Below are 56314 nucleotides of genomic sequence, written 5' to 3'. Positions count from 1 at the left end.
ACACGAAGCTCATGAGCGGCGCGACGGCGGCGCGCGCTATGGCGGCAAAGGCGTGCGCAAGGCTGTGGAGGCGGTGAACGGCGAGATTTTCGACGCGCTGGCCGGCATGGAGGCCGAAGACCAGGCCGGAATCGACGCCGCCCTGACCCGCCTTGACGGCGAGGAGAACAAGTCCCGGCTCGGCGCCAACGCGATTCTCGGCGTTTCGCTTGCCGTCGCGAAAGCCGCTGCGGAGGCCGCCGATCTCCCGCTTTACCGCTATGTCGGCGGCGTCGGCGCGCGCGTGCTGCCCGTTCCGATGATGAACATTGTCAACGGCGGCGCGCATGCGGACAATCCCATTGACATTCAGGAATTCATGATCATGCCGCTCGGCGCGGACAGCTTCGCCGAGGCGCTGCGCGCCGGGGCGGAGATATTCCATGCGCTGAAGAAAGAATTGAAGGACGCCGGGCATAACACCAATGTCGGCGACGAAGGCGGCTTCGCGCCGAATCTTCAGTCTGCGGATGAAGCACTCGGCTTCATCATGAAAGCGATCGAAAAGGCCGGGCGGCGCGCGGGAGACGAGATTTTCATCGCTCTCGATGTCGCCTCGACCGAGCTTTACCGGGACCGGAAGTATCATCTGGCCGGGGAGGGCAAGACGCTCGATTCGGAAGGCATGGCGAAATATCTCGCCGACCTCGCGTCACGCTATCCGATCGTCTCCATCGAAGATGGCATGGCCGAGGACGACTGGGAAGGCTGGAAAATTCTGACCGACCAGCTCGGCGAGAAGAGTCAGCTGGTCGGCGACGATCTGTTCGTGACCAATGAAAAGCGCCTGCGCGAGGGGATCGCGAAAGGCTGCGCGAATTCGATCCTCGTGAAGGTCAACCAGATCGGCACGCTCACCGAAACGCTGGCCGCCGTCGAGACCGCGCACCGCGCCGGCTACACGGCGGTGATGTCGCATCGTTCCGGGGAGACCGAGGACAGCACCATCGCGGATCTCGCGGTCGCCACGAATTGCGGGCAGATCAAGACCGGCTCGCTCGCCCGCGCCGACCGCACGGCGAAATACAACCAGCTTCTGCGCATCGAAGAAGAACTCGGCGAGACGGCGGTTTACGCCGGCCGGTCCGCGCTGCGGGGCAGATAAGCGTTAATCGATTCTTAACCAAAGTTGATTCTGCTGAGTCGCCGATAGCGGGCGACAAGCGGAATGCGTGTAATTTTCAGATTCATCAAAGACATAGCCGCGCCCGTTCTGCTCGCCTGCTGGGTCGTCTATCTGGCTTACGGCGCGGTTGCGGGCGCGGCCGGCTATCGGGCCCTCGGAGAGCTTGAGGCGGAGGCGGCGCGGGAGCGGGCGGCCCTCGCGGCGCTGCGCGCCCGCCGCGAAGCGCTCGAAAAAAGGGCCGACCTCCTCAATCCGCGATCACTTGATCCGGACTTGGTCGACGAGCGCGTGCGGGCGGTGCTCGGCTATGCGCGTCCGGGCGACGTGGTCGTGCCCCGAGACGAGCTGGACCGGATGCTGCGCGCAGAGAAAACCGAAGGGAAATAGCCGCTTAGCCGTTCATGCCAGCCGGCCCCCTCTTGTCTGCCCCGCCGCCGCCCCTTAGACAGGCGGCGGAGATCGGGAGAACGCGCGCCATGCCAGACGACGCCAGCAGCAAAAAAGCCGCGCAGAAGTCGAACCTTTCAGCGACGAAAGACGAGCTTCTCAAATATTACCGCGACATGCTCCTGATCCGGCGCTTCGAGGAGCGCGCCGGCCAGCTGTACGGCATGGGCCATATCGGCGGCTTCTGTCACCTGTATATCGGCCAGGAGGCGGTGGTGGTCGGCGTCGAGGCGGTCAAGCAGCCGGGCGACCAGACGATCACCGGTTATCGCGATCACGGCCACATGCTCGCCTGCGGCATGGATCCCAAAGGCGTGATGGCGGAGCTGACCGGCCGCGAAGGGGGATACTCCAAAGGCAAGGGCGGCTCCATGCACATGTTCTCCAAGGAAAAGGAGTTCTACGGCGGGCACGGCATCGTCGGCGCGCAAGTCCCGCTGGGGGCGGGGTTGGCCTTCGCCAATCATTATCGCGAAGACGGCCGCGTGAGCCTCACCTATTTCGGCGACGGCGCGGCCAACCAGGGGCAGGTTTTCGAGGCGATGAACATGGCGCAGCTATGGAAGCTGCCTGTCGTCTTCATCATCGAAAACAATCAGTATGCGATGGGCACGAGCGTCAAGCGGTCGCACTCCGACACCCACCTCTATCGGCGCGGGGCGGCGTTCGGCATCCCTGGAATGGAGGTCGACGGCATGGATGTTCTCGCCGTGCGCGAGACGGCGCGCGAAGCGATCGCCCATGCGCGCGAAGGGAAGGGGCCTTATATTCTTGAAATGAAAACCTACCGCTATCGCGGCCATTCGATGTCGGACCCGGCCAAGTATCGCACCCGCGAGGAGGTCGACAATGTCCGCGAGCACAACGATCCGATCAAACGCTGCGAGCAGCGAATTTTCGACGCCGGCTACGCCGACGAAGCGGCTCTGAAAGACATTGATCGCGAGATACGCGAGATCGTCAAGGAGGCGGCCGATTTCGCTCTGGAGAGCCCGGAGCCCGCGCCAGAAGAACTGTATACGGACGTTCTGACCTGACCTGGCCCGTGCGAGCCGGTTGCGCGCCGGACCGGCGTCGGAGCGTCGAGGCGGCGCCCCCTTTTGCGGCTGGGATCGTCGGGTTGCGGCTTGCGTCGGCCCGTCCGCTCCACGGACGGGCCGGGCGGGGGCAGGGGCTTGTCCGATCCTCGGCGGCCTTTGCGGGACCGACGTCAGCGCGCCGGGCGGTTTCTCTTCCCGCGCTTGCACGCCGCGGCCGACTGTCGCCGCTTCGCGCCCTGTTGCGGCCCCAAGCCGCTGAAACTTTACGGGAAAGCGCCGCTGAGCACTTGAAGCGCGGGCGCGGCTTCGTTATATCCCCTTCTCCCGGAACGCCGGAGGCCGTGCGCGCGCCTCAGGCGATTTTCCGGGCGACATTGCCGCGGGGTGGAGCAGCCCGGTAGCTCGTCAGGCTCATAACCTGAAGGTCGCAGGTTCAAATCCTGCCCCCGCAACCAAAATTATCATTATATATCAATAACTTACCAAAAACGCCCGCCGAACCCAGGCGGGCGCTTTTGCGTCCCGGTACCATATAGGTACCACCCGAAATCAAGCTCAGGCCAGCTTGCCAACGCGATCTTGGTTCCCGAGATGTGGATAATGGATCGTCGAGTCGGCAGGATGGTGTCTGCAATTCCGTCTCTTCCATCCATCACGTACGTTTGTTGTTCCAGATTCGCCACCAGTGTATTTGCAATTACTATTCGACACTTCCCTTCCACTCCAAAATCAATTGACGCGTGCTGATCGGAACAGTGCCCATCTGCGTCATCCGCGCCATCGCGGTGTTGTGGATATCCGATGAAGTCCCTCTCGTCGCGTCCACCACAAGGTATACGTCGAAACCCTCCTCCAAGGCGCTGAGCGCGGCAAAGGTAATTGAATCATCGGACCACATTCCGCAGAGAATTAACCGGTTGCGTTGACAAGATCGTATATGGTCCCGAAAAGAGTCATTCGCCCACGGATTTATTGTTTCGCGCCAAATCGCATTTTTCCACGAGCCATGGCTGTCTGTGTTTATCAGTTTAGCATTCCGTGCACGATTCGATCGCGCGGTGACGATTGTCGGGATTTTGAGCCCTTCCGCTGTTTTCAGAAGCAGACCAACTACTTCGGTGAAACGCTGCGCTTCTTCAGGCGGCAGGCCAGCCGAAAAATCGGCAAGGTAGTCTATAAGAACAACGACGCAATGTTCCGGGTTCAAGAGTAAACCGAATGACTTCGAACTGGACGACTCCGTTGACCGGTTCATTTCACGAATTCTCCGGACTTTTACGCAGACGCAATAACCGCAGCGCGTTGGCAACCACCAGCAAGGAAGCGCCCGTATCCGCAGCGATAGCGCCCCAGAGCGTTGCGTAGCCGGCGAAGGTGAGCACGACGAAGACCGCTTTGACGCCAAGTGAAAAAACGATGTTCTGCTGAATGATAACGAGCGTTCGTTTGGCGTGATGCACCAGCCAAGGCAGTTTCGAGATGTCATCTGTCATGAGCGCGACATCGGCGGTCTCGATCGCCGCATCGGAGCCGATCGCGCCCATGGCGATGCCAAGGTTGGCGCGCGCCAGGGCCGGTGCGTCATTGACACCGTCGCCGACCATCGCCACCGTGCCGTAGCGCGCGACAAGCTCTTCGATCTTCTTGACCTTGTCGTCCGGCAGCAGTTCGGCGTGCACCTCGTCGATGCCGAGGTTGCGGGCGATGGCATTGGCCGTGACCCGGTTGTCGCCGGTCAGCATAACCACATGCCCAATGCCGGCGGCATGCAGTTGTTGCACGATTTCCCGCGCCTCCGGCCGGACCGTATCCGCGACTGCGATGAGGCCGCAGACGTGCCGCGGGTTGCCGACGGCAATGACTGTTTTGCCGTCTGCTTCCAACGTTTCCGCCCGTTTCGCGGTCTCGGGCGTATCCTGACCGCGTTCGACGACGTAGCGGTGGGAGCCGAGCCAGAACGGTTCGCCATCGAAGGTGCCGGTCAGTCCCTTTCCCCTTAGAACCCGCACGTCGCTCGCTGGCGCAAGCGCGATCCCCCGCTGATCGGCGTAGCGCAGAATAGCGCTCGCAAGTGGATGCGTGGAGCGTGCCTCAAGGGCTGCGGCACGGGCCACCAACTCAGCCTCGGTATGGTTTCCGAGCGGGATGACCTGCGCCACCGTGGGCTCGGCCCGCGTGATCGTTCCGGTCTTGTCCATGGCGATTGCCTTGAGATGCGCGGGAAGCTCCACATAGGCGCCGCCTTTGACCAGCACGCCGGCGCGCGCCGACGATGCCAGCGCGGCGACGATGGAAACCGGTGTCGAAATGACCAACGCGCACGGACAAGCGATCACGAGCAGGACCAGGGCCCGATAGAACCACTCGTCCCACGCTCCGCCGAGGGCCAGTGGCGGCACCAGGAAGACAAAAAGTGCGAGAGCCATGACCGCCGGCGTGTAGACACGCGCAAATCGCTCCACCCATTGCTCCGAGGGCGCGCGGCGGGCGTGAGCTTCCTCGACCATGCGGATGATGCGCGCGAGCATGGTGTCCCCGGCCGCCTTGGCGGCCTCCACCGTGAGCGTTCCGTCACCGTTGACCGTGCCGGCGAAGACCTCGGTGCCGGGCGTCTTTTCGACCGGCACGCTTTCGCCGGTGATGGGCGCTTGATTGACAGCGCTGGTCCCTGCAACGACCCGTCCGTCCAGGCCGATGCGGTCGCCCGCGGGAACAATGAAGCGGTCACCAGGGCTGACATCGGCCACCGGCACCGCCACCTCCGATCCATCCGCGCGAAGGAGCCGCACGGTGGGCGGCGCAAGGTCGAGAAGAGCAGCAATGGCACGGCGCGCTCGACCGACGCTCCAGCTTTCCAGCGTCAACGACAGCGCGAAGAGGAACGCAACCGTCGCCGCCTCGAACCATTCGCCGATGATGATGGCGCCGGCGACGGCGACCGTCATCAAGAGGTTCATGTCTGGCCGCACACCGCGCACTGCGTACCAGGCCTTAACGATGACGAAGCGAATGCCGAAGCCGATGGCGAGCGCATAAGCCGCGATCTCGGGCAAAGGCACGACTTTTCCGTCGTGACCGGCGAGAAGCCGAATAGCCTCAGTGAAGCCGCCCGCGAGCCAAACGTGGGTAAGAAAACCGGCAACGACAAACAGGCCGCTGAGACTTGTGAACGAGACGAGTTGGCTTCGGCGGCGATCGCTCTCATCACGCCCACTTTTCTCGCCGGCGCGCCATTCGATCGCCGTCATGCCCGTCCGACGGACGGCTCGCCGGATCTGATCGGCGGAGACCGGCGGAGCTTCGGCGAGCACTGTCATGCGGCCGTTCAAAACGTCGAATGCGAGATTGTCCTCTCCGCCGACAAGCGGGCCGACTTCGCGGCGGAGTACCGCCACTTCCTCGGCGCAATCGAGCCCGCGCACCTTGAAGGTCAGGCGGGACGCATCAGGTGCGGGCGCCATCAGGACGCATTTCCGTCGTCGATCGGATAGGCGCTTTCGATCTCGCTGACATAAACCCAGCCGGCGCTCTTCTGGCCGGTGCGGCCATTTTCGCGAATCAACGCCAAGGCCTGGTCGACCTTGTCCGCCTCGCAGACAAGCTCCAGCTTCACCTCCGTGATGACTTTTTCGCCGATCTCAATGGAATATTGCTGTTCCCGGGAATCGAGGGCTTTCAACATGCCCTTGATGTCGATCACGGAAATGTTCCGGAACCCCGCCGTCTTGAGCGCATGAACAACGTCGGCGATCCGGTTACGGTGAATGAACGCTTTGACTTCCTTCATGTCAGACCTCCTGCGGTTCGAGCTGTCGGGCGGTTTCCACGGGTCGCGCTACGCGCGTCTCCATCCACTCATAGATGACGGGGAGAAGGACGAGCGTCAGCAGCGTCGACGTGATCAGCCCGCCGACCACGACGGTAGCAAGCGGCCGCTGGGTTTCGGCGCCGACACCCGACGACAGCAGCATGGGGATCAGGCCGAGGATTGCGACGCTCGCCGTCATCAGCACTGGGCGGAGCCTGAGTTCCGTTCCGCGTCGTACGGCTTCCCCAACGCCCAGTCCCTTTTCGCGCAATCCATTGATGAATTCGACGAGGACAATGCCGTTGAGCATGGCGACACCGAAGACCGCGATGAAGCCGATCGCCGACGGCACCGACAGATATTGCCCGGTGATGGCGAGCGAAATCAGCCCGCCGATGGTGGCGAACGGCACATTGGCGATGATCAGCGTTGCGTGTCGGATCGAGTTGAACGCGGTGTACAGAAGGACGAAGATGAAAAAGATCGTCAGCGGTACGATGATCGAAAGGCGCGTGAGCGCGCGCTGCTGGTTCTCGAAAGCACCGCCCCATTCAATCCAATAGCCGGGCGGCAATTCCACATTTTGCTTGATTGCCCGGTTTGCATCCTGAACAAAGCCGTCAATGTCGCGTCCGCGGACGTCCATCTGGATCACCGCATAACGCTGCAATTGCTCACGCCGAACGAAGGAATAGCCTTCCGCGACCGAGACATCCGCGACACGGCTTAACGGAATGATCGCCCCATCGGCCGTACGCAGTGGGATCGCCTTGATCGCCTCGATGGAAGTTTTCGAGGAGTCCTGAAGCCGGGCCGTGATGTCGAATCGCTTGACGCCGTCGATAAGTGTCGAGACCGGCTCGTTGCCGATTCCGGTGCGGACGATAGTCAGAACATCGTCAGCGTTAAGGCCATAACGGGCGAGTTGCTCCCGGTCTACTTCGATCCGCACCTGCGGCTTGCCGAGATTGGCTTCGAGCGATAGATCGGCCACACCGGGGACAGAGGCGATCGCGTTCTTAATCTCCTGGCTCAGGCGATCGAGCTCGCCCAAATCCTCGCCGTAGAGCTTCGCCGCCAAGGTGGCGCGTACCCCCGAGATCAGTTCTTCCACCCGCATCTGGATCGGCTGGGTGAAAGCGATGACGGCGGTGGGAACGACCTCTTCCAATTTCTCGCGCATGGCGTCCGCCAGTTCCTCAATCGAACGGCCCGACTTCCATTCCCCCTCAGGTTTCAAGGCGGTGTAGATCTCCATGTAGTTGACGTCGGCAGTCTCGCCCTTCTCGGCCCGGCCGATCATGGCGAGTGTGGTCTCGACTTCCGGGAAGTCCGACAATGCCGCCGAAATGTCATTCGAGACCTTGATCGACTGGTCGAGCGAGGTGGACGGAATCGACGTCACCCGCCACATGATGGAGCCTTCCTGCAATTGCGGCATGAACTCTTTCCCGAGAAAGGGAAAAAGCGCGAGACTGAACAGGAGCAAGGCGCCGGCGGCCATCACGACCTTTCGCTTGTTTGCGAGCGACCAGGCGAGCAGGGGCAGATAGCCGCGCTTGATCCAGCGCACGAGCATGGTGTCGCGCTCTTCCTTGGGCTTAAGGATGAGCGCCGCCAGGACCGGTATGATCGTCAGCGTCAGGAGCAGCGAGCCCGCCATGGCGAAGCTGATGTTGAAGGCCATCGGTTTGAACATCTTGCCTTCGAGGCCTTCAAGGCTGAAAAGCGGCAGGAACACGACGATGATGATGAGGATTGCGAAGGCGATCGGATTGACGACTTCGCGCGCCGCCGCCAGCACGGCTGCCGTTCGGTTGACCTCCTCGCCGTGCGAGCGACGCTCCGCCATGATGCGGAAGGAATTCTCGACCATGACCACGGCGCCATCGACCATCATACCGATACCGATGGCGAGCCCCGCCAGCGACATCAAATTGGACGACAGGCCTGCCTGCTCCATGAAGATGAAGGCGATCAGCATGGCGAGCGGCAGTGCGGCAATGACGACGAAGGCCGAGCGCAATTCGCCGAGGAACAGAAACAGGACAATGGCGACCAGGATCGAGCCTTCGATAAGAGCTCGTTCCGCCGTTGAAACGGCCTTTTCCACCAGTTCTGTGCGATCATAGATCGGCTTCAGCGTGACGCCGTCAGGCAAGGCCTGTTCGGCCACGGAAAGCTTCTCCTTGACAGCATCGACCACGTTCTTGGCGTTCTCGCCGATGCGTGACAAGGCCATGCCGAGGACGACCTCCTTGCCGTCGCGCGTCACCGCGCCGAAGCGCAGCGACGGCGCCTGTACGACCGTCGCCACGTCCCGCAAATAGACCGGCGTGCCGTCCTCAACCTTGAGGACAATGTTGCCGATATCGCGCTCACCATCGACGAGACCGAGGCCCCGGACCAAAAACTGCTCCGGTCCCTGATCGATATATTGCCCGCCGACCTGACGGTTGTTGGCCTCGATCGCCTCCATCACATCGCGGTAGCCGAGCTTGTATTTAATGAGCTTCAGGGGATCGATCTGCACCTGATACTGGCGTTCCTGGCCACCCCAGGACATCACGTCATCGACCCCCGACGCGGTCCGCAGGATGAGACGGATCGACCAGTCCTGCAGTGTGCGCAGGTCCATGTCGGTGATATCGCCCGCGAGTTGTTCGTCGGCGCGCTCCAGGGTGTACCAGAAGACCTGTCCGAGGCCGGAGGAGTTCGGTCCCATTTCCGGCGTGCCGTAGCCCTCGGGAATGCGGTCGCGGACTTCCGCAAGCCGCTCCATGACGAGCCGGCGTGCGAAATAGATGTCCACGTCGTCTTCGAAATAGACCGAGACGTAAGAGAGACCGAACAGGCTGACCGAGCGGATCTGGTCGACATCGGGCAGGCCGGCCATGGCCGATTCCACGGGGAATGTGAGAAGTTGCTCGACATCTTCTGCGGCGAGGCCAGGCGACTCCGTGTAGATATTCACCTGGACCGGGGTCACATCCGGAAAGGCGTCGATGGGAACCGTCGTCACCGCCCGCCAGCCGAGAAAGGCGATCACCAGAAAGGCGATGATCACAAGAAATTTGTATTGAAGCGAAAGTTCAACGAGCTTGTTCAACATGATCTATCTCCTTAGTGCCCGTGGCCTTCGCCCATCTGGGATTTCTGGATGAGCGACTTGAGGAGAAAGACCTCAGTCGTCGCGATTTTATCGCCCGCGCTCAGACCGGCCGTGACCTCAACCCAGCCGCCGCGCGTCACGCCGGTCTTAATTGCCGTCGGGTGAAGTTCGTCGCCTTCGACTTTGAAGACGGTCGGATTGCCGTCCATGAGCGTGACGGCCGCCTCCGGTACGGCGAGTGCTTGTTTGCCATCACCGACTCCAACCGCAACGCTGACATATTGGCCGGGATGTAACTCGTCGCCCGCATTGTCGACCTCGACACGGATCGGCAAGGTGCGCGTCGTCTCGTCAAGCGTGTGGTGGACCTGAACGATCCGGCCGCCGACCGCGTGGTCCTTGTCGATCAGAATACGGACGGAAGAGCCGACCTCGGCATGAGCAGCCTGATCGGGCGTAAGCTGGGCTTGCACCCACACCCGGCTTTCATCCGTGATCTGAAACAGCACGCGCCCCGCATCCACGACTTCGCCGACAACGAAATCGTCCTTGACGACCGTACCGTCCTGCGGAGCCAAAAGGTCGAATGTTCCAGTGGCTTTCGAAGCGTCACCGTTTTTGACCAGCGCCTCTATCTGCTCCGGTGTCATGCCGAAGGCTAAGAGCTTGGCGCGTGCCTGCTCAGCGGCTACCTGCGCTTCCACATAACGCCGCTCGGAAACGATCTCACGCCCCAGCTCGCGCACGCGGCTCCATTCGCGCGTGGCAACGATCAGGTTTCCTTGCGCATCCGCCATCTCGACGCTGGACAAAGTAACAAGCGCTTGTCCGGTCTTCACATGGTCCCCAAGCCTTGCTTGCCGGGCGACGATTTGAGCGGAAATTCTCGGGGCGATCTGCGCTGATCGGTATAGATCGAGCGTCACCTCGCCCGGTACAACGGCTTCGTCGGTGAGGACCCTCATGTCCACAGGCGCCGTGGTGACGCCCTTTGCCTTGCGATCGGCGGCGGTCATTTCGACGACACCGCCTTCTTCATGCTCCTCGCCGTGTTCCGTCTCTTGCGACGCTGGAGCAGCGACTTCATTCTTTGCGTTCGGCGGCTGATTGATCAGCGCGAAAGCGGCGCCGGCGATGACGATCGCGATGGCTGCGACGCCTAAGGACGATTTCATTTTCCTGGTCATTGGATATTCTCCACCCATTCGCTGATCGCGGCGGAAGCTTCCAGCCAGTCGAACCATGTGGTCCAGAGACGGCCCTTGAGCTCAACACCGGCGCTCTCCGTTGCGAAGGTTTGATTGAGTTGAATGATGTAATCGACGGCGTCGATTTCGCCGGCTTCCCACAGCCTCTGCAGGAGCGCGCGTTGCTCGTCGAGCGGCGCGGCCCCTTGGGCGGTCCAGGCTTGCCAAGCGCTGAGCGCCGTCTCGTAGCGCCGAAGGCTCGCGGCAAGCCGTGCTTCGACCCTGCGTCTCAAGTCACGGTAGCTTTGCTCCCTCGCGATCGAACCGGCCCTGGCGGCGTCGACTTCGGCACTGTAAGTGTTGCGAATGGGCAGGGGAATGGACAGCCGTATCCCGAACAGTGTCGAGGACTCTCTTTGCCCTAAGGGATCGAGTGCGCTTCGCGCTTCACCAACTTTGACGCCTAAAGTCGGGTCAGGTATGCGATTCCGCTTCGCCACGCTGACGAAAGCGCGCGCCGCTTCTGTATCGGCCTGCGCCGATTGAAGTTCCGGGAGCGCATCGACATTCACTACCTCGATTGAGGGACGCTTTTGCGGAGGTGAACCGGTAAGCGGCGGCGGTGGCGGCATCACGCCGCCGACGACAGCTATCAGGCGTTCCTCCGCTTGCGAGAACTCGATGCTCGCCGTGCTCGCCGCAGCTCGCGCTTCAGCCAGAGTCAATCGGGCCGTCAGCAGGTCCGATTGCGGCAGGTCGCCGGCGCGATTGCGCCGTTCAGCGAGCGCAAGGAACTCTTCATCTAGCCTGACACGTTGCTCGGCTATGCGAACCGCGTCTCGGCGCGCCTGATAGTCCGACAACGCAATAAGGAGATTGGCAAGCAAAGTCTTGCGCGTGATGGCGAACCGCGCTTCCGCGGCGACCACCTCGGCCGTGGCGACGTTGGCGCGCGCCCGCCGTTTGCCGCTGAGATCGAGCGTCTGCGATAGGCCGACCGACTTTGAATTGTCGAGCGCTTCCTCGTATTCAAGCTCGATCTCGGGATTGTAGAGCGGTTGCGCTTGGCCGCGTGCCTGGGCGCGCGCGGCATCCAGTTCGGCCTGGGCTTGACGCAGGGCCGGATGATCGCTCAGGACACTGAAAACAAATTCCCTGAGCGCTATGTCCGGTGCAGCGCTCTCCTGCGCCAAGCCGGGCTCAGCAAGCCAAAGGCTCGCGATGACGGCGCCGAAAAGCGCCAGTTTTTGGCATTTCATTCATTGAACTCTCTGTCTCAGTTACCGGGGTGCACGCGCCACCACGATGCCGTACTCGCGCACAGACTCAGGGCGTAGAGAGTTCAGGCGTTGGGAGGGGGGACCGGCGGACCTTGGCCAGCGGAATTCTTCCCGGCATTGTCGCGCGGATATACTCGGCTGGCCGAAACTGCGTAGGCAAAGACGCTGGTGTTACCGATGGCCGCCATGTGGTGCAGGGCATGACACCCGCAATGGATTTCGCAGCCGTCAAAGGCTTGCTTGTCCTGATCGTGATCCGACTGAGTATGGAATTCGAGCCCGTCAACCGGCGCAGCGTCAAGGATCGCGATGTCGGCGAATTGAATCGCGACAAATACAACCATCCCAAGCAGTAGCAAGACCTTCTTCATCCTGCGCGATACTAACCGTATGTGGTTAACAATCCTCAAAATCCATCCCTGAGCGACCATCGGTCCCGAATGGGAAACCGTCATTGCGCCTCGCATGCATGACATATAACATCTACAGTAGCTGTAGAAGCAAGTCAAAATTTCGATAGGGACCGAAGAAGACTATGTACACGATCGGCCATGTGGCGCGCGCGACGGACTGTAAGGTTCAGACGATCCGCTATTACGAACAGATCGGCATTTTGCCACAGGCCCCACGCTCCGAGGGCAACCGGCGACTCTACGCGCAAGCCGACATCGACCGTCTGGCGTTCATCCGGCACGCCCGCGAGCTCGGTTTTCCCCTGGATTCAATCCGCGATCTTTTGAGCCTATCCGACAATCCGGACCAACCCTGCGACGCGGCGGACGCGATCGCCTGTCGGCAACTCGACCAAGTAAACCGCCGGATTGAGCGTTTGAACGCGCTGAAACGCGAATTGGAGCGGATGATCAAACAATGCCGCGGTGGCAAAATCTCCGACTGCCGCGTCATCGAGGTGCTTAGCGACCATGGACAATGCTTGAAGGATGATCACCAGATGGCAGAGGCCAGCCCATGATCGCGAAAGCCTTCGCTCCCTTGGCCGTCTATATTGCCGCTGCTGTGGCCGAGATTGCGGGCTGCTTTGCCTTCTGGGCTTGGCTTCGCTTGCATAAATCTGCGGTCTGGCTGCTGCCGGGCATGGTCAGCCTTGCAGCATTCGCCTTTCTTTTGACCCGGATCGACAGCGATTTCGCGGGTCGGGCGTATGCAGCCTACGGGGGAATTTACATCGCATCCTCGCTGGCGTGGCTTTGGCTGGCGGAAGCTCAGCGCCCCGACCGATGGGATCTGACCGGCGCAGCGATTTGTCTTTTCGGCGCCGTAGTCATTCTTTTTGGTCCGCGCTCGGTTTGATGAGGAAGGTGGAATGAGCGAGCCCTTGCGCGAGCGAACTTACGCCCGGCTGTTCGCCGCCCTGAGCAGCGGCCCTTTTGGGTACCGGACGCGGCCGTAGCGTCGGCGCTGGCGCGCGTCCGGCCGGAGGCCGGACCGGGCTCTATTCCGCTAAGGCCGCTGGCGCGGCCTTAGCTCCACGGAGCCCGCGCTTCGCGCGGTCTCCGCCCATTCGGGTAACGATCCCTCGCGCGAGGCCGGACCTTTGGTCCGGCATACGGACGCCGCCCTTTCGGGCGGCGACTTTTTTATAGCCTTTTCCCGGTGCGGGGGGCGGCCGGACACTCCCTTGTAGCCCCGCCGGGACGGCCCGCAACCGCCTTGGCTTTATGTCCGTCCACGTCGGTTTTCTCGTCCTACCAAGACAGTTGCGTCCCGCCTGACCCGGCGGGGCTCCCGGTCGCTTACCGCCCGCCCCCCTTCCGGGAAAAGGCGCGCGCAGAGGACCAGAGGGAGCCGCAATCATGGAGCCAAGAACCGCAAACGCCAGCGCAAGCGGAAAGCATGGGCGCAGAAAGAGCCGCGCCACAGGCGCGGAGAAGCCGAATCTCTATGACGAGGTGACGGCCCGCATCATCGCCGAGCTTGAGGCGGGCCGCGCACCTTGGGTGCAGCCTTGGGGCGCGCCGGGCGCGAAGGCTGGGCTTGGCTTACCCAAGAACGCGCTTACCGGGCGAACCTATTCCGGCGTCAATATCCTGATCCTGTGGCATCACGTCGTGCGCGCGGGCTTCGCGACGCAAACATGGCTGACCTATCGCCAAGCCCAAGAGATGGGCGGCCATGTCATGAAGGGCGAGCGCGGCATCACCGCGTGCCACGCCGATACCTTCATTCCCAAGGCCGAGCGCGAGCGGGCCGAGCAGGACGGCGACGAGCCGGGCCGCGTGCCGTTCCTCAAACGCTTCACCCTGTTCAACGTGGAGCAGTGCGAAGGCCTGCCCGATGAAGCCTACGCGGGCGCGGCCCCACTGCCCGAAGCCGAAATCATTCCGCAGGCCGAGCGTCTCATCGAAGCGACGGGCGCGGATTTCCGCATCGGCGGAACGAAGGCTTTCTATGTGCCGAGCCAAGACTTCATCCACGTACCGCCGCAGCCCGCATTCTTCGAGCAGGTGAACTACTATCGCACCTGTTTTCACGAGCTTGGCCACTGGACCGGCCACGAGACGAGACTCGCCCGCGACCTGTCCCATTCCTTCGGCTCGAAACCCTACGCCCGCGAGGAACTGGTCGCGGAGATGGCGAGCGCCTTTGTCTGCGCTTCGCTCAGCATCGCACCCACCGTTCGGCACACGGACTATATCGGCTCATGGCTTGAAGTCCTGAGAGAAGACAATCGCGCGATCTTCCGCGCGGCGAGCCAAGCCTCCAAAGCCGCCGATTTCATCCTCGCTTTTCGCGACGCCGAGAAGGCCGAGGCAGTGGAGGCGGCGGCATGATCGACGCCCCCGAATTCCCCACCGAGACGACGCCCGAAGGCGAGCAGATTGTCGCGCCGGGCGTCAAGCCGATCACGCTTCGTGACCGGCTGGAATGGCGCGCTCGCCAGCCGATGACCCCGAAGCGCAACCCGAACGCCGAGCAGAAGCCCTGCGACCTCGGCCTGTTCGACTTGGAAGGTCGCCGCCAGATCGACTGGATCGACGAAGCGCGGAAGTGCAAGCCATGACCCGCTATCCCTACCGCATTGCCGGCCCCGCCGTGATCTCGTTCTCGGGCGGGCGCACGTCCGGCTATATGCTGAAGCACATTCTCGACGCCCATGGCAGCGCTCTGCCGGACGACGTGCACGTCGTTTTCGCCAACACCGGCAAGGAGCGTCCCGAGACGCTCGACTTCGTAGCCGAATGCGGCGCGCGCTGGGGCGTTCACATCACGTGGGTCGAGTATGATTGGGACGAGCCGCACCGCACGCGGATTGTCTCTCATAACAGCGCGTCCCGAAACGGCGAGCCGTTCGAGGCGCTGATTGACCGGAAGGGCTTCGTGCCGAACCCGCGCATGCGGTTCTGCACGTCCTTCCTGAAACGCGACCGCATCGACGCCTACGCCCGGCATTGGCTCGGCTGGGCAAGCTGGTCGAGCGTGCTTGGCTTGCGCGCGGACGAGCCGAAGCGCGTCTATCGCCAGCGCGCCTGCGGCGCGCGCAAGCGCACTGGCGCGACGGTTCAGTTGCCCTTGGCGGACGCGCGCGTGACGGAAGCGGACGTGCTCGATTGGTGGGCGGACCAGCCCTTCGACCTCGCGCTTCGCTCCCATGAAGGCAATTGCGACCTGTGCTTCCTGAAAGCCCGCTGGAAGATCGAGGCGATCATGCGCGACCGGCCCGACCTCGCGAATTGGTGGATCGCGCAGGAGGCCAAGCCCGGCAAATCGAGCGCTAAAGGCCATTGCCCGGACATGCGCGTCTTCCGCATCGACCGCGAACCCTATGCGCGTCTGTTCGATCAGGTGCAGCGGCAAGGCGTGCTCGATTTCGCCGACCCCGCTGCGCCTGAGATCGATTGGGAGCGCGAGGATTGTGTCTGCACGGACTGAGTTTTGCGCCCCATCGGGCGCTTCACCCGCTCCGGCAGGCCGGAGCATAACCCAAGGAGAAGACCAAATGGACCTTCAACATATCCCCCTCGACCAACTGAAAGTCTCCGCGCTCAACATGCGCCATGCGCGCAAAGCGCCGGACGTGTCGGACATCCTGCCCTCTATCCGGGCGCGCGGCGTGCAGCAGCCCTTGCTCGTTCGTAAGAACGGCAAGGGCTACGAGATCGTCGCCGGGCGGCGGCGTTTCTTTTCGCTCAAGGCCATCGCGAAGGAAGGCGGCGAGATCGATCCCGTTCCTTGCGCCGTCATGGCCGAAGGCGACGACGCGGCGGCGCTCGAAGCCTCACTCATCGAGAACACGGCCCGGCTCGACCCCGATGAAGTGGCGCGTTGGGAGACCTTCGCCCGGCTCGTAAACGAGGGCCGGACGGTCGAGGACATCGCCGTCACCTTTGGCGTCACCGAGATCATGGTGAGGCGCGCGCTGGCCCTCGGCGAGCTTCTGCCCGACATCCGCGAAGCCTATCGTAACGAGGACATTGACGCCCAGACCGTCCGCCAACTGACCTTGGCGAGCGAGGGCCGCCAAGCCGAATGGCTGAAGCTGTTTCAGGACCCGGAGCAACATGCGCCGCGCGGCTGGCAGTTGAAGCAATGGCTGTTCGGCGGCGAGGTTTCGACCGGGGCGGCGCTCTTTCCCCTCGATGCCTATAAGGGCCGGATCGTGACGGACTTGTTCGACGAAACCGGCTATTTCGACGATTTGGACCAATTCTGGAAATTGCAGAACGAGGCCGTCGCCGCCAAGCGCGACGCGCTTCTCGCCAAGGGATGGCCCGAGGTTGTCGTGCTCGATGTGGGCGAACGGTTCCTCAAATGGGATCATGTGGCGACGCCCAAGGGCGAAGGCGGGCGGGTCTATATCGAGGTTCGCGAGAACGGCGAAGTCACCGTCCATGAAGGCTTCGTCACCGCGAAAGAACATCAGCGCCGCCAGCGAAAAGCAACGAGCGGAGACGAGAAGAACACCGCCGCCGCCGACCGCCCCGAGCTCACCAATCCGGCGCAGAACTATATCGAGCTTCACCGCCACGCCGCCGCGCGCCATGCGCTTCTCGGGTCTCCGGGCATCGCCCTCCGGCTCTTGGTCGCTCATGCCATCGGCGGCTCGGCGCTGTGGCAGACCAAGCCCGACCCGCAGGCGACGCGCAAGGAGGAAACCGCCGAGAGCGTCGCGAAATCGAAGGCCGAGACGGCGCTGGCCGAAGAACGCAAGGCCGTTCTCAAGGTTCTCGGATTGCCCGCCCACGGCCATTCCGTCGTGCGCTCGAACGGCGACGACTATCGGGTGGTCGAGCTATTCGCCGCGCTCTTGAAACTCTCCGACGACGAGGTGATGCGGGTGCTCGCCATCGTCATGGCCGAAACCTTGGAGTCCGGAACCGCCGTCGTCGAGGCGCTCGGAACCCATCTCAAGGTGGACATGCGCGACTATTGGCAGGCGGACGACGCCTTCTTCGACCTTCTCCGCAATAAGGCCGCCGTCAACGCCATGCTTCGCCATATCGGCGGCAAGGCGGTCGCCGACGCCAATGTCAGCGCCACGACCAAGGTTCAAAAGAAGATCGTCCGCGACTTCATCACCGGGGACGGGCGGACGAAAGCCGAAGGATGGTTACCGCGCTATATGGAGTTCCCCTTCAAAGCCTATACGAAAGCAGGCGGCGGGCGGCTCACGGAAAACACGGGCCGCATCAAATCGCTCGCTTCCTGAAACCGGCGGCGGACGGCGGGAGCGGCCCTCTCACCCCAACGGGAGGGCCGCGAGCGCCATCCACTGTTCCCGCACGCCAGCGAAATGCCCCCGCGCCGAATGGCGCGGGGGCGTTGTCGCTTATAGAGGTGCGCGGATCAGCGGATCACCAAGCCGGATGATCTGAATCCGCCAGCGCCTCAGATTCGGCTATAACGTTCGTGCAGCCAACTTCGGGAGCGGAGAAGGTCATCGAGCCTGAAGCAACGCGCTGGCGCTCGCCGACGGTTCCGACCTCTCAATCTCCACGTGGTCCTCGCTGAAGACCGCACGTCTCGTCAGTACGCCTCCTTCTTCTCCCATGGCGGTCGGACAGAAACGAGACTGCGCTCATACTGCAGCACCGTCGAACGCGCACTTGGTGGTGCCATCTGCTAGTCATCTTTCGTCACGATGACCCGCGTTGCCTGGACCATCACGTCTCCTGTCGATGGCTGGCGTGACACCCATTCGCCTGCTTCTGCTTGATGGACCTATGGCGAACGGCGGCCGCATGAAACCGGCGTTCCGCACTTTTTTCCCCGGCCTTCGGCCTTCCTCGCGAGACAAAAAAGTGCGCCCCGCCGGTCCTCCGCTGCGCTTCGGCCTACGGTTCATGCGGCCCCCGCCCGCCATGGCCGGTCCCGCGTCAGCAGGGCGATGGGCGCCCCGCGAAAGCCAACAGGAGACAGAAAGATGGCACAGGCACTTGGATATGTGACGAAGAACGAGACCGGCGGATACGAAGGCACGCTCGCGACGATGAGCCTCAAGAAGCGCATCCACATCCTGCCAAACGCGCGGAAGGAAACGGACGCCCAGCCGGACTTCCGGGTCTACACCGAGGACCGCGTGGAGATTGGCGGCGGATGGAACCGGGTCGGCAAGGCCAGCGGCAACCCTTACGTGTCGCTGACTTTCTCCGCTCCCGAATTCGGCCCGAACAAAATCTACGCCAATCTCGGCCGGGCCGCCGGGCAGGAAGACGACCGCATTATGGCGATCCTCTGGAACCCGCGCAGCTAACGCACGGCTTCAGCCCCCGCGCTTCGGTGCGGGGGCTATTTGCTTTCACCGGAATATGTACATTGCATGTATTTTCTTGCAAAATGTTCAGAATTCTTAACCGTTCGTTGATTTTCGCGCGCCATAGTTGAGCGATGACACGAGTCTGTATTGCGGGTCGATGGTGCAGCGTCTTGGGCGCTTGGTGACGGACGTAAGCGCAATGAAAGAGGAGCTTGATTGAGTTTGCGACGCTGGGTGCGTCGGCCGCCATCGTGCCGTGGGAATGGAAAGCACGATGGTGGAATATCACAACTCCTCGATGTCCGGCGATCTGCACCTCGGTGACTACGACTATGTACGGCCACTGACCCGGTCGCGAGTTGCCTGGGAATATCTTCGGCGCAATCCGGACTTTGGCCGCGACTGGCGCTGTTCCCCGCCGGGCCGTCCGATTCCCATCCGTCTACGGAACGATGTTACACTAATCAGGGTGCGGCGGCGCTTTCTACGCGCCGAAGCCTGGGGCCTTTATACCTTTCGCCGATCCGCGCGAAAATGCCCTCAAGGCCGAGGTCTTCTGGCGAACTGAGGACTATCGGCGCGTGGTGTCGGCCCATACTCGCAAGAGCGATGATAACGGCTTGGGGGTCACGGTCTCTCTGAATGACGTCCCATGTCGAAAGACTCTTTTGAAGACGGTGGATGGTGAGCAGCATCTGCTCCTGCGCGACAACGACCGGGTGGCACAGGTGCGGTGTGTGGGTGATGACATCCGAATCGATCCTTTCGTTCTTGAAATAGTGATCGACGATTTCCCAAACGTGGACAGTCGCCAGCATCTCATCAGACGACTCGCTGATCTCTATCGGGGGCGGCGGCTCAGTGGGAGGAGCGGCGGATGGACCGTTGAGGCGATGCGCCACCGCGACGCCCTTGTTGCTCTCGATTTACGAATGGAGGGGCGTTCCTACCGCCAGATCGCGATCTTTCTCTATGGCGAAAAGGCGGTGCGGCGCGACTGGACCAACCCCGACCAGACCATGAAGAACCGCGTCATCCGCAGCGTCAAACGCGGCCAGCGGATGATGAACGGCGGCTATCGAAAGCTACTCGCCTGACCCGCGTGAGGGGTATCGTTCGTGCGCTTCGCCGCTAACGATACTGCCGCCCGATTTCACGCTCGCTCATCCTTGACCGGCATAGAGCACTTTCGCTGACGCCGGAGGACGCATGACCGAGCACGACGCACAAACGGTCGCTGAAGGACCGTTCCTGACAACGAGCGAAGCCGCGCGTTTTCTCAAACTCAAACCCAACACGCTGGAGAAAATGCGCGTCTATGGCGGCGGCCCGCAATACCGCAAACACGGCCGCCACGTTCGCTATCACATTGACGAACTGACCGCCTGGTCGGACATGCGGAAGAAGGATTCGACTTCCGATGTCTGAACATTTCACACGCGTCGAGATCGTCTTTTATCCGGAGCATTTGAACCACTGGCTGCGGTTCGGCGCGCCTGATGCACAGCAGGACTTGGACCGCAGGCGGTCGCTTGCGCTTTTCAGACCGGGCCAGGTCTTCGGCTATGTTCGCTGGCGGGCCAACGAGTTCGGCACGCAGGAGTGGCGCTTCACCATCGTTCGCGCAGCGGAGCCGTCACTGCTTCTGAGCCGCATTCCGGGCGTCTGTCCGGGCGGTGAAGTGCTCTTGCTTGTCACCGGAAACACGAAGGTCAAGCGCGCGCTGTTGCAGATCGACGTGCTGGAAGCGGACGGCTTCGATCCGGTCGACGTGTCGCCCGCCTATTATCGCCATGTCCACAATCGCATCACAGCGGGGCAGCCGGTCCGTGCCTATTCGCGAGAACAGCATGCGGCATATTTAGCGGCGAAAAAGGTGTCGGCGTGAAGTGGGGACCGCTCGTTTGTACGACGATCCCGGTGCTTGCTTTGGCCATCGTATCGACCATCAGCCTACCGAAGAAGCTGATCTATAACGCCTCGGCGAGCGCGCCGATCGGCTTCTATTGGCTCGACCGGCGGCCAATCAGCCGCAGCGATTATGTCCTTGTTCGCGTGCCGGAGCGCGTCCGAAAACTTGTCGAAGAGCGCGGCTATCTGCCCGCCGATGTGCCCTTCATCAAGCGCGTTGTCGGGGTCGATGGAGACGTAATTTGTCGTCGGGGAGAGACGGTTTCGATCAACGGAAATCCGGTTTCCAGGGCTGAAAAGGCGGACGGTTTGGGCAGGCCGCTGCCCGATTGGCAGGGCTGCCACATCCTCACCGAGCAGACGGTCTTCCTGTTGCAAGACCATCCGCAGTCCTTCGATGGTCGATATTTCGGGCCGGTGGATCGGCGTCTCGTCATCGGACGGGCGACGATGTTGCGGCTCCCTTGGCGGAAGCACGAGAAAAGCTGATCCAGCGTCATGAAGGAATTGGAGCGTGGGGGGCGTCTGAGGCAGCGGAGGGCAAGATAAAAGGTGATGGGGCAAAGCCCGCATAACCCATTGTCTGCACATCCGGTTTGGTTGCACGCGGCGATTTCGCCCGTGTGCAGATGATTTTGCTAAGGCCCCGAGATGGCTGGCGAATAGGTGGTGCAAGGATGAATAGGTTGTTTGGCGCCCACGTTCGCGCCCCATGTTTATGACCGACCATGGCCGATGATTCCGACGACATTTTCAAGCCGAAGCTCGGACGCATTCGCAGCCTGGGTGGCGCGCGCACCAAGAGCTATCTTCATCGCGTGCTCCGACAGGTCTCGAAGGCAGGCAAGTCCGGTTTCGGAACCGGAGCCGCGTCACGGCGCTATTCCGGCTACCGGATCGGGCGCGGCAATGACGTACTTCGGCGTGGTCGCGCCGGACACCGCTTCGGACCGACCTATAGGCGCGTCGTCATCAAGACGCGGATCGTCAAACTCAGAGGCGGCGGGTTAGATGCGGCGCGTGCCCATCTGCGTTATATCCAGCGCGACGGCGTCTCCAAGGATCACGAGCCGGGCCGGCTTTACGACGCGGCGCATGACGAGGCGGACGGCAAGGCGTTCCTCGACCGCAGCGACGGCGACCGGAATCAGTTCCGTTTTATCGTCTCGCCGGAAGATGCGACCGTGCTTGCGGATCTCAAGCCATTCATCCGCGATCTGATGAGCACAATGGAGAAAGACCTCGGCACGCGGCTCGACTGGGTGGCGGTCGATCACTTCAACACAGAGCATCCGCATACCCATATCGTGCTGCGGGGCAAGGACGAACTCGGCAAGGACCTCGTCATCGCCCGCGACTACATCGCCCACGGCATGCGGCGGCGGGCGAGCGAACTGCTGACGCTGGAACTCGGGCCGCAGACCGAGCAGGAACTTCGTCAAAAACTGGAACACCAGGTCGAGCAGGACCGCTTCACCGATCTCGACCGGGCGCTGGTCCGTGACGCCATGGACGGGATTGTCGATGCGCGCGCCGAGCCGCAGCGCCCCGACTCGCGCTTCCACCATGCCATGAAGGTCGGTCGGCTGCGTGTGCTGTCGCGGCGCGGTCTCGCCGAGGAGACAGAGTCGGGCCGCTGGCGGCTCTCGCCGAGACTGGAAGGGACCCTCCGGCGCGCGGGCGAGCGTGCCGACATTATCAAGACCATGCACCGAGGACTGCGGCAGGCCGGACTCGATGCCGGCGCTTCGGAGTTCTCGATCTACGACCCTGCCGACCCGCGCGCGCCGACCGTGACCGGCCGGATCATCGACCGCGGACTCCATGACGAGTTGAACGACGGGCACTACGTCATGATCGACGCCGCCGACGGGCGGGTTCATTACGTCGCGCTCGATCCGCGACAGGAGATGGAGGACCTGCCGCTCGGCGCCGTTGTCGAAGTTGCGCCGGCGGCGAGCGGTGTGAAACCATCCGACCGAACCATCGCCGAGATCGCCAGGCGAAACGATGGTCTCTACACGGTGGACGCCCACCACGCCTTCGATCCGCGCGCGTCGGACGAGTTCGTTCGGGCGCACGTCCGCAGGCTCGAAGCGCTGCGCCGCGCCAATGTTGTTCGGCGCTTTCAGGACGGGTCATGGGAAATCCCCGAGGACTTTGAAGACCGGGTCGAAGCGCTCGCCAAAAAGCAGGCGCGATATCCGGGGCGCATCACGACTTTGTCGTTCTTCTCGCTGGAAGCTCAAGTTGGCGCTGACGGCGCAACCTGGCTCGACCGGCAACTGCTCACCAAGGAGCCGCTGGCGCTGCGCGGCGAGCGCTTCGGGGCCGAAGCCGCCCAAGCCCTGCGCCGGCGGCAGGAGTATCTGATCGAACGAGGTCTGGCGGAACGCGAAGGCCAACACGTCCGCTACCAGCGAAACCTGCTTCGACTACTGCGTCGGCGAGAACTGGCAGCCGCCGGCGAGAAGCTCGCCAAGGAGACAGGCCTCGACTTTGCCGAGACACAGGATGGAGATCGAATCGACGGCGTCTACAAACGACCGATCCGTCTCGCCAGTGGCAAGTTCGCCGTCATTGAGAAATCGAAGGAGTTCACGCTCGTCCCCTGGCGGCCGGTGCTCGAACGCCAGCGCGGTAAAATGGTCGGCGGCGTGATTCGTGGCGACAGCATTTCCTGGACCATTGGTCGCCAGCGCAGTGGGCCGTCCGTGTCTTAGCCAATAGATTTCTTTTTTTTGGGGGCCGCGATTTGATCACCGAGGTAATGATCATGATGCCAGCGCATCCAGAACCGGGCATTCCGGAACATCGTCGCCGGAGCACTGCGCCGCGGTCTTTGCCAGCACTTTTTCGATGCGTTTGAGATCGGCGATCTTGGCACGCACGTCGGCCAAATGCCGCTCGGTGCGTTCCTTGACTTCGGCGCAGGTTTGCGTGCCACCCTCGACGAGGGCGAGCAAGCCGCGCACCTCATCGAGCGAAAAGCCGAGTTCGCGGGCGCGGAGGATGAAACGCAAACGCGAGACGTGAGCGTCGTCGTAAATACGGTAGCCCGTTCCTGTGCGCCTGGGATCCGGCATCATGCCGATCTTCTCGTAATAGCGGATGGTTTCGAGATTGCAGCCGGTCAGGCGCGCCAATTCCGCCCGCTGCAATCCTTTCCCGGAAATGTGATCGCGCATCGATTCAGAAACCTCTTGAGTCTGTAGTTAGTACAGACCTTATCTTACTGTCGTCTAAGAATCGAGGGTTGAGTCGAGGGTTGAGTCGCGTGAGCAGCAGTGAACTTAAAACACAGGCGCTTGAGGAACCAAAAAAGGCCGCGGGCCGTCAGCAAGGATGGTTCGCGGCGGGCGGTGTGATCGGGGCGATCCTCGCCTCGACCTGCTGCATTGCGCCGCTGGTGTTGCTGACTCTCGGCGTTTCCGGCGCCTGGATTGGCAACCTTACGGTGCTTGAACCTTACAAGCCCTATTTCGCCGCCGTGGCGCTCATCTTCATTGGCGCTGGCTTTTGGCAGGTTTATTTCAAACCCAAACCGGCCTGCGCAGAGGATTCCTACTGCGCGAAGCCGCAATCGTCGCTCATCACAAAATCGGCGCTGTGGCTAGCCACGATCTTGGTCGTCCTCGCTCTGACAATTAATTGGTGGGCGCCGCTGTTCTACTGATCACGTAACCGCAAAGGAGAAACATGAGATGAAACGATTCGTGCTTACCGCGGCAGGCGCGCTTGCCTTGGGCGCCGCCGGCCTTCTGTCGGCGCCGGCGACTTCGCCGTTTGCCGCGCAGGCCGCTCCGGCTCAAGTCGCCGCGATTCAGACAGCAACATTCAGTATCGAGAACATGACGTGCGCCTTGTGTCCCGTGACCGTGAAAAAGGCCATGGAAGGCGTCGCCGGGGTGAAGTCCGTCACTGTCGACTTTGATGCCAAGACAGCGACTGTTGTGTTCGATCCGTCGGTGACGAACGCCGACGCGATCGCGGCGGCCTCGACAAACGCCGGTTACCCGGCGGCGCAGAGCTAAACCGATTGAGATAAGAGACATGTCCGATTGCTGCACGCTTGGCGGAAAGAATAGTGGAAGCTACGACCTCGCCGTCATCGGCGCAGGATCGGCGGGTTTCTCCGCCATAATCACAGCAGCCGAGCAAGGCGCGCGCGTGGCGCTCATCGGCCACGGCACGATTGGCGGCACCTGCGTGAACATTGGCTGCGTGCCATCGAAGACCATAATCCGCGCGACCGAAGCCCTGCATGGGGCGAAAGTGGCCGGCCGATTTCCCGGCCTTGCCGGCGAGGCCCGCATCACGGATTGGCGCGCATTTGTCCAAGGCAAGGACGATCTCGTCGGAGCGCTCAGGCAGAAGAAATACATCGACCTCCTGCCGAGCTATAATGGCGTCGCCTATTTGGAAGGCGCGGCCCGGCTGGAGGACGGTGGCGTCACCGTCAATGGCGACGCCATTCGCGCGGGCAAAATTATCATCGCCACCGGCGCACGGCCCTCTCTTCCGCCCATTCCGGGCATCGACAAGGTCGATTATCTGACGAGCACGTCGGCGCTCGATCTTGAGGAGCTACCGAGGAGCCTCATCATCGTGGGTGGCGGCTTCATCGGCTGCGAGCTCGGTCAGATGCTGGCGCGCGCAGGGGTTGAAGTTACGATCGTCTGCCGCTCCCGCCTCCTGCCGCAGGCAGAGCCGGAAATCAGCGATGCGCTGATGAAAGTTTTCCGCGAAGAAGGCATCGCTCTCAATTGCGGCGTCGCCTACGAGTTCTGCCGTCAGGACGAAGAGGGCGTCACGCTATGCGTGAAGGAGGGCGGCGTATTGACCGAACTCAAGGCCGAGCGCGTGTTGGTGACAACGGGGCGCGCGCCCAATGTGGAGGGGCTCGGTCTTGAGGCAGCGGGGATCGAGCAGACAGCAGGCGGGGGAATTGCGGTCGACGACCGCATGCGGACGACAAAGCCTGGAATCTATGCTGCGGGCGATGTCACCGGCCGCGACCAGTTCGTCTATATGGCGGCCTACGGCGCCAAGATCGCGGCCCTCAATGCCTTGAACGGCGACAGCCTCGTCTATGACAACAGCGTCATGCCTGCCGTCGTGTTCACCGATCCGCAGGTCGCGGGCGTCGGCCCCACCGAGGCCCAGGCGAAGGCGCAGGGCTTCGATGTGAAAATCTCCATTGTGCCCCTCGATCAGGTGCCCCGCGCCCTGGCGGCACGGGACACGCGCGGCCTCATTAAGCTAGTTGCCGACGCGAAGACCGACCGCCTTCTCGGCGGCCATATCCTGGCGCCCGAAGGGGCCGATAGCATTCAAACCCTGGCGCTTGCATTGAAGCACGGCATGACAGCCAAAGCGCTCGGCGAAACGATTTTCCCCTACCTCACGACCGTCGAGGGCCTGAAGCTTGCCGCGCAGACCTTCGAGAAGGATGTAGCGAAGCTTTCCTGCTGCGCAGGGTGAGATACCTTGCGACGTGCTTTACGGGCGGCAGTAAGATTGGAAAACTGTAAGTATTACACGCCACACCGCACAAACAGCTTCTCCACGCCACCGAGGAACAACGCTTCGGACGAAACTCCCCCGCCGGTCGCTGCGAGCCGCAGCTCCGATCCGTTGGCGCGCTTGAGTTCGAACTGCACGGTCTCGTCGATCGCGCTGTTGCGGAGCCGGCCAAGGAAGTCATCATACTCGACGCGATGGTCGAAACTCATGATGACAGTGCCGTCGCGCAGTTCCCACCGGCCGGTGCGCCAAGGCAGGAGGCCGACGGCCTTGTCCGACCCCCGCCACCATTCGACCGTTCCGGTTCCGCTATTCTCGAACAGGATGAGCCGTTCACTGGTGCACTCCGCCTGACTGCCGGACCAAACGCCGGTGAGCGCGGCCCGGTCGCCGCCCATCAAACGGCCGACCAATCCCGGACGGCCGGCGTTTGCCTCGCTCTTTTTCAACGCCGCATCATAGGTCGTGGGAATTTCAGCAATCTGAGCAGATTGATTGTTGGCTGTCTTATGCGCCGTATTAGGGGTAGCCGCCGCTGTGCCACCGGCGACGGCGTTTCGGCTAACACGAAGCTGGTACTTGCCAGTGGACGAACCGACCATGGCGTCAAGTACGCGGGCGTCGCCCATAACGAAGCCCTGGGCGTTGGCCTCGCTGGCGCCAAGGATTATCCCTGAGACCTTGAGTTGATTGGCCGGATTGACGCCAAAGGAGCGGCAAAGCGCGGCATAGTGGTTCATGCCTGTGAGCGCGGCTTCTTCGATCAGCGCATCGTCGCGCAATTGATCGGCCGTTTCGAAAAGCAGGATCATCTCCGTGACTTCGTGGCATTTGGGCTCGGCCGGGCGGAGGACGCGGAGCGCCACATCGACCGGCTCGTCATAGACAAACCAGCCAGGCCCACCCTCGAAATTCCGAACCTCATAGTCGGCGGCCAAGGCCGGACCGAAGAACCCTGTGGCGAGAATAGAGGCTGCACCGAGGGCAATACGACAAGCTCGGCGTGATTGGCGATGGAACCGCATCGAACATCTCCTTCTCAGCCCCCTAAACCCTAGCGAATGACAACTTTTGCGCATTAACCACGGTGCGCAAGCGAATCCGTCCAACATTATCCAGAATCATAGCGGCTTCCGGTTGCAAAAATAAGGTCTGATGTTCTTGGCTAGTCTTCTCCGCTTTTGGCTATAGTTTCCTCTATTCTCCGTTCTTGGATGACACTGGAAGTGATTGCCTTGATTCACATGTGATTTCGTCACGATCCTTTGCCGGAATTTACCCGAGCCTTCGGCTCCGACAACGGCGCAGGATCGATGACACCAACCAGACTCCTCATAGGCCAAATCTTCCTCGTCTTCGCGATCGTCATTGGCGCGGTGTGGGGCGCGACACAGTGGACGGCGGCCGAGTTCGGCTATCAAGCGCGGCTCGGTCCGGCCTGGTTCCATGTCGTCGGTTATCCCGTTTACGTTCCGTGGCGGCTGTTCGAGTGGTGGTACGCTTACGAGGCCTATGCGCCGGGGGTCTTCAACCGCGCCGGCGCGATGGCGGCGGGCGGCGGTATGCTCGGCGTTGTCGTCGCCATCATCGGATCGCTGTGGCGCGCGCGGCAGGCCCGGCTGGTCACGACCTACGGCTCGGCGCGCTGGGCCGCCAATTGCGAGATTAGCAAATCCGGCCTGTTCGAGCCGCGCGGCGTGTTCCTCGGCAGGCTGAAGGACCGCTATCTGCGCCATGACGGGCCGGAGCATGTCATGTGCTTCGCCCCGACCCGTTCGGGCAAGGGCGTCGGCCTTGTTATCCCGACGCTACTTTCCTGGCCGCACTCCGCCGTCATTCACGACATCAAGGGCGAGAACTGGCAGCTCACCTCTGGCTGGCGCTCGCGATTCTCGCACTGCCTCCTGTTCAATCCGACCGATCCCGCGAGCGCCAAATACAACCCGCTCCTCGAAGTGCGCAAAGGCCGGTTCGAGGTCCGTGACGTTCAAAACATCGCCGACATTCTGGTCGATCCCGAGGGCGCGCTCGAACGGCGGAATCATTGGGAGAAGACCAGCCACGCGCTCCTTGTCGGCGTGATCCTGCACGTTCTCTATGCCGAGAAGGAGAAGACGCTCGCCCGCGTCGCCGCCTTCCTTTCCGACCCGGCGCGCTCCTTCGAGCGGACGCTCCGCGTGATGATGAGCACCAATCATCTGGGAACGGACGAGGCGCCGCAGGTCCATCCTGTCGTCGCGCAGGCCGCGCGCGAGCTTTTAAACAAGTCGGAGAACGAGCGCTCGGGCGTCCTCTCGACCGCCATGTCGTTTCTCGGGCTCTATCGCGATCCGACCGTGGCGGAGACAACGAGCGCCTGCGAATGGCGCATCGCCGATCTGGTAGACGCCGAGCGGCCGGTCTCGCTCTATCTCGTCATTCCGCCTTCGGATATTTCGCGGACGAAGCCGCTGGTGCGACTGGTCCTCAATCAGATCGGCCGGCGGCTGACCGAGCGGCTGGAAGGGCAGGCCGGCAAGCGGCGGCGCCACCAGCTCCTGATGATGCTCGATGAGTTCCCGGCGCTCGGGCGGCTCGACTTCTTCGAAAGCGCGCTTGCCTACAAGGCCGGCTACGGCATTCGCAGCTTCCTGATCGCGCAAAGCCTCAACCAGATTTCCAAGGCCTATGGCGAGAACAATTCGATCCTCGACAATTGCCATGTGCGGGTGGCCTTTGCGTCCAACGATGAGCGCACGGCGAAGCGAATCTCGGACTCGCTCGGCACGGCGACGGAATTGCGCGCGCAGCGCAACTATGCCGGCCACCGGCTCGCGCCTTGGCTCGCCCATGTGATGGTGAGCCGCCAGGAGACGGCGCGGCCGCTGATGACGCCCGGCGAAGTGATGCAGCTTTCGCCTGACGAAGAGATCGTCATGGTCTCCGGTCAGCCGCCGATCCGCGCGAAGAAGCTCCGCTATTTCGAGGACGCCAACTTCACGGGCCGGGTGTGCCCCCCGCCCGCGCTCGTGGCGGACGGTCCCTTTGCGGACTGTCCGCCATCCCGCGCCGACGACTGGAGGGACCAAGTGCGCGGCTCCCACGCCGATCTCGTCAAGCCGTGGTCGGAGCTCGTTTCGAACGGCGATGAAGATGATGGCGGCCTTAAGCGCCATCCCGCCTTGCCGGATGAAGCGCCCGCCAAGGCGGAACCTGAGAAAGCGCCCGACGCCGGGCTTCTCGACGACGAATTCGACCCCAACGACGCCAGGCGGATGGAACAGCTCGCACGCAACGCTGCCGTGGTCCAACGCGCCCACGCCATAGACCAGGCCGACGACGACCTGATTCCGAGCTTTTAGAGGGAGCTCGTCCATGAAACCCCGCCTCAACGTTCATGTCTCAGACGAGCTTTTCGACAAAGTGGAAATCGCCGCCAAGCGGCCTGGCGTCACCAAGGCGGCCGTGGTCGAGGCGGCGCTTCTCGGCTTCTTCTCGAAAGAGTTCGACGATCAGCGCGACGGTGCGCTCATCCGGCGGCTCGACCGGATGACAAGGCAATATGACCGGCTGGAGCGCAATCTCTCGGTCACGACCGAAACGCTGGCGCTCTTTATTCGCTTCTTTCTCACCGTCACGCCGCCATTGCCGAACGCCGACCAGGACGCCGCCCGCGCGCTCGGCAAGGAGCGGTTCGACTATTTCATCGGCCAGCTCGCACGACGCCTCGCCGGTGGCAAGAACATGATCCGCGACGTGCTCGAAGAAGTGAGCGCCAAGGAGAGCGACTTCTTCACCGAGGCCGAAGTCGAAGCGTTGCGCGCCGTGCGAGAAGCAGGCGCCGCCGACACAAAGAAGCCCAACGGGGGTGCGGCTTATGACTGACCGCTTCCATCCGAGCACGCTTGATCGTCAGCGCACCATGCTGCGCACCGCCATGGGACCGGCGATCGCGGCAGCGCTGGCCGATCCCGCCGTCATCGAAGTGATGGTCAATCCGGACGGCCGACTCTGGATCGACCGTCATGGCGACGGCCGGATCGATGCCGGCAAGCGGATCGGCGCTGCCGAGGCCGAGCGGATCATCCGCCTGGTCGCGAGCCATATCGGCCAAGAATGCCACCGCGAGCGTCCTGTCGTCTCGGCCGAGCTGCCCGAAAGCGGCGAGCGCTTCGAAGGCCTGCTGCCGCCTGTCTCGCCGGCGCCGTGCTTCGCCATCCGCAAGCCTGCCCGCGTGCTCTATCGCCTCACCGATTATGTCGAAGCCCGGATCATGACGCCGCTGCAGGCGAAGGCGCTGCGAGAGGCGGTCGAGACGCGCAAGAACATCGTCGTGGTCGGCGGGACGAGCTCGGGCAAGACGACGCTCGTCAACGCGCTCCTTGCTGAGGTCGCCGACAGCGGCGACAGGGTGATCCTCATCGAGGACACGCGCGAGCTCCATTGTGCGGCGGAAGACAGCGTCAGTCTACGGACGAAACCAGGCGTCGCCTCGCTCGCCGATCTCGTGCGCTCGACACTGCGCCTGCGCCCCGACCGGATCATCGTCGGCGAAGTGCGCGGGGCGGAAGCCCTCGACATGCTGAAAGCGTGGAACACCGGCCATCCCGGTGGGATCACGACGCTTCACGCCAACTCCGCCCATGCCGGTCTCTACCGCCTCGAACAACTCATTCAGGAAGCGGTCGTCACCGTGCCGCGCCGGCTGATCGCCGAGGCGATCGACATCGTCGTTTTCCTGACGGGGCGCGGGTCGGGCCGCCGCGTCGAGACCGTCGCTGCGCTCGAAGGCCTCGATGCCAATGGCGACTACCGTCTGTCGCCGCTCACGCCCGTTCACCTCGTTCCAACCGCCTAATCCAGGAGAGCTTCATATGAACTTATTCACGCCCGATATCTCTTCCAGGTTCCCATACCGGCAGGCTCTCTTCACCAGTCTCCTCGTCGGGCTCGCGCTCGTCTGGTCGGACGCCGCCCACGCCGCCGGCTCGGGCATGCCGTGGGAAGCGCCGCTCACCCAGATCCTTCAGTCCATCGAAGGGCCGGTCGCGCGCATCATTGCCGTCATCGTCATCGTCATCACCGGTCTGTCGCTCGCTTTCGGCGAATCGAGTGGCGGCTTCCGCCGGCTGATCCAGATTGTCTTCGGCCTTTCCATCGCCTTCGCGGCGACGAGCTTCTTTCTCTCCTTCTTCTCCTTCGGCGGCGGGGCGCTGATTTCATGAGCGTCGAGGGCTTCGAGATTCCGCTTCACCGTGCGCTCACCGAGCCGATCCTGATGGGCGGCGCGCCGCGCACGGTGGCGATCGTCAACGGCACGCTCGCCGCGGCCTTGGGGCTCGGTCTTCAGCTTTGGCTCGCGGGACTTGCCGTTTGGATCGTCGGCCATGCGGTCGCCGTCTACGCCGCGCGCAAGGACCCAGCCTTCATGCAGGTCCTGGTCCGCCATACCCGCCACAAGGGGCATCTCTCATGCTGAATCTGGCGGAATACCGAAAACGCCCGGCGCTGCTGGCCGACTATCTTCCCTGGGCCTGCCTTGTGGCGCCCGGCGTCATCCTCAACAAGGACGGCGGGTTTCAGCGTTCGGCGCGCTTTCGCGGTCCCGACCTCGAAAGCGCCACGGAAGCCGAACTGGTCGCCGTCTGCGCGCGGATCAACAATGTGTTGCGCCGCTTCGGCTCCGGCTGGGCGCTGTTCTTTGAAGCCGAGCGTCATCCCGCCCGAGATTATCCGCATTCAGAGTTTCCGGACCCCGTGTCTCGGCTTGTGGACGAGGAGCGTCGCGCGGCATTCGAAGAGTCCGGAGCGCTGTTCGAGAGCGGCTATGTTCTCACCTTCACCTATCTACCGCCCGCCGAAAATATCGGCCGCGCTGAGCAGCTCTTGATCGAAAGCGAAGGCGAGCGCCGTGGCCTCGATTATCGCGACCATCTCAATGCATTCGTCCAGAAAACCAACCGGGCGCTCGATCTGCTCGGTGAGCTCATGCCCGAGGTGGCGCAGCTCAATGACGAAGAGACACTGACCTATCTGCACAACTGCATTTCGAACCGGCGCCTTTCCGTGGCCGTTCCCGAGACGCCGGCCTATCTCGATGCGGTTCTCGTCGACACATCGCTCACCGGCGGCCTCGCGCCGATGCTTGGCGAGGCACATCTTCGCGTGCTGACCGTGCTCGGCTTTCCGGGTTCGACAACGCCGGGGCTGCTCGATGCCTTGAACGGGCTCGGCTTCGAGTACCGCTGGATGACCCGGTTCATCCCCCTCGACAAGGCGGCGGCCGAGAAGGCGATCAAGCGCTATCGCCGGCAGTGGTTCGCCAAGCGCAAGTCGATCTCCGCCATCATCAAGGAAGTGATGACCAACGAGCAGTCGGCGCTGGTCGATACGGACGCCGACAATAAGGCGGCCGACGCTGACGCGGCGCTTCAGGAGCTTGGCGCTGATCTCGTCTCATACGGCTACGTCACGACGACTTTCGTCGTGTGGGACGAGGACGCAAATGCGGTCCGCGAGAAGGTCCGCGCCGCGCAGCGCGTGATCGACGGGCGCGGCTTCGCCACCATCGAGGAGAGCGCCAACGCGGTTGAGGCCTGGCTCTCATCCTTGCCCGGCCATGTCTACGCCAATGTGCGGGCCGCGCTGATCAACACACTGAATTTGGCGCATATGATGCCGCTATCGGCAACCTGGGCAGGACCGGCGCGCAACGAACATTTGGGCGGCCCGCCGCTCATAACGGTCCGGACGGGCGGCACGACGCCGTTCCGGCTGGTCACGCATTTCGGCGATGTCGGCCACACGCTTGTCGTCGGTCCGACGGGCGCCGGCAAGTCGGTGCTGCTGGCGCTGATTGCGCTGCAGTTCGGCCGTTACGAGGACGCACAGATCACCATCTTCGACAAGGGCGGGTCGGCGCGCACCGCCGTGCTCGGCATGGGTGGCGCTTGGTTCGACCTCGGCGCGGCCAAGGACGGCGTCAAGCACGCGCTCGCCTTCCAGCCACTGGCCAAAATTGATCTGACCGGCGAGCGTTCCTTCGCGCAGGAATGGGTGCTCGGGCTTCTTGCGCACGAAGGCGTTGCGGTGACACCGGAGGTCAAGGATGCGGTGTGGTCGGCGCTGTCCAATCTTGCCGCGGCGCCCCAACCGGAACGCACGCTGACGGGGCTGGTGACGCTGTTGCAGCGTACCGAGCTTCGACAGGCGCTCCAGCCCTATACGCTCGAAGGACCATATGGTCGGCTTCTGGACGCCGACGATGATCGCCTGATCCTAGGCGCCGTCCAATGCTTCGAGATGGAGGAGCTGATGCACGAGGCGGGCGCGGTGCTGCCCGTGCTCACCTATCTCTTTCACCGCCTCGAAACGCAGTTCGATGGACGGCCATCGCTGCTTATTCTCGACGAGGCCTGGCTTTTCCTCGACAACCCGGCCTTCGCCGCGCGTATCCGCGAATGGCTGAAGACGCTCCGCAAGCAGAACGTCTCGGTCGTGTTCGCGACGCAAGGCCTGTCGGACATCGCCGGCAGTTCCATCGCGCCGGCAATCATCGAGAGCTGCCCGAGCCGCATCTTCCTGCCCAACGACCGGGCGATCGAGCCCCAGGCGAAAGCGGTCTACGAGGCGTTCGGCCTCAATGACCGGCAGATCGACATCGTCGCCCGCGCCGTGCCGAAGCGCGACTACTACTTCCAGTCCCGCCTCGGCAACCGGCTGTTCGAACTCGGCCTCGGCACCGTCGCGCTCGCATTCACCGCCACCTCGACCAAACAGGATCATGCCCTGATGGACGAACTCATCGCCGCCCATGGCGAGGACGAATTCGCGGACTCCTGGCTGCGCGCCAAGGGCCTCGACTGGGCGGCCGATCTTATCGCGGCCGACCGCCAAACCCCGAACCATCCCGAAACGGAGGAAACCCATGAAACGTAAGCTCCTGGCGGCCGTCGCCGCCATCGCCTTGTCCTTGGGACCGGTCCAGAATGCCCACGCCATCTTCGGCATTGGCGATGTCGTCTACGACCCGGCCAACCACGCCGAGAACATCCTGACTGCGGCGCGCACGCTTATCCAGATCAACAATCAGGTCCAACAGCTCGCCAACGAAGCGCAGATGCTGCTCAACCAGGCGCAGAATCTCACCACCCTACCGACCTCTGTAGCGGCCGATCTTCGGACCTCCCTCGCGCGCGTAGACGGTCTCATCACGACCGCCCGCGGGATCGCCTATCAGGTCTCGGTCATCGACAGCGAATATCGCCGGCTCTTCCCCGAACAATATGCGGCGGCCGTCTCGACCTCGCAGATCGTCGCCGATGCGCAGGAGGCGTGGACCCTGGCGCGCGAAGGCTTCAAGCACAGTCTGGAGGTTCAGGCCGAAGTGGTCGGGCAGGTCCGCGCCGACACGGTGACGCTCGACTTGCTTGTAGCCGAAAGCCAAGGCGCCGTCGGCAATCTTCAGGCAGCACAAGCGGGCAATCAGCTCACGGCGCTTGCCGCCAAGCAGACCATGCAGCTTCAGACGCTTCTTGCCGCTTCGGCCCGGGCCGACGCGCTGGAGCGCGCGCGGAGCCTCGCCGCCCACGAACAGGCGCGCGCCCGCTTCGTGCGTTTCATGGGCGACGGCGACGCTTATACGCGGCGCTAACTAAGGGGCACAGGCGATGGGCGACCTCAACGTCATCGATCAGTTCACGGATACATTCGTCAGCTATATCGATTCCGGCTTCGGCTTGCTGACGCCGGACGTCGCCTTCCTCACGACCATCCTGATCGGGATCGACATCACGCTTGCCGGCCTCTTCTGGGCCTTGGCCGACGACAAGGCGGTTATCCCGGCGCTAGTACGCAAGGTGCTTTATGTCGGCGCCTTCGCTTTCATCCTGAACAATTTCGCATTCCTCGCGAACGTCATCTTCGACTCGTTCGCAGGCCTTGGCTTGCGCGCCACCGGTGCGCCGATCAGCGCCGCCGACCTGATGCGCCCCGGCTTCGTTGCGGCGACCGGCTTTGACGCGGCGCAGCCTTTGCTGGCGGAAGTCAGCGACCTCATTGGCCCAATAGCCTTCTTCGAAAACTTCGTGCAGATCGCCGTGCTGATGGTCGCCTGGCTCATCGTGCTCCTGGCTTTTTTCATTCTCGCGATCCAGCTCTTCATCACCATTCTCGAATTCAAGCTGACGACACTCGCAGGCTTCGTGCTCGTGCCCTTCGCGCTGTGGAACAAGACCGCGTTCCTCGCCGAGCGGGTGCTCGGCAACGTGATCGCCGCCGGCATCAAGCTGATGGTGCTCGCCGTCATCGTCGGGATCGGCTCGACCCTGTTCGGCGCTTTTGCGGCGTCGTTCTCGGGCGGCGACATCACCATCGAGCAGGCGCTTTCGACCGTGCTTGGTGCACTCGCGATCTTCATGCTCGGGATCTTCGGCCCCGGCATCGCGGCAGGCCTCGTCTCCGGCGCGCCGCAACTCGGCGCCGGCGCCGTCGTCGGGTCCGCCGCAGGTCTTGCGCTTGGCGGCGCGGCGGCCGGCGGTCTCGCCATGGGTGGAGCCCGTGCACTCGGAGTTGGGGTGAGCGGTGCGACGAGAGCGGCCGCCTCCGTCGCCGGCGGAGCAAGCACCGCCTATGGCCTCGGGCGCGGCGCCTCGGGTAGCTCAGGTCCAGCGGGTGTCGCGGCCGGCGTCGCCGGCATGGCCCGCGCTGGCGTCGGCGCGGTCGGACAGGGTATCCGCAACGTCGCTGACCGGGCGACCGCCGGCGTTCGCCGGTCCTTTTCCGATGGCGCGCGCGGCGCCTTCACCGCCACCGGCGGCGCACTTCCCGGCGGAACCGATATCCCGGCCGCGACCGCGGCAGCGAGCGGCGCGCCGGATTGGGCGCAAAGGCTGCGGCGCGAGCAGCGGATGCGCGAGGGCGTAAGCGTTGCCGCGCACACCGTCCGAGACGGCGACCGGCCCGTATCCGGCGAGAACCCACGGCTCAGGGATGACGAATGATGTTCAAGAGATCGACCACCACCTATGGCAATACGCCCGAACCGGTGACGCCTTACCAGAAGGCGGCGCAAGTCTGGGATGAGCGGATCGGCTCCGCCCGCGTTCAGGCTAGGAACTGGCGGCTCATGGCCTTCGGTTGTCTGGCGCTTGCGGTCGGTCTTTCCGGCGGCGTTGTCTGGCAGGCGGGCCGCAGCACGATCACGCCCTATGTGGTCGAGGTCGATAAACTCGGCGAGGTGCGCGCCATCGGGCCGGCCATCTCCGCTTATGAGCCGACCGACGCCCAGATCGCCTACACCCTGGCGCGCTTCATCGAGAATGTCCGCTCACTGTCGATCGATCCGATCGTCGTGCGCCAGAATTGGCTCAGGGCCTATGACTTCACCACAATCGAGGCCGCGAACACCCTCAACGAATATGCCCGCGAGAACGATCCCTTCTCAAAAGTCGGCCAGCGCACCGTCACCGTTGAAGTGACGAGTGTCGTGCGCTCGTCCGCGGGCAGCTTCGACGTGCGTTGGCGCGAACAAACATTCGAGAACGGATCGCTCGCAGGCACGACCCGCTACACCGCCGTTCTCTCCATTCTCCTCCAGCGCCCGCGCACCGAAGAGACGCTGAGGAAGAACCCGCTCGGCATCTACGTCCGCGCGCTCAATTGGAGCCGCGACCACATCCCCGGAGACAACCAATGAAGAAAATCGCTATCCTCACCATTTCCGGCTTGCTCGCGGCCTGCGCCCACAAGGAGCTTCCGCCCGAGATCAGCTACGACAGCGCCGATTTCGATGCGGCGACGCTCGCCGCCGAGCCGCCACGTCCCGTCCGCATCGTCACGCTGCCCGAGCCGCTGCCATTGCCCGGGCAATTGAAGCCTGCGCCGAAGGGCGGCGAGCCGCCGGCGCCGGACACACGTTCGGCGGAAGAGCGGGTCGAGGACGCCAATGCTGCGGCCGCCATGGAGCCGAGCGCGGATGGCTATATCAACGCCATTCAGGTCTATCCCTATACGGAGGGTGCGCTCTATCAGGTCTATACGGCGCCGAGCCAGGTAAGCGACATCGCTCTTCAGAAGGGCGAGAAGATCGTCTCCGTCTCCGCCGGCGATACGGTGCGCTGGGTCATCGGCGACACGGTGAGCGGCGGTGGAGAAAACGCCCGCGCCCACGTGCTGGTCAAACCCATCAAGGAAGACCTCAAGACCAATCTCGTCATCATCACCGACCGACGCGCCTATCATCTGGAGCTTACGAGCACGCCCGAGACCTATATGGCCTCGGCGTCCTGGACGTATCCCCATGACGCGCTTCTGGCGCTTCGCCGGGACAACAGAACGGCGGAAAAGGCCGTTACCCAAGTCGTCGATACGGGCCTCGATATCGACAAGCTGCGCTTCCGCTATGCCGTGAGCGGTGACAGTCCGCCCTGGCGGCCGGTTCGCGTCTTCGACGATACGCACAAGGTCTATATCCAATTCCCGGCGCGGCTTGACCAGGGCGAGGCGCCGCCGCTCTTCGTCGTCGGGCCGGACGGGGACAACCTGCTCGTCAACTACCGGGTGCGCGGGCGCTATTACATTGTCGATCGCCTCTTCGCCGCCGCCGAACTCCGGCTCGGCGAAGACCCGCAACAGGTCGTGCGCATCACCCGCACCGATGGCCGTCCCCACGTCACCAGCCGTGATCGGTCCGACACCGTCGGCGCGTTCGACGCCGGAGACCGCTGATGGCGCCATCCTGCGACGACGAACTGAGGCATGCCATTCCGCCGGATGCCAGCGCCGCCAAGGTCGATGCGGAAGCGCTCGCTCTGCGCGCCAAGCCGCGCCCGGTGACACGGATCAACCGCCGTGTGCTGATTTTGCTCTCCGGCACGGGGCTTCTTCTGATCTTCGGCGCGACCATCTTCGCCCTCGATCCGCCGCGCTTGTTCGACCGCGACGAAGCCGGCCGTGAGCTCATCCGAACCGAAAACACGCCGACGCCCGAAGGGCTGGAAGGCCTACCGCGCAATTACGGTGATCTGCCGAAACCGGTCGAACTCGGACCGCCCCTGCCGGGCGATCTCGGCGGCGCCATACTGGATAAGGAACGCGAGCTTGGCGTCGGGCCGTCGCCCGATTTGCCGTTCCGTCCGAACCCGGAGGATGACGCAGCCCGCGCCGAGCGCATCCGCCAGGCGCGGCTTGCGAGCCAAGGCCGCGAATCCGGCGTCTTCTTCCAGCTCTCGACGCGGACGGCTGGCGCGGCGAATACGCCGGCCACAGTTGGCAGCGCGACTCCTGCGCTAAGCCCGGCGGACCGCAATCCCTTCAATGGCCTCAGCGCGGCGGAGGGCGATCAAGGACTCGGGCTCGATCTCCAAAACGACCAGAACCTCCAGGGCCGCAAGCTCGACTTCCTGAAGCAGGGGGTCGAGACGAACATCTATAACCCCCACGCGCTTCAGGACCCGGCCTCGCCCTACCAGGTGATGGCGGGGACCATCATCCCGGCGAGCCTTGTGACCGGCGTCAACTCTGACCTGCCAGGCCGCGTCATCGCGCAGGTGACTGAGAATGTCTTTGACACGGTTTCGGGTCGCTATCTCTTGATCCCGCAGGGCGCGCGCATCATCGGGACCTATGACAGCGTCATCGCCTTCGGGCAGAGTCGCGCGCTGGTCGTCTGGCAACGGATCATCATGCCCGACGGGTCCTCGGTCGTGATCGACAATCTGCCGGCTACGGACGTTGCGGGTTATGCCGGCCTCGAAGACGAGGTCGATTTCCATACCTGGCGGCTCCTGAAGGGAATCGTGCTTTCGACGCTTCTCGGCGTCGGGACGGAGCTCTCCTTCGGCGACGACGAGGGCGATCTCGTCAAGGCGATCCGCGAGTCGACCCAGGACAGCGCCAACCGTGTCGGCCAGCGCATCACCGAACGCAACTTGGGCATCCAGCCCACCATCACCATCCGGCCCGGCTGGCCGCTTCGCATCATCGTGCATTCGGACCTGGTGCTCAGGCCTTACCGCGGATGAGGAGACGCCGATGACCCTCAAGCTCGACAAACTCCCCGACCGCGAGCCAGCGAAGATCGCCTTCACCGCGAGCCCCGAGCTCAAAGCCGCCCTCAATGATTACGCCGAAATCTACCGGCGCACCTACGGCCACAAGGAGGGCGTCGCCGATCTCATTCCCTTCATGCTGGAGGCGTTCATGAACGCCGACCCCGGCTTCAAGCGGGCGCGCAAAGAGCTCGAAAACGCACGCTCATCTTCCCAATCAACCAAAGCAACGGAGATTTGAACCATGGCTACGATAGGCAGCTTCACCGCCGGCAAGGACGGCTATGTCGGAACGATCCGGACTCTGACGGTTAACGTCAAGGCGAAGATCGTCGCCAATGATGCGAAGAAAAGCGAAGGCGCTCCGGACTTCCGCGTCTACGCCGGCCGAGCCGAGCTCGGCGCCGCCTGGAAAGCCAGGACCAACGGCGAGGCGCCGCGCGACTATCTCAGCGTCCAACTCGACGACCCGAGCTTCCCCGAGCCCATCCGCGCGGCTCTGTTCGAAGAGGATGGCGCGGCGTTCCTGGTCTGGAATCGGCGGGAGGGGTAGGATTTTGCTTGCGGGACGTCCTGTTTCTGATGTAACAATATGTCGGAAGTTACACGCAACAACCGACGATTCGTTACATGGAAGAGCCCCGTCAATCCACGCAGCGCGATCTCGCCGTCAGCCTCATCGAACGGCACGGCATTATGCGCCTATCTGACCTGAAGGACCACGGGGTGAATCCGGCGACGCTGGCGCGCCTGGTCGAAGAGGGCGTCCTGCAAAAGCCGTCGCGCGGGCTTTACGAGCTCTTCGGCGCCGATATCGAAGCGGCGCACAATCTTGCCGAAGTCGCCAAGCGCGTCCCGAAAGGGGTGATCTGCCTGATTTCGGCGCTCCAGTTTCACGAGATCACGCTTCAGCTTCCCCGCAGCGTCTGGATCGCCATTGGCTCCAAAGACCGCAAGCCGGCGCTCGACTATCCGCCACTCCGCGTCGTCCGCTTCGGCGAGAAGGCGCTGAGGCTCGGCGTTGAAACTCACACCATCGATTCCGTACCGGTGCGCATCTTCGATCCTGCGAAAACCATCGTCGATTGCTTCCGTTTCCGGAATACCGTCGGCCTCGACGTGGCGCTTGAGGCGCTGCGCATGGGCTGGCGCTCTCGCAAGGCAAAGCCCGACGACATTGTCCGGTACGCTCAGGCGCTACGCATCTGGAGCGTGGTGCGGCCCTATCTCGAAAGCGTCGTCGCCGATGAAGGATAAGCCCGCCAATATTCCGGCATCTGTCCTCGCCAGACTTCGTAATGTGGCGCGGGAGAAGGGCACGGACTACCAACTTATATTGCGCCGCTACGCCATCGAACGGCTGCTCCATCGGCTCAGTGTTTCTCCCTATCGAGAGCGGTTCGTTTTGAAAGGGGCCATGCTCTTTACAGTTTGGCTTGAGGATCCATTTCGGCCGACGCAGGACCTTGACCTTCTTGGATACGGCGATCCTGACATAGCGCCGATCGAAGAGACATTCCGTGCGATCTGCCGGATCGTGGCGGAGGACGAAGACGGATTGGCGTTCGACGCCGAAGGGCTGAATGCGGAACCGATCCGCGAGGATCAGGAATATGGCGGCGTTCGCGTGAAAACGATGGCCTTTCTCGGCAAGACCAGAATCCCTGTGCAGATCGATATCGGCTTCGGCGACGCGATCACGCCCGCGGCGCAGGAATTGGAATTCCCGCCGCTGCTTTCCTCCAAGGGGCCGCACCTGAAAGCCTATCCCAAGGAAACCGTCGTCGCCGAAAAGCTTCAGGCGATTGTCGCGCTCGGCCGCGCCAACAGCCGGATGAAGGATTTTTACGATCTGCTCGTGCTGTCGCGACTGTTTGCCTTCGAAGGCGGGGTCCTTGCTTCGGCTATCCGGGCGACATTTGATCGCCGTGGGACGATTATTCCGGCGACGCCGCCCGATGGTCTGTCTCAGGAATTCGCGGGGAACCAGGTCAAACAACGCCAATGGACGGCGTTCGTCAGGCGCGAGCCGTTGCTGATCGCCGCGCCGACTCTCGGCGAAACAATCAACGAGATCGCGGATTTCGCGATGCCGGCGATCAAAGCAGTAGTAACCGGCGGCGAATTCAATCTCAGATGGGCCGATGGCGGGCCATGGAAGGCGATATCGCCTGCACCGCGATGAAGCCTTGCCGCCAGGCCCCACAATCACGTCATGTCGCCTTCGGGCGTAATCTCTTACGGGCGGCATTGCGCCGATTGGCGATGCGTAAAAGCGCATATTTGATCGGCAGTTCGTCGAAGAAATGCGGGTCGCGCTCGTCCAGCCATTCGCGCACCTCCTCATGGTCCGGATGTTCGGGATCGCCATAGGCATCGAGCAGTTCGTAAAAGCCGGGAACGCCGCCGCAGTCTTCCGGCGGCGCCGCGCGTTCGCCGCCGAGATAACGCGGATAGCTTGTGTCCGGATCGCCTTGCCGGATATCGGTGACAGAGACGTTCATGCGCCAGTCGTCGCCGAAGTCGTAGACATAGGTAAGAACGGTTTTGTCGTCTTTGCAGATGTCGCGCAGGCGCACCGAGCCGGCCTTGCGGCAGGGCTTATCCCCCCAATCCATGTCGTCCACGGGCGGGATATAGCGGTAATTCTCGTCGGAAAATTCCCATAAGTGATAGTCGCACCAGCCCATGAGCTGTTGGATGGTCTCGTGCAGCGCCTTGAGCGTCATGGACGTTGGCGCTTCCATTTCGCGCCAGATGGGCGGTTCGATATCTTCGAGCTCGACGCGAATGGTCGCGATTTCGTTGAAGCTTTCAAGGCCTTCGGCGGGTTTGGCAGGCGGCATTAACATGGTTCTTTCGTTCGGGCGTCCGGAGCGAATCAGCAGCTCGTCGTTTGCTTGAGTCGGAGAAAGCCATATTTCATACATGGCTTTCGCCGATTTCGACAAAGTCATCGATCTTTAGCCCGCCCCGGTATTCATGGGAAAGTTATTCGGCTCGGACGGGCCAAGACGCCTTTTTCTCTCATGGCGTGCGAGCGGACGGGAGCCTCTGTCAAATCCGCGAAGGCCCCTTCATCAAATCTCATCGTCGCTGTGGGGCGCTGAGCCGCGCCCATTCCGCTGGCTTTTGAACGTCTCCCGTGCGGCTTGGCGGGTCAACGCCTTTACGATGGCTTGCAGATGGGGCGTGATTTTCTCAGAGAAATCGTCCGTACTATGGTCGTCAGGCGCGTCCGCGGAAGAAACCTCCGGTATTTCCTTGCCGTCGCCGTTCGCGGAATCCGATATCTTCTCTGCGATCCGATCTGCCGCAGATTTGATCGGGTCATTCGCAAGATGCGCGTAGCGCGCCGTCGTTTGCACTTGCGTATGGCCGAGAAGCTTGCCGATCATGGGCAGGCCTTCGCCGACGAGGAGGCCGCGGCTGGCGAAGGAGTGGCGCAGGTCATGGAGCCGGAGGCCGTCGAGCTTGGCTGACTTTCGGATGCGCCGCCACGGGTGCTGTAGGTCCGTCAGATGCGCTCCAGGATTTTTCCCGGTAATGACGAATTCGTTGTCTTCGAGTTTCTTGATCCCTTTGAGCCGCTCTACGGCGGCGGAACCGAGGTGAACAGTCTTGGGGCCGGTCTTTGAATCCGGCAACCGAAGCTCCCGTGCGTCGAGATCGACGTAGTCCCATTTGAGGGTCATGATTTCGCCCAGGCGGCAGCCGGTGAGCATGAGCAGCCATATGGCGTCGATCGCCGATTGGGTTTCGGTCTTTTCCACTTCGGCTTGCCGCAGCGCGTCGCCGAGCTGTTTGTATTCAGCGTCCGACAGGAAGCGCTCTCGCTTCACTTCCTTGTATTTCTTGACATGCCGACAGGGGTTCGAGCCGTCGGGACGAATGCCCCAAATCTCGGCGAGATTGAACATCTTGGAGAGCACGCCAAGGGATCGATTGGCCTGATAACGCTTGTCGCGCAGGTCGTGATGGAACTTCGCGATATCGGACCGGTCGATGTCTATAACCTTGCGCGTTCCCATCTTGGGATTAATGAACAGCTCCACCGACCGGCGGTATTCGCGCTCGGTCGTCTTGCGGCAGTGCGTGGGAACATAGTCGTCGAGAAAACGCTGGCCCAACTCCTTCATGGTGGGCGACTTCCGCATGCGGGAATACTGGGCGGAGGGGTCGGAGCCTTCCTTGGCGTCCGCGATGATCCCGCGCGCTTTGGTTCGGGCCTGTTCCACGGTGATCGAGCCGTGCCGGCCGATGGTCATTTTGATCTGCCGGCCTCGGCAGCGGCATTTGACGATATAGGCCTTCCGCCCTGTCGGGTGCACGCGCACGCCGAAGCCCGGCAACTCGTCGTCCCAATGGACAACTTCGGCGGCTTCGGGCTTCAAGGAATCGACGACGCGTTTGGTAAGTTTCGGCATTGTGCGGCTCCTGATTTGCGCTTCATGCCGGAGGGTTCCAGGGACCATATAGGTACCACTTGGAGGCAAATTCGCGCTATCTGCCGCATAGTCTATCAAACTTGTTGAGTCAAAATAAGCCCGTTTATTCAGCGTGTTATGAAGTTTCCGCCACTATGGTCCAGCGTGAGAAAATTGTTGCGAATCGTTCTCATAACCTGAAGGTCGCAGGTTCAAATCCTGCCCCCGCAACCACCTTAACCTGCTGAATGAGATCGGCCGTCCGGGCATCTGGGCGGCCTTTTTCGTTCCCGCCTTGCAGGACAAGGCGGCTTCCCTTCCCCGCAACCAGCTTCTCCTGCAACGGGCCGCCCTGATCGGGCGGCCCTTTTGCGTTTGCGGCAAGGCTCAGGATTCCGGCGAGATCGCCAAAGAGGTCGATTTCCAGCTTGCCTTCCGCGTTCGGGGTCAGCGTGATCCGGTCGATGAGCGAGCGCAGGATGTCCGCGGCTTCGCCCCGGTTCTCTTCGGCGGTGAGGACGGCGGCAAGGCGCGCGACCTGCGCCCGGTAATGCGCCGCCATGCCGGGATGCAGCAGCACCGGCTCTTCCTTGGTGCCGGCGAGCTGCGCTTCCAGTTCCTCCCGCCGCGCCGTGATGCGGGCGAGATCATCCTTGACCTCGGAGGCGGGCACGCCGTCCTTGATCGCCTGAATGATATTCTCGCGCGCCCTCGCGAGCTTGCCGAGTTCGGCTTTCGCGGCGGCGAGCGTCGCGTTCTTCTCGCCGCGCAGCTTGTTGAGATACCGCGTGTACTCCTCGCAAAATTCTTCCATCAGCGCGGGGTCCATCAGGCGCGATTGCAGGGCGGCGATCACGCGCCCCTCCAGATCGTCCTGCCGGATGACAAGGCGGTTTTCGCACATGCCCTTGTTGCGCGCGGTCGAGCAGCCATAGTGGCTCTGCGAAACCTTGCTGAATCCCCCGCCGCAGCAACCGCACTTAAGCAGGTAGGACAGCAGCATGCGTGGGCGCTGCTTTTCATGAAAGGCGGGCAGCTTGCGCAGCGCGCCCTGCCGTTCCTTCACCCGGTCCCATAAATCCTGTTCGATGATGCGCAGCTCGGGAACGTCCTTGACGATCAGGGCGGATTCATCGTTAAGACGCGAGACGCGCCTGCCGGTGTCGGGATTCTTGACATAGGCGAGGCGGTTCCACACGAGCCGTCCGATATACAGCTCGTTATTCAGGATGCCGGTGCCGCGGCGCCAGTTGCCGTTGATGGTGGACGGCCCCCAGCCCCCCATTCCCTTCCTAGAGCCGGAGGGGCCGGGAATCTTCCGCTTGTTGAGCGCGTGGGCAATCGCCTTGGGCGATTTGCCGGAGGCATATTCATTGAAGATATGGCGGACGATCGCGGCTTCCTGTTCATTGATGCGGCGCTCGCCGCGTTCGGGTTCGCCGGCGTCAGTGAACTTTTTCACCACGTCATAGCCGTAGGAGTTGCCGCCGCCGGACCTGCCCGCCTCGACACGACCGCGCAGGCCGCGCCGCGTCTTGTCGGCGAGGTCCTTGAGATAGAGCGCGCCCATCGTGCCCTTGAAGCCGATATGCAGCTCGGCAATCTCGCCTTCCGAGAGCGTCACCATCGCGACGCGGGCAAAGCGCAGGCGCTTGTAGACACCGGCGATGTCTTCCTGGTCGCGCGAGATGCGGTCGAGGGACTCGGTGAGGATGAGATCGAACTTGTGCCCTTGCGCATCCTGCATCAGCGCCTGAATGCCGGGGCGCACCAGACTCGCGCCGGAGATCGCGTGATCGCTGTAGCGCTTGACGATTTTCCAGCCCTCGCGCGCGGCGCGCTCCTCGCACAGGCGCACCTGATCCTCGATCGAGGCTTCGCGCTGCTTGTCCGATGAATAGCGGGCGTAGATCGCGGCTCTCATGGCTTATCCCCGGCAGATGAATCCATAAGATAAGCATCCTCGGGACTCGGGCTCAAATTGTTTTCGTAAGTTTGGCGCGCGAGATCGCGGGCGAGCAGCCGGGCGAGCGCGGCAAGGCCGGGATGGGGCGCTGTGCCCTCCGCCTTCTTCTTGCGCGCTGTCTTGCCGTCGCTTCGCATACCGTCAAGATGGCGAAGCCGCACCCGCTTTTCCTGATTACGCGCTGGTCAACGGGCCGACCGGAACGGCGGACAATGGCAGGTTGCAGCGGGTTGAAACGGAGAGCGGCGGACTGGCGCGGGTCACGGCGAGTCAGAGTCCGCGGAAACTGGCTTCCAGCAAGGGTTTCCTAATATTAGCGCAATATAATTGCTTAACGTTGCCTTAATATTCACAGTTGTATTATGGAATTACCAAGATATTTATTTAGGACTTACTTAGATGAAAAATAGACGAGGACCATTTGATTCGGGAGTCTTGACTATCAGCTACAAGGAGCTGGGGACCATCAGCATCGAAGAGCAAATTCATGCTCTGGTCGAAGACGGGAAGGCGCTCAAGGAAATTTATAACGTCCAGTTCGTGAAGGCGGCCCGCGTCAAGCTGTTCGTGACCAACGAATATGGCGAGATCATCAAGGTGCGCCGGCCCGGCGGCGGCTACATCCATTACATGGACACGCATCATTACCGGCCCGCCTGCCTCGATTACGACTTATAGGCCGAAAGGAGGGCGAGGTGATTGAAGCCACCATGTTACATCGATCTTGAACAGGCGCGGCAGCTGCTCGCCGAGATGGGCGTCGAACTGAATGAGCGGCAGATGAAACGCGCCGCAGACAGGGACGCGAGCGGACGCAGGAAGCTTCCTTTCTTTGTCGATCCGGTTGACGGCAGGCTCAGGATCGAGAAGGGAACGCTGGTTCGCATTTACAGGGAAGCGCAGATCGAAGCGGAGAACAGCGCGAAGCAGTAATATAAAAAATCAGTTTTTTCTTGAGTTTACAGAGTCAATATTTAATCATGTTGAGTAATGTCAGATATAAGAAAAAGGGTAGGCAGGAAAGGCACGACTTACCAAGTACGATACCCGAGTAAATCATCGAAAACAGGCTATGCCTATGCCACCTTTAGTACGTTGAAGGAGGCGCGGAATTTTGTTGAGAGCGGTGGCACTCGCGCCAACCAAAGCGTTCGCCAATGTGAAATCAAAACCGTTGGGCAAGCCGTCGATAAGTGGCTCGCCATCTGCGTGAAGGAAGGTCGCGACGGACGCGACCCTATTACAAGGCATACTGAAAAAACCTACGGTCGCCGCGCCGAAGTCATGAAAGCCTACGAATGGGGCAAGGCCCTACAGGAGCTTCAGGCACCGGACATCGTTGAATTTCGGTCCTGGCTCTTGTCCCGCCACAGCCGCTATCAGGCCCACAAAGTGCTGTCGTCTTTTCATTCCGTCATGAAGGAAATGGCTCTGCGCGGCCACATTGCAAGCAATGTTGCGGCAGGGATCAGCATCCGGGCCGACTCCCGGTACGACGAGCCGGTGGTCATACCAACGCCAGCCGACGTACAGGCGCTGCTCGCTGCCGCCGACCGGCTTGCGAATTCCAAGAATAAGCAGACGGCCCGCACATGGGAGCGCTATCGCCCCATGCTTTACCTCGCCGCGGACACCGGCATGCGTCCGCAGGAGTATCTTGTCATTCAACCGTTCAACATCACGGAAGAAGGCGCGAAAGTGGATCGGGCGCTGGAAGGCGGCGGCTACAAGCTATCCGTTCCCAAGACAGCGGCTGGTCGCCGCACTATCGAAATCAGTCCGCAGACGCGCGAACTCGTGACACATTACCGCGATCACAAGATGATTCCGAACAAGTTCGACCTTCTCTTTCCGACCTCGACCGGCCGTTGGCAGAGCATCGATAATTGGCGCAAGCGCGGGTTCTACGCCGTCTGCTGCGAAGCCGGCTTGATGAAGACGGTCGAAGAAGATGGAGAGACCGTTGAGCGCCCGAAATACAAACCGTATGACCTGCGGCACTTCTATGCGTCGATGCTGATCGAGCGGAGGACAAACTTGAAGAAGATACAGAAGCTCATGGGGCACGAAGACATCAAAACCACACTGAACATTTATGGACACCTTATCGAAGCGGCGGAGACACGCGACGATAGCAGTGTCGGTCTGCTTTCAATTTTGACCGCTCGAAATTCTTGTGGCGAATCTGTGGCGAGTCCTCTGTAAGCCGCAGAAACTGTGGCTTTCAGCGAGCCCTGTCACGGCTGAGGTCGCGGGTTCAAGTCCCGTCGCTCGCGCCATAATAAAATCAATAGCTTAGAAGATACTTACGGAAAGAAATCGGCCCTTCGGGGCCGTTTTTGCCACAGCGGGCCGGTCCTCTGGAACCCGCAGAAATCCGCCATTGTCCGTTTCGGCCCGTTTCAGCTTGTGGCGCGTTTGTGGCGAGGATTATGTCCAGTCGATGGGCTCTCTCGTTTTCCCCAGATTTAGTAGCTTGCCATTTCCAGTGGGCTAGTTATCGTGGTGTCGGATATGACACTATGCATCACCATGATGGCCATGCCGAACCGCAGAAAACACAAGCCGATGAAGAGGATCACGGTAACCGTCGATCCCGATGACTACGCGGCCTTTGACCGGCTCGCGCAGGAGGGCGAGGTTACCGCATCCTGGTTGATTCGCCGCTCGATGCGCGAGTTCCTGGAGCGCCGCGACAAGGATGGCGCCGTGGCCCTCAATATCGGACCGGCGCGCCGCCGTGCGGCAGGAGGCGCCTGAGCATGGCTGAACCGGCGATCGACCAGCGGCTGCGTCAAGCGTCCTTTCCCGGAATGTGTCCGATCGAGGACGCGCTTGAATTGCTTTCGACCGCCGGCATCGAGGAGCGCGGCGCTGTCTTTACGCGCCGCGAGGTGGTGGACTTCATTCTCGATCTCGTCGGCTACACCCCTGACCGGCCACTTCACGAAAAGCGCCTGCTAGAGCCGTCAGTCGGGCACGGCGACTTCCTGCTTGCCGCGATCGAAAGATTGATCGCGGCATGGAAAGCCCGCGCGCCGGACGCCCCGGCGACAAGTCTCGCCGGCTGCATCCGCGCGGTCGAGCTGCACCGCGCTTCGTTTGAGGAAACGCGCGGCAAGGTCGGCGCGCTTCTGCGCAAGCGCGGAATAGCAAGCCGCGACGCCAAGCAGCTCGTAGGGGCGTGGCTGACGCAGGGCGATTTTCTTCTGACCCCGCTTTCCGGCAGCTTCGATTACGTCGTCGGCAATCCGCCCTATGTCCGGCAGGAACTGATCCCGGACGCGCTGATTGCCGAGTACCGCGCGCGCTACCGCACCGTCTTCGATCGCGCGGACATCTATATCCCGTTCATCGAGCGCTCGCTGACCGCCCTCGCAGAAGGCGGCGCCCTCGGCTTTATCTGCGCCGACCGGTGGATGAAGAACCGCTATGGCGGTCCGCTGCGCCAGATGGTGGCCGAGCGCTTTCACCTGAAAATCTATGTCGATATGTACGACACGCCGGCTTTCCACAGTGACGTGATCGCCTATCCAGCCATTACCGTGATTGTCAGGGAGAAGCCGGGACGCACCCGCGTTGCGCGGCGTCCCGCCATCGAGAAGACCGCGCTTGATTATCTCGCGGCTATGTTGCTTGCCACGCAGGCGCCCGATCCGAAGGGGCCAGTGAAGGAGATGGCCGGGATCACCGCAGGAGCGCAGCCGTGGATTCTCGACTCATCTGACCAGCTTGAACTTGTTCGCCGCCTGGAGCGGGACTTCCCGCCCATCGAAGACGCGGGCTGCAAGGTTGGCATCGGCGTTGCGACCGGTGCCGATGACGCCTTTATCGGCCCGTTCAAAGAGCTGGACGTGGAGGACGACCGCAAGCTGCCGCTTGTCATGACGCGGGACATTCTGTCCGGCGCGGTTCAGTGGCGCGGCCTTGGCATCGTCAATCCGTTTGCAGATGGCGGCGGTCTGGTCGACTTGGGCAAGTATCCGCGCCTGCGGGGTTACCTTGAGGCGCGCAAGGACCAGATCGCAAAACGCCATGTCGCGCAGAAGGCGCCCGCCAACTGGTACCGAACCATCGACCGGATTTATCCGGAACTGACGTGGCGCCCCAAGCTGCTGATCCCGGACATCAAGGGCGAAGCACATATCGTCTATGAGGGCGGCAAGCTGTATCCGCACCACAATCTTTACTTCATCACATCGGAGGAATGGGACTTGCGCGCCTTGCAGGCTGTGCTGCTTTCAGGCATCGCGCGGCTGTTCGTGGCGACATACTCAACGCGCATGCGCGGCGGTTATCTGCGCTTTCAGGCGCAGTACCTCCGGCGTATCCGTCTGCCGCGCTGGGCTGACGTTGCCGATGGAATTAAAAAAGAACTTGTTGCCGCCGCGCAAAAGGGCGACGTGAGCGCCTGCAACAGCGCCGTCTTCAGGCTTTACGGCCTTTCGAAGAATGAGCGCGCCGCGCTCGGCGGCAACGGCGAATGACCAAGGGGATGCGGGGGCTACGTGACGATTAATCTTGCGAATTATGAAGTGAAGGCGCGCGAAGCGGTTCAGGCCTTTTGGGGGAACCGGGAAAAAGCGAGGCAGAAGCAAATCGAATCCGGAAACGTCGATCAGGGCGAGCGCGCCGGCGTCACGGCGGGCAAAAATATGGACGGCTTTATCGCGCTTGTCATTGATCTGGTTCGTGCCAACGGCCTTGATCATGCCGCTATTCACCGCGAGCGGGCTGTCGTCACGCTGCCGGGATATTTCCGGCCGACCAAGCTTTGGGATTTGCTTGTCATCAATGAAGGCCGTCTGATCGCGGCGCTTGAATTCAAGAGCCAGGTCGGGCCGTCCTTCGGCAACAACTTTAACAACCGGACCGAGGAAGCGATCGGCACTGCGCACGATTTGTGGGTTGCCTATCGCGAGGGCGCCTTCGGCAAGCAGCCGCGCCCATTTGTCGGCTGGATGATGATGGTCGAGGACGCACCGGAGTCACGCCGGCCCGTGACGGATCGCTCGCCGCACTTCCCGGTATTCCCGGAGTTTCAGGGCGCGTCGTATCTCAAGCGCTACAACCTGCTCTGCCAGAGACTCATGCAGGAGCAGCTTTATTCCGTCGCCTCCGTCATCGCGTCGCCGCGCACGGCGTCGGCGGACGGCGCCTATCAGGAGCTGGACGGCATGACCGGTCTCAAGACGTTCGTCACGGAGCTGGCCGGCCACATAGCGGCGGAGGCGGCACGGGGGGTGTGAGATGAAAGCTGTTCGATTCAGAATTCAGAACTACCGCAACATCGACGACAGCGGCTGGATTCCCCTGGAGCGGGTCACAAACTTCGTCGGACGAAACGAGTCCGGCAAAACTGCGCTTCTCAAGGCGCTCCACAAGTTCAATCCGGCGACGCCCGAGCCGTATGATCCGCAGAGAGAATTTCCACGCGACCGATACACGCGCGACTACATCGCGAAAGGGTCAAAAGGCGGCGACTGGCCCGTCTGTTCCGTCGCCTTCGCCTTGCCGGATGGGTTGAAGACCGAAATCGCCGCGCTTCTTGAGCCGGGACAGGCGGCGCCCAATGAAGCCGTCGTCACCCGTTACTACGACAACTCGCTGCTCTTCGAGTATGAGCCGGAGATTGATGAGAAGGATCTGACTTCGGACTCCATCGTCAAGGCGCTCGGCACGTTCGCCGGTAGCGCCCGGCGACTCGCCGCGCCCGCGCCCGAACAGGAGGAAGCGACCGCTGCGCTGCGCACCGCACTCGCCGAATGGGCGACAGGCTGGCAGGACAAGCTCAAGGCGGCGGGCGATTTGCGGAACGCGGAGGGCGCGAAACTGCTTGGCGCGCTTCGCAGCGAATCGGAGAAGAAGAGCAATCCGCAAACCGCCGATATGGTTGAGGCGCTTCAGACCGCGATCACGCCGGTTCTTGAAGCCGCCACGCGCGGTCCCGTGCCGGACCGGATTGACGGGCTGATCAAGGCCAAGCTGCCCGTTCTCATCTACTTCGAGGACTACGGCGTTCTCGACAGCGCGATATGGCTGCCGCGATTCCTCGAAGACCTTGCCCGCGACAAGACCGATGCGCGGGTGAGAACGATCAGCGCCATGTTCAGGCATGTCGGCCTCGACCCGAAGGAAATCGCGGACCTCGGCGCCGAGGAAGCGCAGAACACCCGCAAGCAGGGCAACCAGCCGTCCGCCGACGTGATCGCCAAGGATCAGCGCCGGAAGGAAGAGCGGGCGATCCGGCTCAATTCCGCATCGCTTGACATCAGCAAGCGGTTTTCCGCGTGGTGGTCGCAGCGGCGGCACAAGATACGCTACCACGCCGACGGCGATTATTTCCGCATCTGGATTGCCGATGACCGGCGGCCTGATGTGGAGATCGAGTTGGAGGCCCGCAGCAAGGGCTTCCAGTGGTTCTTCTCATTCTATCTGGTCTTCCTTGTCGAATCCGAGGAAGGCCACAAGGACGCGATTCTGCTGCTGGACGAGCCGGGACTGCACCTGCATCCGACCGCACAGCAGGAGCTGATCACGTTTTTCGAGAATCTGTCGGAAAAGAACCAGCTTCTCTATTCGACGCACTCGCCGTTCCTGATCGACGGCGAGCATCTGCATCGCGTCCGGCCCGTCACCGAGGATGACACCGGCCACTCCCACATCAGCGTTGAAACCTGGCCGAAGGATCGCGAGACGATCTTCCCGCTGCAAGCCGCCGCCGGTTACGCAATGGTGCGCGGGCTATTCCGGCACACAAAGAACGTCCTCGTCGAGGGCATGAGCGACTACTACTACCTGCATGCGCTTTCGCAGCAGTGCGGCGCGACGAAGCGCGCCGCACTTCCGGCGGACATCTATATCACCGCTTGCGGCGGCACGAAGCTTGTCGGCCAGTTCGCTTCCCTGTTCCTCGCCCAGGAAGTCCGCCCGCTTGTCCTTCTTGACGGTGATGACGCCGGGCGCGTGCGGCGCGACGCCCTGATGAAAGAACTGTACGCGGGGCACGACAGCGGAATCCTCATGCTTGACGACGTGCTCGGGCGCGCAGGGCAGGAGGTCGAAGTCGAAGACATTCTGGGCGAAGATATCATCCTGCCCGCCGTGAAGGCGGTGGTTGGCAAGGCGATCAAGCTTACCGACGCGGACCGCAAGGCAGGCAGCCTGCCCAGCGCCATCAAGGCCGCCGCCAAGCGTCAGGGCATTGATTTGCCCGACGGGTGGAAGGCTTCTGTTGCCATCCATCTTGTATCGGAATGGGCCGAGAAGCGGACTCAGCTTCCCGATCCGGTGCTCGCGCAAGCCGAGACGCTTTTCAAGGGGATCGCCGAGCGGTTTACTGCCGGGCTCTCGACTGGAGTCCAGACAACCGCCGAAGGCCGGCGAGCGCGCGCCGCGTCCTAGAAGGAGGGTTTCGGCGCATGCGGATACGGCATTTATCAGTGCGAAATTTTCGAGGTATCCGTGAACTTGACTGGCCGGTCCCCGACCGGAACCTTCTTTGTCTGATCGGGCGCGGCGACTCCACCAAATCGACAATCCTTGAAGCCCTGCGCCGCGCCTTCCATCCGCAGTGGAATTTGACTTTCGATGATGCTGACTTCCATCTCTGCAATCCCGCCAATCCCATCACGATAGAAGCGGTCCTTGGCGATTTGCCGGATGAGTTTCGCGACCTTGAGAAATACGGTCACTGGCTGTGCGGCTGGAATACCGAGACGCTTGCGCGGGCGGACGATCCCGGTGACGCTCTGGAAGATGCGCTGCGGGTCCGTCTCATGGTCAAGGATGATCTTGAGCCGGCCTGGACAGTTATCAAGAACGATGAGGATGACGGCGTTCCGTTCAGAGCGAGCGACCGGGCGAAGGTAGCGGTCAGCCTCATTGGCGCGATTTCCGACCGGCATCTAACCTGGTCGCGCGGATCAATCCTGAGCCAGCTCACCGAAACTGAAAACATCTCCTCATCATTGGCCGGTGCGGCGCGTGCGGCCAAGGCTGCACTGGAAGCCCGGCGCGCGCAGGATTTGACCGCCTTTGACGCCGTGGCGGAAACGGCTGAAACGACCGCCCGCGCTCTCGGCGTCAACATTGCCGCATCCTACAAGGCGCACCTCGACACCGAGGCTATCAACGTCCGGATTGCGGGTCTTGCCCTGCATGACGGCGACATGCCGTTGCGGCAGTTGGGCCTCGGCTCCAAGCGCATGCTCACCACCGGCCTGCAAAAGCAGGCGCTACGCGCACCGCATATCACCCTGTTTGACGAAGTTGAGGTAGGGCTTGAACCGCATCGCATCGCCCGCCTCTTGCAGCATTTGAAGCAAGACGATACCGGGCAATATTTTCTGACCACCCATTCGCCAGTCGTATTGCGCGAACTCACTGTGGCCGATCTTCATATCGTCCATTGCGATCGCGGACGCATTGATGTGGTGGCCGCGAACAAGCCCGCGATTTCCGATTCCATTCAGGGCAAAATCCGATCCGGCGCCGAAGCGTTTCTCGCGCCCAAGATCGTCGTCTGCGAAGGCGCTACCGAAGTCGGCTTTCTGCGCGGACTGGACGATCATTGGGTTGCGGCGGAAGACAAGCAATCCTTTGCCTATCGCGGCGTCGCTCTGTTTGATGCCAACGGGGCAAGCAAGATTAGGGAGATAGCCGAGAATCTGAAAGCACTCGGGTACGATGTGGCTGCCCTCGCAGATTCCGACGAGCCGGACCAATTCTCTGATGCCGATGCCCAGGCACTGCGGGGCGCCGGAGTTACGGTCGCAAAATGGCATGGCGCGCTATCCATAGAAGAGCGTGTGTTCGCGGACCTGCCGTGGGCCGCCGTGATGGCGTCTTTTGGCGCGGCGCGCGCGATCTGGGGTGACGATGGCCGCCTGCTTGACCAGGTACAGACCCAATTCGGCCAAGCCTTCGACCGCAACTTCGAAGGATGGGCCGACTCACCGCAACTGCGTACCGCACTCGGAAAGGCCGCCAAGACCAGCGACTGGTTCAAGCGGCAAAGCTGGGGCCGCGAGTGGGCGTCGGCAATTTCGGGCTACCTGGCAGATGACGCCATCCGCGCAAGCGATCTGGTCCGGCAGCTCACCAGCTTGCGGGACTGGATCGACAATGTGTGAGCTTTCCGCAATCCTTGCCGCCCATGATGCCGGGGCGGGCTACGTCGTCGCGCCTGCCGGGTACGGCAAGACCCATCTGATTGCGGAATCCACGTCGCATAGCGCCGGGCGGCAACTTGTTCTGACGCACACATACGCGGGCGTGAACGCTCTCCGGCGCAAGATGCGCGAGCTGGGCGTCAGTTACAGGCTTTACCACATCGACACGATTGCAAGCTGGGCGCTGCGGCTGTGTCTTTCCTACTCGGCTACATCGGGCTGGAACACGGAACGGCCCGATGGCAATGAGCAATGGAGTGCGTTGTACGAGGCATGCGCGCGTCTGCTCGATTGTGCGTTTATCCGCAGGATCGTCCGCTCTTCCTACGCCGGGCTTTATGTCGATGAGTATCAGGACTGTTCGACAGCCCAGCACGGCATTGTCCTCAAGCTGGCGCGCGACCTGCCAACCCGGATACTCGGCGATCCGTTGCAGGGGATATTCGATTTTGAAGGGCAGGCCCCCGTGGATTGGGAGAGGGACATCGCAGGTGCCTTCCCGCTTCTCGGGCAGCTCGACGTGCCGCATCGCTGGATACGCGCGGGGGCCGATAATCTCGGTAACTGGCTGTCAGTGGTTCGCACCCGGCTGGAACGTGGAGAGCCCATTGATCTTGCCAACGGCCTTCCGGCGGAGGTTACGTTTCGGCGTGCCGATAACGAGGGTGCGCTGTTTCAGGCGCAGGGCAATACGTGCCGATACTTTAACTGCGACCGCCAGCATACGGTCATCGCCATTCACAAAGGGAGCCAGCAGTACAAGGCGAAGTGTCATGTTCTTGCGCGGAATCTGTCCGGCAGGTTCTCCTCGATCGAGGAGATCGAAGGCAAATCGTTATTCTCGTTCGTTGCCAAGATCAGCAGGGCACGGACCAATGCAGCGTGCCTCAAGCAAGTCATCGCGCTGGCAAAGCTCTGCATGACCGCTGTTGAAGCCAATCTTCCCGCCGCAACGATCCGGGGCGAGCACGTCAATATCCGGGTAAACACACGCAATCCCGAAGCGGCGCAGCGGGCGAACGAATATCTGGCCCAGGCCGGCAGCGCGGAGATGGCCCGGTTACTTATGGCGCTCAGGGTGACACCGGGCATAGAGGTTGTTCGTTCAGACCTGTATGGCCGGGTGATGGGTGTGCTGCGCAAGCATACTCTCCATCCGGAATTTTCTCTCGCGGAAGCGGCTGAAAAATATCACGGCGAGTTCCGTTACAAGGGCCGTCCGGTTGGACGGCGCAAGCTCATCGGCACGACTCTTCTGGTCAAGGGGCTTGAATTCGATCATGCCATCGTCCTCGACGCCGCATCCCTGTCGAAGAAGGAACTGTATGTGGCGCTCACACGCGGCGCGCGATCACTAACGATTGTTTCGAACAACCCGGTACTGACCCCTGGCGACTAGGTCCTATTAAAGAATTCTGCGCGTGCGGCGTTGCCTGACCCGACCCCTTTGAACGCAGCCACGAACAAGGAAACAAATGGCTGCATTCAAGGAGATAGAGAATGTCGGGAAAACGATATCGCCCAGAAGA

At 62.2% G+C, this 56314-nt stretch carries 55 protein-coding genes and 1 tRNA gene (1 of these 56 cut by a window edge); 45 read left to right on the top strand and 11 right to left on the bottom strand.

Going from position 1 to position 56314, the window contains the following annotated elements:
- From eno to CHB64_RS14275, 4 genes are all read left to right on the top strand, one after another.
- Positions 1–1144, top strand: the 3' portion of a protein-coding gene (eno, locus tag CHB64_RS14290) for a phosphopyruvate hydratase (protein ID WP_089413310.1). It extends 134 nt beyond the left edge of the window; 1144 of the gene's 1278 nt are visible here — the last part of the coding sequence; the start codon falls outside the window, past its left edge; its stop codon occupies positions 1142–1144.
- A gap of 63 nt (positions 1145–1207) precedes the next feature.
- A complete protein-coding gene (locus CHB64_RS14285; protein ID WP_089413309.1) occupies positions 1208–1552 on the top strand; it encodes a septum formation initiator family protein in 345 nt (114 codons plus the stop codon).
- A gap of 89 nt (positions 1553–1641) precedes the next feature.
- Positions 1642–2649: a pyruvate dehydrogenase (acetyl-transferring) E1 component subunit alpha gene (gene pdhA, locus CHB64_RS14280; protein WP_089413308.1), complete on the top strand. Its 1008-nt coding sequence runs from the start codon at positions 1642–1644 to the stop codon at positions 2647–2649.
- Between the two features lie 381 nt (positions 2650–3030).
- A tRNA-Met gene (locus tag CHB64_RS14275) sits at positions 3031–3107 on the top strand.
- Between the two features lie 245 nt (positions 3108–3352).
- Here the strand turns inward: CHB64_RS14275 and CHB64_RS14270 are convergent.
- The 6 genes from CHB64_RS14270 to CHB64_RS14245 are packed head-to-tail and all read right to left on the bottom strand — an operon-like array spanning position 3353 to position 12018.
- Positions 3353–3907, bottom strand: a complete 555-nt coding sequence (locus tag CHB64_RS14270) for an isochorismatase family protein (protein WP_089413307.1) — start codon at positions 3905–3907, stop codon at positions 3353–3355.
- Position 3908: 1 nt separating this feature from the next.
- Complete coding sequence (locus tag CHB64_RS14265) at positions 3909–6113, bottom strand: heavy metal translocating P-type ATPase (protein WP_089413306.1); 2205 nt, start codon at positions 6111–6113, stop codon at positions 3909–3911.
- Positions 6113–6439, bottom strand: coding sequence for a P-II family nitrogen regulator (locus CHB64_RS14260; RefSeq protein ID WP_089413305.1), 327 nt, complete (start codon positions 6437–6439; stop codon positions 6113–6115). Before CHB64_RS14260 ends, CHB64_RS14265 begins: the two co-directional genes overlap by 1 nt.
- A 1-nt stretch (position 6440) precedes the next feature.
- A complete protein-coding gene (locus CHB64_RS14255) occupies positions 6441–9572 on the bottom strand; it encodes an efflux RND transporter permease subunit (protein WP_089413304.1) in 3132 nt (1043 codons plus the stop codon).
- Positions 9573–9583: 11 nt separating this feature from the next.
- The gene (locus CHB64_RS14250; RefSeq protein ID WP_159462517.1) at positions 9584–10759 is read right to left on the bottom strand and encodes an efflux RND transporter periplasmic adaptor subunit; all 1176 of its coding nucleotides are present in this window, start codon (positions 10757–10759) and stop codon (positions 9584–9586) included.
- Positions 10756–12018 (bottom strand): TolC family protein, encoded by a 1263-nt coding sequence (locus tag CHB64_RS14245; RefSeq protein WP_089413302.1) that lies wholly within the window; start codon positions 12016–12018, stop codon positions 10756–10758. The genes CHB64_RS14250 and CHB64_RS14245 overlap by 4 nt, the downstream gene beginning before the upstream one ends.
- Before the next feature lie 113 nt (positions 12019–12131).
- Between CHB64_RS14245 and CHB64_RS15155 the strand changes: the two genes are divergently transcribed.
- The 14 genes from CHB64_RS15155 (at position 12132) to CHB64_RS14185 (ending at position 23388) form a co-directional block, all read left to right on the top strand.
- A complete protein-coding gene (locus tag CHB64_RS15155; RefSeq protein WP_143266033.1) occupies positions 12132–12395 on the top strand; it encodes a hypothetical protein in 264 nt (87 codons plus the stop codon).
- A 179-nt stretch (positions 12396–12574) separates the two neighbouring features.
- The gene (locus tag CHB64_RS14240) at positions 12575–13012 is read left to right on the top strand and encodes a MerR family transcriptional regulator (protein WP_089413301.1); all 438 of its coding nucleotides are present in this window, start codon (positions 12575–12577) and stop codon (positions 13010–13012) included.
- Positions 13009–13350: a YnfA family protein gene (locus tag CHB64_RS14235; protein ID WP_089413300.1), complete on the top strand. Its 342-nt coding sequence runs from the start codon at positions 13009–13011 to the stop codon at positions 13348–13350. The genes CHB64_RS14240 and CHB64_RS14235 overlap by 4 nt, the downstream gene beginning before the upstream one ends.
- Positions 13351–13853: 503 nt before the next feature.
- The gene (locus CHB64_RS14230) at positions 13854–14831 is read left to right on the top strand and encodes an ArdC family protein (RefSeq protein WP_089413299.1); all 978 of its coding nucleotides are present in this window, start codon (positions 13854–13856) and stop codon (positions 14829–14831) included.
- Positions 14828–15061 (top strand): hypothetical protein, encoded by a 234-nt coding sequence (locus tag CHB64_RS14225; RefSeq protein ID WP_089413298.1) that lies wholly within the window; start codon positions 14828–14830, stop codon positions 15059–15061. Before CHB64_RS14230 ends, CHB64_RS14225 begins: the two co-directional genes overlap by 4 nt.
- Positions 15058–15930 carry an adenine nucleotide alpha hydrolase family protein gene (locus tag CHB64_RS14220; protein WP_143266032.1) on the top strand — a complete coding sequence of 291 codons (873 nt, stop codon included), beginning with the start codon at positions 15058–15060 and terminating at the stop codon, positions 15928–15930. Before CHB64_RS14225 ends, CHB64_RS14220 begins: the two co-directional genes overlap by 4 nt.
- Positions 15931–15997: 67 nt before the next feature.
- Positions 15998–17707, top strand: a complete 1710-nt coding sequence (locus tag CHB64_RS14215; protein ID WP_089413297.1) for a ParB/RepB/Spo0J family partition protein — start codon at positions 15998–16000, stop codon at positions 17705–17707.
- A 714-nt stretch (positions 17708–18421) separates the two neighbouring features.
- Positions 18422–18751: a DUF736 domain-containing protein gene (locus tag CHB64_RS14210; RefSeq protein WP_089413296.1), complete on the top strand. Its 330-nt coding sequence runs from the start codon at positions 18422–18424 to the stop codon at positions 18749–18751.
- 265 nt (positions 18752–19016) lie between these two features.
- Complete coding sequence (locus CHB64_RS15825; RefSeq protein WP_375790387.1) at positions 19017–19322, top strand: transcriptional regulator domain-containing protein; 306 nt, start codon at positions 19017–19019, stop codon at positions 19320–19322.
- Between the two features lie 109 nt (positions 19323–19431).
- Positions 19432–19851 carry a DUF2285 domain-containing protein gene (locus CHB64_RS14205; protein ID WP_234993370.1) on the top strand — a complete coding sequence of 140 codons (420 nt, stop codon included), beginning with the start codon at positions 19432–19434 and terminating at the stop codon, positions 19849–19851.
- A gap of 112 nt (positions 19852–19963) precedes the next feature.
- Positions 19964–20182 carry a helix-turn-helix transcriptional regulator gene (locus tag CHB64_RS14200; protein ID WP_089413294.1) on the top strand — a complete coding sequence of 73 codons (219 nt, stop codon included), beginning with the start codon at positions 19964–19966 and terminating at the stop codon, positions 20180–20182.
- Entirely contained in the window at positions 20175–20642 is a 468-nt protein-coding gene (locus tag CHB64_RS14195; RefSeq protein WP_089413293.1) for a DUF2840 domain-containing protein, read from the top strand. Before CHB64_RS14200 ends, CHB64_RS14195 begins: the two co-directional genes overlap by 8 nt.
- Positions 20639–21154 carry a S26 family signal peptidase gene (locus CHB64_RS14190; protein WP_089413292.1) on the top strand — a complete coding sequence of 172 codons (516 nt, stop codon included), beginning with the start codon at positions 20639–20641 and terminating at the stop codon, positions 21152–21154. Before CHB64_RS14195 ends, CHB64_RS14190 begins: the two co-directional genes overlap by 4 nt.
- A 239-nt stretch (positions 21155–21393) precedes the next feature.
- Positions 21394–23388: a relaxase/mobilization nuclease and DUF3363 domain-containing protein gene (locus tag CHB64_RS14185; RefSeq protein WP_089413291.1), complete on the top strand. Its 1995-nt coding sequence runs from the start codon at positions 21394–21396 to the stop codon at positions 23386–23388.
- A gap of 51 nt (positions 23389–23439) precedes the next feature.
- On the opposite strand, the gene CHB64_RS14180 is transcribed toward CHB64_RS14185, so the two are convergent.
- Positions 23440–23853: a MerR family transcriptional regulator gene (locus tag CHB64_RS14180; protein ID WP_089413290.1), complete on the bottom strand. Its 414-nt coding sequence runs from the start codon at positions 23851–23853 to the stop codon at positions 23440–23442.
- An 89-nt stretch (positions 23854–23942) separates the two neighbouring features.
- Between CHB64_RS14180 and CHB64_RS14175 the strand changes: the two genes are divergently transcribed.
- Genes CHB64_RS14175 through merA form a run of 3 tightly spaced genes read left to right on the top strand, consistent with a single transcriptional unit; the run spans position 23943 to position 26149 of the window.
- Positions 23943–24341 carry a mercuric transporter MerT family protein gene (locus CHB64_RS14175; protein WP_089413289.1) on the top strand — a complete coding sequence of 133 codons (399 nt, stop codon included), beginning with the start codon at positions 23943–23945 and terminating at the stop codon, positions 24339–24341.
- Between the two features lie 28 nt (positions 24342–24369).
- Positions 24370–24699: a heavy-metal-associated domain-containing protein gene (locus tag CHB64_RS14170; RefSeq protein WP_089413288.1), complete on the top strand. Its 330-nt coding sequence runs from the start codon at positions 24370–24372 to the stop codon at positions 24697–24699.
- A gap of 19 nt (positions 24700–24718) precedes the next feature.
- Complete coding sequence (gene merA / locus CHB64_RS14165) at positions 24719–26149, top strand: mercury(II) reductase (protein ID WP_089413287.1); 1431 nt, start codon at positions 24719–24721, stop codon at positions 26147–26149.
- Between the two features lie 53 nt (positions 26150–26202).
- Here merA and CHB64_RS14160 read toward each other — a convergent pair whose 3' ends face one another.
- Entirely contained in the window at positions 26203–27216 is a 1014-nt protein-coding gene (locus CHB64_RS14160; RefSeq protein WP_089413286.1) for a hypothetical protein, read from the bottom strand.
- Between the two features lie 288 nt (positions 27217–27504).
- Here CHB64_RS14160 and CHB64_RS14155 point away from each other — a divergent pair, with 288 nt between their 5' ends.
- From CHB64_RS14155 to CHB64_RS14085, 15 genes are all read left to right on the top strand, one after another.
- Positions 27505–29532 carry a conjugal transfer protein TraG gene (locus tag CHB64_RS14155; protein WP_089413285.1) on the top strand — a complete coding sequence of 676 codons (2028 nt, stop codon included), beginning with the start codon at positions 27505–27507 and terminating at the stop codon, positions 29530–29532.
- 13 nt (positions 29533–29545) lie between these two features.
- A complete protein-coding gene (locus tag CHB64_RS14150) occupies positions 29546–30055 on the top strand; it encodes a hypothetical protein (protein WP_089413284.1) in 510 nt (169 codons plus the stop codon).
- Positions 30048–31028 carry a P-type conjugative transfer ATPase TrbB gene (gene trbB, locus CHB64_RS14145; RefSeq protein ID WP_089413283.1) on the top strand — a complete coding sequence of 327 codons (981 nt, stop codon included), beginning with the start codon at positions 30048–30050 and terminating at the stop codon, positions 31026–31028. Before CHB64_RS14150 ends, trbB begins: the two co-directional genes overlap by 8 nt.
- Before the next feature lie 16 nt (positions 31029–31044).
- Entirely contained in the window at positions 31045–31395 is a 351-nt protein-coding gene (locus tag CHB64_RS14140; protein WP_089413282.1) for a TrbC/VirB2 family protein, read from the top strand.
- On the top strand, positions 31392–31649 hold the full coding sequence (locus tag CHB64_RS14135; RefSeq protein ID WP_089413281.1) for a VirB3 family type IV secretion system protein: 258 nt from the start codon (positions 31392–31394) through the stop codon (positions 31647–31649). Before CHB64_RS14140 ends, CHB64_RS14135 begins: the two co-directional genes overlap by 4 nt.
- Positions 31643–34108: a conjugal transfer protein TrbE gene (gene trbE / locus CHB64_RS14130; protein ID WP_089413280.1), complete on the top strand. Its 2466-nt coding sequence runs from the start codon at positions 31643–31645 to the stop codon at positions 34106–34108. The genes CHB64_RS14135 and trbE overlap by 7 nt, the downstream gene beginning before the upstream one ends.
- Positions 34098–34823 carry a P-type conjugative transfer protein TrbJ gene (gene trbJ / locus CHB64_RS14125; RefSeq protein WP_089413279.1) on the top strand — a complete coding sequence of 242 codons (726 nt, stop codon included), beginning with the start codon at positions 34098–34100 and terminating at the stop codon, positions 34821–34823. Before trbE ends, trbJ begins: the two co-directional genes overlap by 11 nt.
- Positions 34824–34839: 16 nt before the next feature.
- Positions 34840–36171, top strand: a complete 1332-nt coding sequence (gene trbL, locus CHB64_RS14120; RefSeq protein WP_089413278.1) for a P-type conjugative transfer protein TrbL — start codon at positions 34840–34842, stop codon at positions 36169–36171.
- Positions 36168–36866, top strand: a complete 699-nt coding sequence (trbF, locus tag CHB64_RS14115) for a conjugal transfer protein TrbF (protein ID WP_089413277.1) — start codon at positions 36168–36170, stop codon at positions 36864–36866. Before trbL ends, trbF begins: the two co-directional genes overlap by 4 nt.
- A complete protein-coding gene (gene trbG, locus CHB64_RS14110; RefSeq protein ID WP_089413276.1) occupies positions 36863–37897 on the top strand; it encodes a P-type conjugative transfer protein TrbG in 1035 nt (344 codons plus the stop codon). The genes trbF and trbG overlap by 4 nt, the downstream gene beginning before the upstream one ends.
- Entirely contained in the window at positions 37897–39192 is a 1296-nt protein-coding gene (locus CHB64_RS14105) for a TrbI/VirB10 family protein (protein ID WP_089413275.1), read from the top strand. Before trbG ends, CHB64_RS14105 begins: the two co-directional genes overlap by 1 nt.
- 10 nt (positions 39193–39202) lie before the next feature.
- Positions 39203–39460, top strand: coding sequence for a DUF2274 domain-containing protein (locus tag CHB64_RS14100; protein WP_089413274.1), 258 nt, complete (start codon positions 39203–39205; stop codon positions 39458–39460).
- Between the two features lie 3 nt (positions 39461–39463).
- Positions 39464–39772, top strand: coding sequence for a DUF736 domain-containing protein (locus tag CHB64_RS14095; protein ID WP_089413273.1), 309 nt, complete (start codon positions 39464–39466; stop codon positions 39770–39772).
- A gap of 77 nt (positions 39773–39849) precedes the next feature.
- Entirely contained in the window at positions 39850–40476 is a 627-nt protein-coding gene (locus tag CHB64_RS14090) for a type IV toxin-antitoxin system AbiEi family antitoxin domain-containing protein (protein ID WP_089413272.1), read from the top strand.
- The gene (locus tag CHB64_RS14085) at positions 40466–41404 is read left to right on the top strand and encodes a nucleotidyl transferase AbiEii/AbiGii toxin family protein (RefSeq protein ID WP_089413271.1); all 939 of its coding nucleotides are present in this window, start codon (positions 40466–40468) and stop codon (positions 41402–41404) included. The genes CHB64_RS14090 and CHB64_RS14085 overlap by 11 nt, the downstream gene beginning before the upstream one ends.
- A 28-nt stretch (positions 41405–41432) precedes the next feature.
- On the opposite strand, the gene CHB64_RS14080 is transcribed toward CHB64_RS14085, so the two are convergent.
- The 3 genes from CHB64_RS14080 to CHB64_RS14070 all read right to left on the bottom strand — a co-directional run bounded on the left by CHB64_RS14080 (position 41433) and on the right by CHB64_RS14070 (position 45570).
- Positions 41433–42065, bottom strand: a complete 633-nt coding sequence (locus tag CHB64_RS14080; RefSeq protein WP_089413325.1) for a plasmid pRiA4b ORF-3 family protein — start codon at positions 42063–42065, stop codon at positions 41433–41435.
- 234 nt (positions 42066–42299) lie between these two features.
- Positions 42300–43646: a site-specific integrase gene (locus tag CHB64_RS14075; protein ID WP_089413270.1), complete on the bottom strand. Its 1347-nt coding sequence runs from the start codon at positions 43644–43646 to the stop codon at positions 42300–42302.
- 190 nt (positions 43647–43836) lie between these two features.
- Positions 43837–45570 carry a recombinase family protein gene (locus CHB64_RS14070; RefSeq protein ID WP_089413269.1) on the bottom strand — a complete coding sequence of 578 codons (1734 nt, stop codon included), beginning with the start codon at positions 45568–45570 and terminating at the stop codon, positions 43837–43839.
- Positions 45571–46047: 477 nt separating this feature from the next.
- On the opposite strand from CHB64_RS14070, the gene CHB64_RS14060 reads away from it, so the two are divergent.
- The 9 genes from CHB64_RS14060 (at position 46048) to CHB64_RS14020 (ending at position 56184) form a co-directional block, all read left to right on the top strand.
- Positions 46048–46290 (top strand): hypothetical protein, encoded by a 243-nt coding sequence (locus CHB64_RS14060; protein WP_089413267.1) that lies wholly within the window; start codon positions 46048–46050, stop codon positions 46288–46290.
- A gap of 21 nt (positions 46291–46311) precedes the next feature.
- The gene (locus tag CHB64_RS14055) at positions 46312–46545 is read left to right on the top strand and encodes a hypothetical protein (protein WP_089413266.1); all 234 of its coding nucleotides are present in this window, start codon (positions 46312–46314) and stop codon (positions 46543–46545) included.
- Between the two features lie 57 nt (positions 46546–46602).
- Positions 46603–47817: a tyrosine-type recombinase/integrase gene (locus CHB64_RS14050; RefSeq protein WP_089413265.1), complete on the top strand. Its 1215-nt coding sequence runs from the start codon at positions 46603–46605 to the stop codon at positions 47815–47817.
- 327 nt (positions 47818–48144) lie between these two features.
- Positions 48145–48372: a ribbon-helix-helix domain-containing protein gene (locus CHB64_RS14045; protein ID WP_159462515.1), complete on the top strand. Its 228-nt coding sequence runs from the start codon at positions 48145–48147 to the stop codon at positions 48370–48372.
- A 53-nt stretch (positions 48373–48425) separates the two neighbouring features.
- Positions 48426–50099 (top strand): Eco57I restriction-modification methylase domain-containing protein, encoded by a 1674-nt coding sequence (locus CHB64_RS14040; protein WP_375790388.1) that lies wholly within the window; start codon positions 48426–48428, stop codon positions 50097–50099.
- Between the two features lie 21 nt (positions 50100–50120).
- Entirely contained in the window at positions 50121–50861 is a 741-nt protein-coding gene (locus CHB64_RS14035; protein WP_089413263.1) for a PaeR7I family type II restriction endonuclease, read from the top strand.
- Between the two features lies 1 nt (position 50862).
- A complete protein-coding gene (locus CHB64_RS14030) occupies positions 50863–53016 on the top strand; it encodes an AAA family ATPase (RefSeq protein WP_089413262.1) in 2154 nt (717 codons plus the stop codon).
- Between the two features lie 17 nt (positions 53017–53033).
- On the top strand, positions 53034–54746 hold the full coding sequence (locus CHB64_RS14025) for an ATP-dependent nuclease (RefSeq protein ID WP_159462514.1): 1713 nt from the start codon (positions 53034–53036) through the stop codon (positions 54744–54746).
- On the top strand, positions 54739–56184 hold the full coding sequence (locus CHB64_RS14020) for a UvrD-helicase domain-containing protein (protein ID WP_089413260.1): 1446 nt from the start codon (positions 54739–54741) through the stop codon (positions 56182–56184). The genes CHB64_RS14025 and CHB64_RS14020 overlap by 8 nt, the downstream gene beginning before the upstream one ends.
- Positions 56185–56314 lie beyond the last annotated feature (130 nt).

Source organism: Amphiplicatus metriothermophilus, assembly GCF_900199215.1.
Lineage (GTDB): Bacteria > Pseudomonadota > Alphaproteobacteria > Caulobacterales > Parvularculaceae > Amphiplicatus > Amphiplicatus metriothermophilus.
This window is presented reverse-complemented; position numbering and strand designations above follow the sequence as displayed.

Excerpts from the sequence above, each read along its gene's own strand:
- CHB64_RS14095 (WP_089413273.1), top strand. The coding sequence starts at position 39,464 with ATGGCTACGATAGGCAGCTTCACCGCCGGCAAGGACGGCTATGTCGGA.
- CHB64_RS14245 (WP_089413302.1), bottom strand. The coding sequence starts at position 12,018 with ATGAAATGCCAAAAACTGGCGCTTTTCGGCGCCGTCATCGCGAGCCTT.
- CHB64_RS14235 (WP_089413300.1), top strand. The coding sequence starts at position 13,009 with ATGATCGCGAAAGCCTTCGCTCCCTTGGCCGTCTATATTGCCGCTGCT.
- CHB64_RS14195 (WP_089413293.1), top strand. The coding sequence starts at position 20,175 with ATGTCTGAACATTTCACACGCGTCGAGATCGTCTTTTATCCGGAGCAT.
- CHB64_RS14160 (WP_089413286.1), bottom strand. The coding sequence starts at position 27,216 with ATGCGGTTCCATCGCCAATCACGCCGAGCTTGTCGTATTGCCCTCGGT.
- merA (WP_089413287.1), top strand. The coding sequence starts at position 24,719 with ATGTCCGATTGCTGCACGCTTGGCGGAAAGAATAGTGGAAGCTACGAC.
- CHB64_RS14020 (WP_089413260.1), top strand. The coding sequence starts at position 54,739 with ATGTGTGAGCTTTCCGCAATCCTTGCCGCCCATGATGCCGGGGCGGGC.
- trbJ (WP_089413279.1), top strand. The coding sequence starts at position 34,098 with ATGAAACGTAAGCTCCTGGCGGCCGTCGCCGCCATCGCCTTGTCCTTG.
- CHB64_RS14220 (WP_143266032.1), top strand. The coding sequence starts at position 15,058 with ATGACCCGCTATCCCTACCGCATTGCCGGCCCCGCCGTGATCTCGTTC.
- CHB64_RS14025 (WP_159462514.1), top strand. The coding sequence starts at position 53,034 with ATGCGGATACGGCATTTATCAGTGCGAAATTTTCGAGGTATCCGTGAA.
- trbB (WP_089413283.1), top strand. The coding sequence starts at position 30,048 with ATGACTGACCGCTTCCATCCGAGCACGCTTGATCGTCAGCGCACCATG.
- CHB64_RS14240 (WP_089413301.1), top strand. The coding sequence starts at position 12,575 with ATGTACACGATCGGCCATGTGGCGCGCGCGACGGACTGTAAGGTTCAG.
- CHB64_RS14210 (WP_089413296.1), top strand. The coding sequence starts at position 18,422 with ATGGCACAGGCACTTGGATATGTGACGAAGAACGAGACCGGCGGATAC.
- CHB64_RS14260 (WP_089413305.1), bottom strand. The coding sequence starts at position 6,439 with ATGAAGGAAGTCAAAGCGTTCATTCACCGTAACCGGATCGCCGACGTT.
- CHB64_RS14150 (WP_089413284.1), top strand. The coding sequence starts at position 29,546 with ATGAAACCCCGCCTCAACGTTCATGTCTCAGACGAGCTTTTCGACAAA.
- CHB64_RS14215 (WP_089413297.1), top strand. The coding sequence starts at position 15,998 with ATGGACCTTCAACATATCCCCCTCGACCAACTGAAAGTCTCCGCGCTC.
- CHB64_RS14265 (WP_089413306.1), bottom strand. The coding sequence starts at position 6,113 with ATGGCGCCCGCACCTGATGCGTCCCGCCTGACCTTCAAGGTGCGCGGG.
- CHB64_RS14045 (WP_159462515.1), top strand. The coding sequence starts at position 48,145 with ATGATGGCCATGCCGAACCGCAGAAAACACAAGCCGATGAAGAGGATC.
- pdhA (WP_089413308.1), top strand. The coding sequence starts at position 1,642 with ATGCCAGACGACGCCAGCAGCAAAAAAGCCGCGCAGAAGTCGAACCTT.
- CHB64_RS14080 (WP_089413325.1), bottom strand. The coding sequence starts at position 42,065 with ATGCCGCCTGCCAAACCCGCCGAAGGCCTTGAAAGCTTCAACGAAATC.
- CHB64_RS14050 (WP_089413265.1), top strand. The coding sequence starts at position 46,603 with ATGTCAGATATAAGAAAAAGGGTAGGCAGGAAAGGCACGACTTACCAA.
- CHB64_RS14170 (WP_089413288.1), top strand. The coding sequence starts at position 24,370 with ATGAAACGATTCGTGCTTACCGCGGCAGGCGCGCTTGCCTTGGGCGCC.
- CHB64_RS14140 (WP_089413282.1), top strand. The coding sequence starts at position 31,045 with ATGAACTTATTCACGCCCGATATCTCTTCCAGGTTCCCATACCGGCAG.
- CHB64_RS14105 (WP_089413275.1), top strand. The coding sequence starts at position 37,897 with ATGGCGCCATCCTGCGACGACGAACTGAGGCATGCCATTCCGCCGGAT.
- CHB64_RS14230 (WP_089413299.1), top strand. The coding sequence starts at position 13,854 with ATGGAGCCAAGAACCGCAAACGCCAGCGCAAGCGGAAAGCATGGGCGC.
- CHB64_RS14030 (WP_089413262.1), top strand. The coding sequence starts at position 50,863 with ATGAAAGCTGTTCGATTCAGAATTCAGAACTACCGCAACATCGACGAC.
- CHB64_RS14100 (WP_089413274.1), top strand. The coding sequence starts at position 39,203 with ATGACCCTCAAGCTCGACAAACTCCCCGACCGCGAGCCAGCGAAGATC.
- trbE (WP_089413280.1), top strand. The coding sequence starts at position 31,643 with ATGCTGAATCTGGCGGAATACCGAAAACGCCCGGCGCTGCTGGCCGAC.
- CHB64_RS14075 (WP_089413270.1), bottom strand. The coding sequence starts at position 43,646 with ATGCCGAAACTTACCAAACGCGTCGTCGATTCCTTGAAGCCCGAAGCC.
- CHB64_RS14200 (WP_089413294.1), top strand. The coding sequence starts at position 19,964 with ATGACCGAGCACGACGCACAAACGGTCGCTGAAGGACCGTTCCTGACA.
- CHB64_RS14255 (WP_089413304.1), bottom strand. The coding sequence starts at position 9,572 with ATGTTGAACAAGCTCGTTGAACTTTCGCTTCAATACAAATTTCTTGTG.
- CHB64_RS14040 (WP_375790388.1), top strand. The coding sequence starts at position 48,426 with ATGTGTCCGATCGAGGACGCGCTTGAATTGCTTTCGACCGCCGGCATC.
- CHB64_RS14070 (WP_089413269.1), bottom strand. The coding sequence starts at position 45,570 with ATGAGAGCCGCGATCTACGCCCGCTATTCATCGGACAAGCAGCGCGAA.
- CHB64_RS14180 (WP_089413290.1), bottom strand. The coding sequence starts at position 23,853 with ATGCGCGATCACATTTCCGGGAAAGGATTGCAGCGGGCGGAATTGGCG.
- CHB64_RS14270 (WP_089413307.1), bottom strand. The coding sequence starts at position 3,907 with ATGAACCGGTCAACGGAGTCGTCCAGTTCGAAGTCATTCGGTTTACTC.
- trbG (WP_089413276.1), top strand. The coding sequence starts at position 36,863 with ATGAAGAAAATCGCTATCCTCACCATTTCCGGCTTGCTCGCGGCCTGC.
- CHB64_RS14085 (WP_089413271.1), top strand. The coding sequence starts at position 40,466 with ATGAAGGATAAGCCCGCCAATATTCCGGCATCTGTCCTCGCCAGACTT.
- CHB64_RS14135 (WP_089413281.1), top strand. The coding sequence starts at position 31,392 with ATGAGCGTCGAGGGCTTCGAGATTCCGCTTCACCGTGCGCTCACCGAG.
- CHB64_RS14185 (WP_089413291.1), top strand. The coding sequence starts at position 21,394 with ATGGCCGATGATTCCGACGACATTTTCAAGCCGAAGCTCGGACGCATT.
- CHB64_RS14285 (WP_089413309.1), top strand. The coding sequence starts at position 1,208 with ATGCGTGTAATTTTCAGATTCATCAAAGACATAGCCGCGCCCGTTCTG.
- CHB64_RS14155 (WP_089413285.1), top strand. The coding sequence starts at position 27,505 with ATGACACCAACCAGACTCCTCATAGGCCAAATCTTCCTCGTCTTCGCG.
- CHB64_RS14090 (WP_089413272.1), top strand. The coding sequence starts at position 39,850 with ATGGAAGAGCCCCGTCAATCCACGCAGCGCGATCTCGCCGTCAGCCTC.
- CHB64_RS14225 (WP_089413298.1), top strand. The coding sequence starts at position 14,828 with ATGATCGACGCCCCCGAATTCCCCACCGAGACGACGCCCGAAGGCGAG.
- trbL (WP_089413278.1), top strand. The coding sequence starts at position 34,840 with ATGGGCGACCTCAACGTCATCGATCAGTTCACGGATACATTCGTCAGC.
- trbF (WP_089413277.1), top strand. The coding sequence starts at position 36,168 with ATGATGTTCAAGAGATCGACCACCACCTATGGCAATACGCCCGAACCG.
- CHB64_RS15825 (WP_375790387.1), top strand. The coding sequence starts at position 19,017 with ATGGAAAGCACGATGGTGGAATATCACAACTCCTCGATGTCCGGCGAT.
- CHB64_RS14250 (WP_159462517.1), bottom strand. The coding sequence starts at position 10,759 with ATGACCAGGAAAATGAAATCGTCCTTAGGCGTCGCAGCCATCGCGATC.